This window comes from uncultured Schumannella sp. (assembly GCF_905479755.1).
In the GTDB taxonomy this organism is placed as follows: Bacteria; Actinomycetota; Actinomycetes; order Actinomycetales; family Microbacteriaceae; genus DCRR01.
Genome location: NZ_CAJQNT010000037.1, coordinates 1 through 50,565 on the forward strand (window position 1 = coordinate 1; position 50,565 = coordinate 50,565).

40 protein-coding genes and 4 tRNA genes are annotated in these 50,565 nt (G+C 67.6%); 27 read left to right on the forward strand and 17 right to left on the reverse strand.

Features of this window, described 5'->3' with window-relative positions:
- The 3 genes from QZ258_RS10140 to QZ258_RS10150 form a co-directional block, all read right to left on the reverse strand.
- A partial coding sequence (locus QZ258_RS10140) for a biotin/lipoyl-containing protein (protein ID WP_294181200.1) occupies nt 1-342 on the reverse strand: 342 nt, incomplete at its 3' end.
- A gap of 68 nt (nt 343-410) precedes the next feature.
- Nucleotides 411-1,784, reverse strand: a complete 1,374-nt coding sequence (gene lpdA, locus QZ258_RS10145) for a dihydrolipoyl dehydrogenase (protein ID WP_294181201.1) — start codon at nt 1,782-1,784, stop codon at nt 411-413.
- Nucleotides 1,785-1,878: 94 nt separating this feature from the next.
- Nucleotides 1,879-3,384, reverse strand: a complete 1,506-nt coding sequence (locus QZ258_RS10150) for a leucyl aminopeptidase (protein ID WP_294181202.1) — start codon at nt 3,382-3,384, stop codon at nt 1,879-1,881.
- Between the two features lie 102 nt (nt 3,385-3,486).
- Here QZ258_RS10150 and QZ258_RS10155 point away from each other — a divergent pair, with 102 nt between their 5' ends.
- The 5 genes from QZ258_RS10155 (at nt 3,487) to QZ258_RS10175 (ending at nt 9,468) form a co-directional block, all read left to right on the forward strand.
- Nucleotides 3,487-4,401, forward strand: coding sequence for a proteasome assembly chaperone family protein (locus QZ258_RS10155; protein ID WP_294181203.1), 915 nt, complete (start codon nt 3,487-3,489; stop codon nt 4,399-4,401).
- 73 nt (nt 4,402-4,474) lie between these two features.
- Nucleotides 4,475-5,812 carry a nitrate/nitrite transporter gene (locus tag QZ258_RS10160; RefSeq protein ID WP_294181205.1) on the forward strand — a complete coding sequence of 446 codons (1,338 nt, stop codon included), beginning with the start codon at nt 4,475-4,477 and terminating at the stop codon, nt 5,810-5,812.
- 149 nt (nt 5,813-5,961) lie between these two features.
- On the forward strand, nt 5,962-7,314 hold the full coding sequence (locus QZ258_RS10165) for an RNA polymerase sigma factor (RefSeq protein ID WP_294181207.1): 1,353 nt from the start codon (nt 5,962-5,964) through the stop codon (nt 7,312-7,314).
- Nucleotides 7,315-7,321: 7 nt separating this feature from the next.
- Complete coding sequence (locus tag QZ258_RS10170) at nt 7,322-8,704, forward strand: Mur ligase family protein (protein ID WP_294181211.1); 1,383 nt, start codon at nt 7,322-7,324, stop codon at nt 8,702-8,704.
- Nucleotides 8,701-9,468 (forward strand): hypothetical protein, encoded by a 768-nt coding sequence (locus tag QZ258_RS10175; protein WP_294181214.1) that lies wholly within the window; start codon nt 8,701-8,703, stop codon nt 9,466-9,468. The genes QZ258_RS10170 and QZ258_RS10175 overlap by 4 nt, the downstream gene beginning before the upstream one ends.
- Before the next feature lie 4 nt (nt 9,469-9,472).
- Here QZ258_RS10175 and QZ258_RS10180 read toward each other — a convergent pair whose 3' ends face one another.
- Together QZ258_RS10180 and QZ258_RS10185 are read right to left on the reverse strand one after the other, a co-directional pair.
- Nucleotides 9,473-10,498 (reverse strand): sugar-transfer associated ATP-grasp domain-containing protein, encoded by a 1,026-nt coding sequence (locus QZ258_RS10180; RefSeq protein ID WP_294181216.1) that lies wholly within the window; start codon nt 10,496-10,498, stop codon nt 9,473-9,475.
- Nucleotides 10,499-10,732 carry a hypothetical protein gene (locus QZ258_RS10185; RefSeq protein WP_294181221.1) on the reverse strand — a complete coding sequence of 78 codons (234 nt, stop codon included), beginning with the start codon at nt 10,730-10,732 and terminating at the stop codon, nt 10,499-10,501.
- Nucleotides 10,733-10,916: 184 nt separating this feature from the next.
- Between QZ258_RS10185 and QZ258_RS10190 the strand changes: the two genes are divergently transcribed.
- Nucleotides 10,917-12,998, forward strand: coding sequence for a type IIA DNA topoisomerase subunit B (locus tag QZ258_RS10190; protein ID WP_294181224.1), 2,082 nt, complete (start codon nt 10,917-10,919; stop codon nt 12,996-12,998).
- A gap of 61 nt (nt 12,999-13,059) precedes the next feature.
- On the opposite strand, the gene QZ258_RS10195 is transcribed toward QZ258_RS10190, so the two are convergent.
- Entirely contained in the window at nt 13,060-15,531 is a 2,472-nt protein-coding gene (locus tag QZ258_RS10195; protein WP_294181226.1) for a DNA topoisomerase (ATP-hydrolyzing) subunit A, read from the reverse strand.
- 114 nt (nt 15,532-15,645) lie between these two features.
- Here QZ258_RS10195 and QZ258_RS10200 point away from each other — a divergent pair, with 114 nt between their 5' ends.
- The gene (locus tag QZ258_RS10200) at nt 15,646-16,662 is read left to right on the forward strand and encodes an alkaline phosphatase family protein (protein WP_294181227.1); all 1,017 of its coding nucleotides are present in this window, start codon (nt 15,646-15,648) and stop codon (nt 16,660-16,662) included.
- Between the two features lie 22 nt (nt 16,663-16,684).
- On the opposite strand, the gene sepH is transcribed toward QZ258_RS10200, so the two are convergent.
- Nucleotides 16,685-17,770 (reverse strand): septation protein SepH, encoded by a 1,086-nt coding sequence (gene sepH, locus QZ258_RS10205; RefSeq protein ID WP_294181228.1) that lies wholly within the window; start codon nt 17,768-17,770, stop codon nt 16,685-16,687.
- Nucleotides 17,771-17,968: 198 nt separating this feature from the next.
- Between sepH and QZ258_RS10210 the strand changes: the two genes are divergently transcribed.
- A complete protein-coding gene (locus QZ258_RS10210; RefSeq protein ID WP_294181229.1) occupies nt 17,969-18,259 on the forward strand; it encodes a DUF4193 domain-containing protein in 291 nt (96 codons plus the stop codon).
- Between the two features lie 31 nt (nt 18,260-18,290).
- Here the strand turns inward: QZ258_RS10210 and QZ258_RS10215 are convergent, their stop codons facing one another.
- Entirely contained in the window at nt 18,291-18,746 is a 456-nt protein-coding gene (locus tag QZ258_RS10215) for a DUF3093 domain-containing protein (RefSeq protein WP_294181230.1), read from the reverse strand.
- A 32-nt stretch (nt 18,747-18,778) separates the two neighbouring features.
- Between QZ258_RS10215 and dut the strand changes: the two genes are divergently transcribed.
- The 6 genes from dut (at nt 18,779) to QZ258_RS10245 (ending at nt 27,157) form a co-directional block, all read left to right on the forward strand.
- Nucleotides 18,779-19,249 (forward strand): dUTP diphosphatase, encoded by a 471-nt coding sequence (gene dut, locus QZ258_RS10220; protein WP_294181231.1) that lies wholly within the window; start codon nt 18,779-18,781, stop codon nt 19,247-19,249.
- Nucleotides 19,246-19,872 carry a DUF3710 domain-containing protein gene (locus QZ258_RS10225; RefSeq protein ID WP_294181232.1) on the forward strand — a complete coding sequence of 209 codons (627 nt, stop codon included), beginning with the start codon at nt 19,246-19,248 and terminating at the stop codon, nt 19,870-19,872. The genes dut and QZ258_RS10225 overlap by 4 nt, the downstream gene beginning before the upstream one ends.
- Nucleotides 19,869-20,615, forward strand: coding sequence for a DUF3159 domain-containing protein (locus QZ258_RS10230; RefSeq protein WP_294181233.1), 747 nt, complete (start codon nt 19,869-19,871; stop codon nt 20,613-20,615). Before QZ258_RS10225 ends, QZ258_RS10230 begins: the two co-directional genes overlap by 4 nt.
- Before the next feature lie 153 nt (nt 20,616-20,768).
- A complete protein-coding gene (gene acnA, locus QZ258_RS10235) occupies nt 20,769-23,585 on the forward strand; it encodes an aconitate hydratase AcnA (RefSeq protein ID WP_294181234.1) in 2,817 nt (938 codons plus the stop codon).
- A gap of 9 nt (nt 23,586-23,594) precedes the next feature.
- Nucleotides 23,595-25,544, forward strand: coding sequence for a 1-deoxy-D-xylulose-5-phosphate synthase (gene dxs / locus QZ258_RS10240; RefSeq protein WP_294181235.1), 1,950 nt, complete (start codon nt 23,595-23,597; stop codon nt 25,542-25,544).
- A gap of 116 nt (nt 25,545-25,660) precedes the next feature.
- Complete coding sequence (locus tag QZ258_RS10245; protein ID WP_294181236.1) at nt 25,661-27,157, forward strand: DHA2 family efflux MFS transporter permease subunit; 1,497 nt, start codon at nt 25,661-25,663, stop codon at nt 27,155-27,157.
- A 60-nt stretch (nt 27,158-27,217) separates the two neighbouring features.
- On the opposite strand, the gene QZ258_RS10250 is transcribed toward QZ258_RS10245, so the two are convergent.
- From QZ258_RS10250 to QZ258_RS10265, 4 genes are all read right to left on the reverse strand, one after another.
- The gene (locus QZ258_RS10250; RefSeq protein WP_294181237.1) at nt 27,218-29,374 is read right to left on the reverse strand and encodes a 3-hydroxyacyl-CoA dehydrogenase NAD-binding domain-containing protein; all 2,157 of its coding nucleotides are present in this window, start codon (nt 29,372-29,374) and stop codon (nt 27,218-27,220) included.
- Nucleotides 29,375-29,379: 5 nt separating this feature from the next.
- Entirely contained in the window at nt 29,380-30,576 is a 1,197-nt protein-coding gene (locus QZ258_RS10255) for a thiolase family protein (protein WP_294181238.1), read from the reverse strand.
- Between the two features lie 110 nt (nt 30,577-30,686).
- Complete coding sequence (locus tag QZ258_RS10260; protein WP_294181239.1) at nt 30,687-31,919, reverse strand: HRDC domain-containing protein; 1,233 nt, start codon at nt 31,917-31,919, stop codon at nt 30,687-30,689.
- Nucleotides 31,912-32,496: a DUF3000 domain-containing protein gene (locus tag QZ258_RS10265; RefSeq protein WP_294181241.1), complete on the reverse strand. Its 585-nt coding sequence runs from the start codon at nt 32,494-32,496 to the stop codon at nt 31,912-31,914. The genes QZ258_RS10260 and QZ258_RS10265 overlap by 8 nt, the downstream gene beginning before the upstream one ends.
- A gap of 120 nt (nt 32,497-32,616) precedes the next feature.
- Here QZ258_RS10265 and QZ258_RS10270 point away from each other — a divergent pair, with 120 nt between their 5' ends.
- The gene (locus tag QZ258_RS10270; RefSeq protein ID WP_294181242.1) at nt 32,617-33,807 is read left to right on the forward strand and encodes a S9 family peptidase; all 1,191 of its coding nucleotides are present in this window, start codon (nt 32,617-32,619) and stop codon (nt 33,805-33,807) included.
- Here QZ258_RS10270 and QZ258_RS10275 read toward each other — a convergent pair.
- Both QZ258_RS10275 and QZ258_RS10280 read right to left on the reverse strand, forming a co-directional pair.
- Nucleotides 33,773-34,198 (reverse strand): SufE family protein, encoded by a 426-nt coding sequence (locus tag QZ258_RS10275; protein ID WP_294181244.1) that lies wholly within the window; start codon nt 34,196-34,198, stop codon nt 33,773-33,775. The two genes, QZ258_RS10270 and QZ258_RS10275, sit on opposite strands and share 35 nt — an antisense overlap.
- Entirely contained in the window at nt 34,195-35,094 is a 900-nt protein-coding gene (locus tag QZ258_RS10280) for a sulfurtransferase (RefSeq protein WP_294181245.1), read from the reverse strand. The genes QZ258_RS10275 and QZ258_RS10280 overlap by 4 nt, the downstream gene beginning before the upstream one ends.
- A gap of 128 nt (nt 35,095-35,222) precedes the next feature.
- Here QZ258_RS10280 and zapE point away from each other — a divergent pair, with 128 nt between their 5' ends.
- Nucleotides 35,223-36,227, forward strand: a complete 1,005-nt coding sequence (zapE, locus tag QZ258_RS10285; protein WP_294181246.1) for a cell division protein ZapE — start codon at nt 35,223-35,225, stop codon at nt 36,225-36,227.
- 19 nt (nt 36,228-36,246) lie between these two features.
- Here the strand turns inward: zapE and QZ258_RS10290 are convergent, their stop codons facing one another.
- On the reverse strand, nt 36,247-37,431 hold the full coding sequence (locus tag QZ258_RS10290; RefSeq protein ID WP_294181247.1) for a Na+/H+ antiporter NhaA: 1,185 nt from the start codon (nt 37,429-37,431) through the stop codon (nt 36,247-36,249).
- A gap of 267 nt (nt 37,432-37,698) precedes the next feature.
- Between QZ258_RS10290 and QZ258_RS10295 the strand changes: the two genes are divergently transcribed.
- The 3 genes from QZ258_RS10295 to QZ258_RS10305 all read left to right on the forward strand — a co-directional run bounded on the left by QZ258_RS10295 (nt 37,699) and on the right by QZ258_RS10305 (nt 40,815).
- A complete protein-coding gene (locus QZ258_RS10295) occupies nt 37,699-38,919 on the forward strand; it encodes an ammonium transporter (RefSeq protein ID WP_294181248.1) in 1,221 nt (406 codons plus the stop codon).
- Nucleotides 38,920-39,061: 142 nt separating this feature from the next.
- Nucleotides 39,062-40,090, forward strand: a complete 1,029-nt coding sequence (locus QZ258_RS10300; protein ID WP_294181249.1) for a hypothetical protein — start codon at nt 39,062-39,064, stop codon at nt 40,088-40,090.
- Complete coding sequence (locus QZ258_RS10305) at nt 40,042-40,815, forward strand: YqjF family protein (protein WP_294181251.1); 774 nt, start codon at nt 40,042-40,044, stop codon at nt 40,813-40,815. Before QZ258_RS10300 ends, QZ258_RS10305 begins: the two co-directional genes overlap by 49 nt.
- Before the next feature lie 31 nt (nt 40,816-40,846).
- Here the strand turns inward: QZ258_RS10305 and QZ258_RS10310 are convergent, their stop codons facing one another.
- On the reverse strand, nt 40,847-41,494 hold the full coding sequence (locus tag QZ258_RS10310; RefSeq protein WP_294181253.1) for a leucine-rich repeat domain-containing protein: 648 nt from the start codon (nt 41,492-41,494) through the stop codon (nt 40,847-40,849).
- A 120-nt stretch (nt 41,495-41,614) separates the two neighbouring features.
- Nucleotides 41,615-41,687, reverse strand: a tRNA-Val gene (locus tag QZ258_RS10315).
- Nucleotides 41,688-41,819: 132 nt separating this feature from the next.
- Here QZ258_RS10315 and QZ258_RS10320 point away from each other — a divergent pair.
- The 8 genes from QZ258_RS10320 to thrS all read left to right on the forward strand — a co-directional run.
- Nucleotides 41,820-41,891: transfer RNA gene (locus tag QZ258_RS10320), tRNA-Gly, on the forward strand.
- Nucleotides 41,892-41,945: 54 nt separating this feature from the next.
- Nucleotides 41,946-42,016: transfer RNA gene (locus tag QZ258_RS10325), tRNA-Cys, on the forward strand.
- Between the two features lie 34 nt (nt 42,017-42,050).
- Nucleotides 42,051-42,125: transfer RNA gene (locus QZ258_RS10330), tRNA-Val, on the forward strand.
- A gap of 110 nt (nt 42,126-42,235) precedes the next feature.
- Nucleotides 42,236-44,137, forward strand: a complete 1,902-nt coding sequence (locus QZ258_RS10335; protein ID WP_294181255.1) for a glycosyltransferase family 2 protein — start codon at nt 42,236-42,238, stop codon at nt 44,135-44,137.
- Nucleotides 44,134-45,306 carry a hypothetical protein gene (locus QZ258_RS10340; RefSeq protein WP_294181257.1) on the forward strand — a complete coding sequence of 391 codons (1,173 nt, stop codon included), beginning with the start codon at nt 44,134-44,136 and terminating at the stop codon, nt 45,304-45,306. Before QZ258_RS10335 ends, QZ258_RS10340 begins: the two co-directional genes overlap by 4 nt.
- 79 nt (nt 45,307-45,385) lie before the next feature.
- Nucleotides 45,386-47,284, forward strand: a complete 1,899-nt coding sequence (locus tag QZ258_RS10345; protein WP_294181260.1) for a glycosyltransferase — start codon at nt 45,386-45,388, stop codon at nt 47,282-47,284.
- A complete protein-coding gene (locus QZ258_RS10350; protein WP_294181262.1) occupies nt 47,281-48,456 on the forward strand; it encodes a hypothetical protein in 1,176 nt (391 codons plus the stop codon). The genes QZ258_RS10345 and QZ258_RS10350 overlap by 4 nt, the downstream gene beginning before the upstream one ends.
- Nucleotides 48,457-48,514: 58 nt before the next feature.
- Nucleotides 48,515-50,565 (forward strand): threonine--tRNA ligase (gene thrS, locus QZ258_RS10355; protein WP_294181265.1); only part of this gene is annotated, 2,051 nt, incomplete at its 3' end.

Sequence of the window (50,565 nt, forward strand, 5' to 3'; positions counted from 1 at the left end):
CGCGGCGGGCGCCTCGGGCTCGGCGGCGGCGGGCTCCGCAGCGGCAGGCTCGGCCGCGGCAGGCTCGGCGGCGGGTGCCTCGGGCGCGGCCTCGGCGGCGCCCGAACCGTCACCGATCGTGACGAGCGCGGTGCCCACCTCGACGGTCTCGTCCTCGGCGACCAGGATCTGCTCGATCACGCCGGCGACGGGGGACGGGATCTCGGTGTCGACCTTGTCGGTCGAGACCTCGAGCAGGGGCTCGTCGACCTCGACGCGGTCACCGACCTGCTTCAGCCAACGGGTCACGGTTCCTTCGGTGACGCTCTCGCCTAGCGCCGGAAGGGTGACGGATTCACTCACGGGAAAACTCCTTTTGGAAACCTGGTCGGTTCTAGCTTAGTTCGCGCATCGCGCAGTGGTCAGGGGGATCAGATGGCGTGAAGCGGCTTGCCAGCAATGGCGAGGAACGCCTCGCCGAGCGCCTCGTTCTGGGTGGGGTGCGCGTGCAGGAACGGGGCGATGTCCTCCGGATATGCCTCCCAGTTGACGGCCAGCTGAGCCTCGCCGATCAGTTCGCCGACGCGCGCGCCGATCATGTGCACCCCCACGACGGGGCCGTCGTTGAGGCGCACGACCTTGATCGACCCCGAGGTGCCGATGATGTGGCTCTTGCCGTTGCCGGCCAGGTTGTAGTCGTACGCGGTCACGGCCTCGGCGCCGTATTCCTCGATGGCCTTCGCCTGGCTCAGACCGATGGAGGCGACCTCCGGGTCCGAGTAAGTGACCTTGGGGATGTTCACGTCGGAGACGACGACGGGGTTCAAGCCCGCGATCTCCTCGGCGACGAAGATGCCGTGCTGGAAACCGCGGTGCGCGAGCTGGAGCCCGGGCACGATGTCGCCGACGGCCCAGACGCCGGGAACGTTGGTCTGGAGGCGCTCGTTCGTGAGGACGAATCCGCGATCCATCGCGACGCCGACCTCTTCGAAGCCGAGGTTCGCGGTCTGCGGTCCGCGGCCGACGGCCACGAGCAGAATGTCGGCCTCGATGGTCTCGCCGTTCTCAAGCGTGATGACCACACCGTTGTCGTCCTGCGTGACGCCGGAGAACCGGACGCCGAGCTTGAACTCGATGCCGCGCTTGCGGAATGCGCGCTCGAACTGCTTGGAGATCGCCTCGTCCTCGTTCGGGACGAGGTGGGGGAGAGCCTCGATGATGGTCACATCGGCGCCCCAGGACTTCCAGACGCTCGAGAACTCGACCCCGATGACGCCGCCGCCGAGGACGGCGACCTTCTTCGGGACGAAGTTCAGTTCGAGTGCCTGCTCCGACGTGAGAACGCGTCCGCCGATTTCGAGGCCGGGGAGCGAGCGCGAGTACGACCCGGTCGCCAGGATCACGTTCTTCCCGGTGATCGTCTGATCGCCGACCTGAACGCTGGTGGGGGAGACGAGACGCCCGGCGCCTTCGATCGTGGTGATGCCGCGAGCCTTGATGAGGCCCTGCAGGCCCTTCCACTTGCTGGCGACGACTTCTTCGCGGTAGCTGGTGACCGCGGCGACATCGATGCCGCTGAAAGTGCTGGTCACGCCGTACTTGGCCGACTCACGTGTGACGTCGGCGACCTCCGCCGAGTGCAGCAGCGCCTTGGTCGGGATGCAGCCCACGTGCAGGCAGGTGCCCCCCACCTTGCCCTTCTCGATGAGCGCAACGCTCATCCCCAACTGGCTCGCACGAAGAGCGGCCGCGTAGCCACCACTTCCTGCGCCTAGAACGACAAGGTCAAAGTTCTGCTCGGACACCCGGCGACTCCCTCGAGATGCAGTTGCGGCACCGCAATCAGGGTGGCGAGCGGCGCGATCTGACGACACGTGGTTGCGTGCCAAAACGACACTACTACGGTCGGGAAAAGTCTTCCGTCATCGCGATCAAGGTTCGGACGGTGACGCCGGTCGGCCCCTTCGCGATCACGCCGTACGGCGCGCCCGCGTTGCTCGCGGCGCCCGCGATGTCGAGATGCGCCCACGGAATCGGTGCGCCGTCGCGCGTGCCGACGAACGACTTCAGGAAGAGACCCGCGAGCAGCATGCCCCCCGCGGTGTTGCCCGGCTTGGCGTTCGCGATGTCGGCGACGTCAGTCTCGAGCAAGGTGGCGAGCTCGGCGGGGAGTGGCATCGGCCACAGCGTCTCCCCGGCGCGCGTGCCGGCGTCGACGAGGGCGCGCGACAGGTCGGTGTCGCCCATCACGGGGACGGTGCGCTCGCCCATGGCGACGCGCGCCGCGCCGGTCAGGGTGGCGATGTCGATGATGGCGTCCGGCTGCTCCTCACTCGCGGCGACGAGTCCGTCGGCGAGCACGAGGCGGCCTTCGGCATCCGTGTTGAGCACCTCGACGGTGCGTCCGCCGCGAATCCGCAGCACGTCGTTCGGGCGCGTCGCCGTCCCGGACGGCATGTTCTCGGCCAGGCACAGCCAGGCGGTGACGCGCACGGGAAGGCCGAGTCGAGCCACGGCGATCGTGGCGGCGAGGGCCGTCGCCGCGCCCGTCATGTCGTACTTCATGCCGACCATGGATCCCGGCGGCTTGAGCGAGAGCCCGCCCGAGTCGAAGGTGATCCCCTTGCCGACGAGCGACAGGTGCTTGGTGGCGCCGGCGGGGGAGTAGCGCACGATGGCCAGACGCGGCGGGCGGCTCGAGCCCTGTCCGACGCCGAGGATGCCCCCGAAGCCTCCCTCGGCGAGCGCGTGCTCGTCGAGTTCTTCGATCTCGAGCGGGAGCCCCTCGGCGAGTTCGCGCGCGCGCGTCACGAAGCTCGCCGGGTAGAGGTCGTTCGGCGGGGTGTTCACCAGGTCGCGCACGGTGTGAACCCCGCCCGCGACGGCGCGTGCCCGCGCCACGAGTGCGTCGGCCTCGGCGGGAAGCGCGTCGACGTGGACGGTGATCTCGGCGACGGGACGCTTCGAGTTGTCGAGAGCGGACGAACGGTAACCGGCGAAGCTGTAGCTGGCGAGGGCGGCACCCTCGAGCACCGCGCCGATCGCATCGTTCGTCGTGCCGGGGAGCGCGAACGCGACCGAGGTGGTGCCGGCCAACTGCCGGATCGCGGCACCTGCGGCGTTGCGCAGCGCATCCGGCGTCGGCGCCTCGGAGCCCTCGGGCAGCGTGCCGAGGCCGATCAGGGCGAGGGACGGGCCTCCGGCGCGCAGCGCGGGAACCCGGCGGAGCTCATCGCTTCCGCCCGTCACTCCGATCGACGTGAGGGAATCCGCGAGGCCGGAGAGCTCGTCCGCAGCCGACAACAAGCGCGGCCCATCCGGGCTCTTGGCAACACCCACCACGACCACATCGGCGGTCGAGTGAAGGACCGGTTCGGAACGGAGTTCGAGCGAAGGGATCGGCATTGGCTCAGCCTAATCGCGTCCGGTGCGCGTGTTCGCCGCGGTGTTCGCTCTCGGCTTGCGCTCACGCCGGTGCCCCCGCGCGGCCCCGAATAGAATCGACGCATGCGCGATCCTCAGGGGCTCTACGACATCTCTTCCGGGCTTGTCGACGTCCCGCGCGGCCTGCACCTCGTCGCCGGCCTCACCGGTTTCACGGATGCGGGATCCGCCGTCACGCAGTTCAGCGAGTTCATGCTGGAGAACCTCGAGGTGCGCGAAATCGTCAGCTTCGACAGTGACGCGCTCCTCGACTACCGCGCCCGCCGGCCGACGATGTACTTTGATCACGATCACCTGACCGAGTACCGGCCGGCGAAGCTCTCGCTCTACCTGGTGGAGGACGAGCTGCACCAGCCGTTCCTGCTGTTGACCGGCTACGAGCCGGACTTCCAGTGGGAGCGCTTCACGGCCGCGGTGCTGGAGCTGATCGAGCGCTACGACGTCAAGGCCACCACGTGGGTCCACGCGATCCCGATGCCGACGCCGCACACCCGCCCGCTCGGGGTGACCGTGAGTGGCAACCGTCGCGAGTTGATCGACGCCATGTCGGTGTGGCGACCGCAGACCGAACTGCCGGCGAACGCCCTGCACCTCGTCCAGTACCGGCTGGAGGAGATCGAACACCCGACCACCGGTTTCGTCCTGCTGGTGCCGCACTACCTCGCCGACACCGAGTTCCCGAACGCCGCCGTGATCGCGTTCGAGAGCATCAGCGCCGCGACGGGGCTGATCTTCCCGACCGATGAACTCCGAGAGCGTGGTCGCGAGTTCATCGTCAAGGTCGAAGAGCAGGTGGGGGGTAACCCGGAGCTCCAGCGGCTGATCAGCACGCTCGAGGAGCGCCACGACAGCTACATGGAAGAGAACCCGCTTCCGTCGCCCTTCGTCGATCGTCACGGTGAGGTGCCCTCGGCCGACACGATCGCGGCCGAGTTGGAGAAGTTCCTCGCCAACCGACGCGACGACGAACCGTCCTAGGGTGCCACCGCGGGCGCGATTGGCGCGCTAGCCTCACTGCCGTGGATCTGCCTACAGCCGCCGGGAGCCCGGCATGAACTCCTGGCGTTCGTGGGTGGTGTTCACCGGGGCGGTCACCGTCTATCTGATCGCGGTGACGCAGCGCACGACCTTCGGCATCGTCGGGGTCGAAGCGACCGAGCGCTTCGGCGTCAGCGCGGCCACACTCTCGATGGTCGCGGTGGTCCAGATCGCCACCTACGCGTCACTCCAGATCCCGGTGGGGGTGCTGGTGGACCGGCTCGGGCCGCGCATCCTCTTGATCGCGGGGGCCGGCGTGATGGGGCTCGGCCAGCTCCTCCTCGCGTTCGCCGACGACATCGGGCTCGCGATCGCGGCCCGCATGCTGGTGGGAGCGGGGGATGCGTTCACCTTCGTCTCGGTGATCCGCCTGCTTCCGAACTGGTTCAGTGGGCGGATCCTTCCGCAACTCGCACAGTGGGTGGGAATGATCGGCGGGACCGGTCAACTCGTGTCCGCGATCCCCTTCGCCTTCCTGCTGCACGCGGTCGGTTGGAACAGCGCTTTTGTGATCGCCGCCGGGGCATCGGTCTTCGCTGTCCTGCTCGGGGTGACGGTCATTCGCACCGGCACCCGACCGCCGTTCACGGAGGAGATCACCACCGCATCCACCTGGTCGCGACTGCGGACGAGCATCGCGCGTCCGGGAACGCAGCTCGGGTTCTGGTCGCACCTTCTCGGCGGGACGGCGCCCCAGACGATGGGCGTGCTGTGGGGCTATCCCTTCCTCACCGCGGGACTCGGCTACGACGTTCCGACCGCGGCGGGCGTGTTCTCGCTGCTGGTGGTCGGGGCCGTCCTGCCTGCTCCGCTGATCGGCTACGCCATCGCGAGCTATCCGTTCCGTCGCGGAGATCTGGTGCTCGGGATGGCGGCGCTGGTCTACGCGGCGTGGGCGGTGGTGCTCCTCTGGCCGGGCCAGCCTCCGCTCGCGGTCGTCTGCGTGGTGTTCTTCCTGATCGGCGCAGGCGGGCCGAGCTCGCTCATCGGGATGGACTACGCGCGCACCTTCAACCCCTCGCATTCGGTCGGCACCGCGAGCGGATTCGTCAACGTCGGCGGATTCCTCGGCGGCTTCGTGTCGATGTTCTTGATCGGTGTGGTTCTCGACGTCGTCGACTCGGTGCGAGTGTCGTCGGGACTCGCCTCCGACCTGTACGCCTTCGACGCCTTCCGGTTGGCCCTGCTCGCGCCGTTCGCGATCGCGCTGGTCGGGGTGATCGGTGTCATCGTGACGCGGCGGCGCGCCCGCACGGTGATGGCGCGCGACGAGGGAATAGAGATCACCCCGTTGTGGGTTGCACTCTTCAGGAGCCGGCGGAATCGGCCGGACCGACCGCCGCTAGCGTGAAACCGTGGTCGGTGTCAACGGTCAGCTGATGACTGTGAGATAATCGAATTTCTGGACCCGGTCTGGTTCCCGATCGGGCGGTGTGAGCACCGCCCAGGGGACTTGACATGGGTCCTTGTACTGCCCAGATCCACCCGGGAGGGGTCAGAATGGCAACCCGAACCACAGCGAAGGACGCCGCCGAATCCGGCGAAGCGAAGACCACGACGCGGGCGCGCGCCACGAAGGCCAGCGCCGCGAAGGCGGAGGCGGTTGACGCCAAGGCGCCCGCCAAGAAGCCCGCGGCGCGCAAGGCGAGCCCCGCAAAGGCGAGCAAGGCGAAGGCCAGCAAGGCCACCGAGAACGACGAGGATCTCGACGAAGCCGACGTCGACGACGAGAGCGTCGAGGTCGACGCCAAGGACGACAGCGACGACGACGCGGCGACGATCAAGTCGGCGAAGGCGGGCGACGGAGACGACTCCGACGACGACGATGACGATGAGAAGTCGACGTCGCTCGATGAGCCGCTGCCCTCGGGCGCGATTCGGCTCTCGTCTCGCGACGACGAGGATGAGATCCCGGTCTACTCCGCGGCGATCACCGGTGCCACGGCCGACCCGGTCAAGGACTACCTGAAGCAGATCGGCAAGGTCGCGCTGTTGAACGCGGCCGAAGAGGTCGAGTTGGCGATGCGCATCGAGGCGGGACTTTTCGCCGAAGAGAAGCTCGGATCGATGACCGAGGCCGAGAAGCGCTCGACCCTGGGCCGGGAACTCGGCTGGGTCGCCCGCGACGGTCAGCGGGCGAAGAGCCACCTGCTGGGCGCGAACCTGCGTCTCGTGGTGTCGCTCGCGAAGCGTTACACCGGTCGCGGGATGCAGTTCCTCGACCTCATCCAGGAGGGAAACCTGGGTCTTATTCGTGCGGTCGAGAAGTTTGACTACACCAAGGGCTTCAAGTTCTCGACCTATGCCACCTGGTGGATCCGTCAGGCGATCACGCGCGCCATGGCCGACCAGGCGCGCACCATCCGCATTCCCGTCCACATGGTTGAGGTCATCAACAAGCTCGCCCGAGTGCAGCGACAGATGCTGCAGGACCTGGGCCGCGAACCCACGCCCGAAGAGCTCAGTCGCGAACTCGACATGACGCCCGAGAAGGTCGTCGAGGTGCAGAAGTACGGTCGCGAACCGATCTCGCTGCACACGCCTCTCGGCGAGGACGGCGACAGCGAGTTCGGTGACCTGATCGAGGACACCGAGGCGGTCGTTCCGGCCGACGCGGTCGGCTTCACGATGCTGCAGAAGCAGCTCGAGTCGCTGCTCGACTCGCTTTCCGAGCGCGAGGCGGGCGTCATCCGCATGCGTTTCGGCCTCGGCGACGGCATGCCGAAGACCCTCGACCAGATCGGCGACACGTTCGGCGTCACGCGCGAGCGCATCCGACAGATCGAGTCGAAGACGATGGCGAAGCTCCGCCACCCGTCGCGGTCGCAGTCGCTGCGCGACTACCTCGAGTAGGCCGGCAGTGTTGCGCGTCCTGCTCGCGATCTGGGCAGGGAAGCTCGCGAGTGCGACGTTGCGCGCGCTGGGCCGCGCCGGGACGCACGTGCCGGGCATCATCGCGCGCCGGGTGCACCCGGGGATCATCGGCGCCGTCGCGCATCCGGCGCGCGTCATCGCGGTGACCGGAACCAACGGCAAGACGACCGCGTCGAACCTGCTCGCTGCGGCGTTGACCGCGCAGGGGCTTCGTGTCGCCAGCAATCGCAACGGGTCGAATCTGGCGGCCGGTGTTGCCGCGACGCTCATCTCTGCGGTCGACTGGCGGGGCCGGTCTCGTGCGGACGTCGGCGTCTTCGAAGTTGACGAGCGTTCGGCGAAGCTCGTCCTTCCCGGGCTCCGCCCCGACGTGCTCGTGGGGCTGAACCTGACGCGTGACTCGATCAAGCGCAACGCGCATCCGGCGTACATCGCCTGGATTCTGTCGTCGGCGGTGCCGACGACGACGACCCTCGTGCTGAACGCCGACGACCTGATCGTCGCCGGGCTCGGCTCCGACGAGAACCGGCGCGTCTTCTTCGCGGTCGACCAACTGCCCGGTGACGGCGATCGCCCCGAGGGAGCCGCGGTCGACGCGGCCATCTGCCCGGTGTGCGACCACCGGCTCACCTGGGACTACTGGCGTTACAACCACATCGGGGCCGCGCACTGCCCGGCCTGCGGGTTCCGGTCGCCCGAGGCGGCCTACCGCGCTCGCGACGTGGACGCGGCGGCCCGGCGCCTCACGCTCGAGCTCGACGGTGAGGCCCGCACTGCCGCGCTTGTGAACGAGAACATCGTGAACGTCTACAACCAGGTGGCGGTGGCCGCGGCGCTCGGCGTCCTCGGCTACGACCGCGACACGATCGCCGCCGCCTTCGATCGCCTCGCCCCACCGGAGACGCGCTTCATGGCCGATGTCGTGGGCGATGCCACGGTCGTCCGCATCCTGACCAAGGGACTGGTCGGCGTCGCGTGTTCCCGCGCCTTCGACTACGTTCGCTCCTTCGCGGGCCGGAAGTCGATCGTGCTGTCGATCGACGAGGTCAGCGAACGCACCACCGACGTGGAGAACACGGCGTGGACCTACGACGCCGACTACGAGTACCTCGCCGATGACAGCGTCACCCAGGTCGTCGTCGGCGGCATCCGACGTCATGATCAGGCGCTACGGCTCGCGATCGCCGGGGTCGATCCGGCGCGGATCGTCACCGTCGAATCCGAGACCGACACGGCCGACATCGTCGCGCTTGACGGCATCGACCAGGTGTTCAACTTGCACAGCGTGCACAATGCCGAAGTCACCGGAACGCCGGTGCAGTCCCGGTTGCGAGCCCGTCTCGCCGAACGAGAGGCCGCGGGACGATGACGCGTGCGCTCACCATCGAGGTGCTCTTTCCGGAGGTGGCGAACCTCCACGGCGACAACGCCAACATCGAGTTCTTGGCGCAAAGTCGCCCCGACGCTCGCGTGATCCGCACGTCGCTGACGGAGACGCCCGCGTTCGCCACCGGCGACGTCGACCTGGTCTACCTGGGGCCGCTCACCGAGCACGGGCAGCTCAAGGCGATCGAACGGCTGCGACCGCACCGTCAGCGTCTCGTCGAACTCATCGAAGCCGGCACGATGTTCCTGTTCACGCACAACGCGCTCGAGGTGCTGGGGACGCGGATTCGCAACGATGAGATGGGCTACGACGTGCCCGGTCTCGGAGTCTTCGAGCTGGAGTCGACCCTGTCGATGTTCGGCCGGTACAACGGCAAGGTCATGGGAACGCTCACCGAGGTCGGTGACGAGTTCCCGATCGTCGGCTACAAGTCGCAATTCTCCACCGTGACCGGGCCGGATTCGACTCCGGGCTTCCTGCTCGCCGAGCGCGGCATCGGCCGCAACCCGGCGACCGCCGTTGAGGGGGTGCGTCGCCACAACTTCCTCGGCACCTCCCTGCTCGGCCCGCTGCTCATCACGAACCCGCACCTCGCACGCTGGGTCCTGGCGACGCTCGATCCGCACACCGAGCCGGCACTCGCCCACGAGGCGCTCGCGATGGCCGCCTACGAGGCACGCCTGCGCGACTTCCGTGATCCGAAACGCTGGCACCCCGTCGAACGGGTGGCCCCGCCGCGTCGGTGAGGCGCTAGAAACCGATCGCCGCGCGGTAGCGGGGGAGGAGCCCGGTGCGGATCCCCGACACGCTCGGCTTCGACTGGTAAACGCCCGAATTGGGGTTGCCTTCGATCACGACCGGTCCGTCCGGAGCGATGGCCACATCCCAGCCGACGTACGGGACTTCGGGGATCTCGCGGGACAGGTTGTCGACGAAGGCGAGCACGCGGTCGAAATACGGCACGCGGAAGCCGACGATCGGCGTTCCCGACAGCGGATGCGTCGCGTAGGTCGCGCCGCTCTCGTCGAATGCGGGGGAGTTCGCGACGCCGTCGTCGTCGAGCATCGTGTACATGCCGCCGCCGGAGAAGTTGTCGATCGGACCGCCGTTGCCCATCTTCAGCACGCTCGCCAGCACGTGAGTGCGGTCGCCGTCGAAATAGGTGATCACGCGCAGCGAATTGACGCTCGACGGGTTGAGCGAGGCCATCTCGTCGTGCTGCGCGATGAAGTCCTCGACGAGGAACTGGCGACGCTCCAGCAGGCGCGCGCGGAACGACTCCCAGTCGGTGATCTCCGTCGCTTCGACCCGTTCGATGCCGTAGCCCGACAGGCTGTCCGGGACCTTCACCATGACGACGCCGTGGCGGGTCACGAAGTCGCGCACCGCATCCGCGTCAACCGACCGAACGTCCAGCCACTCGCGACCGAGCCACCGGTCGAAGCGAGGATTGAACTGCGCCTTATCGGCGAAGATCTTCCGCAACTCCGGGTCGTTGAGCTTCTTGGCGAGGTGGTTCGACTTCGGATGCGTGATGTACGTCCGGCGTTCGCGCCGGGTCAACAGCACGAAGTCCCAGTCGAGGTAGTCCTGAAAGCCCGTCTCGTAGCGCACCGACGACCACAGCATGTCGATGACCACGAGCGCCACGGGCTTGCGCGCCAGTTTCGCGGCCTCGCGCGCAATGCGCGTGACGTTCCCGAGATTGATGGCTCGGGCGCGCGTCAGAAGATACCGAACCCGCCGTCCAAGGCCGAGCCCGCGGGCTGCGGACACCTACCGCTCGTCGGTGGCGGGGACGGCGCTCAGTCGAGCGCTCTCGTCGTGCCACTCGAGCGCGGTCGCCGCCAGCTTCTCCTTGAACTTCGCACCGTGGTGGGCGCAGAAGAGCAACTCACCGGACGCCAGGGTGACGCGGACGTAGGCCTGCGCTCCACAGCTGTCGCACCGGTCGAACGCGGTCAGCTCGGGGGCATCCAGCTCGTCGACTTCGCTCGTGATCTGCGACATGGTCTGCTCCCTCTCCGTCATGAACCGTGGGGTGTGTGTTGCGTGCGATTCTGACGTATCCAGTCAAACACGTCACTCTCTGCGACGTGTGTCGCCGACGTTACATTTCGCTTTGGGCGTATCCAGCCCCATTCGCGGCGGGGCGCCCTCTCGGTGGTGTCGGGATCAATAGTCTTAACCCCGTATGAGTAGCGACTATTCCGCCCGGCATCTCTCCGTTCTCGAGGGTCTCGAGGCCGTGCGCAAACGGCCCGGCATGTACATCGGGTCCAACGACTCGCGCGGGCTGATGCACTGCCTATGGGAGATCATCGACAATTCGGTCGATGAGGCGCTCGGCGGCCACGGCTCGCGGATCGAGATCGAGCTGCACCCCGACGGCAGCGTCGAGGTGCGCGACCGCGCCCGCGGCATCCCCGTCGACATCGAGCCCAAGACGGGTCTCTCGGGCGTCGAAGTCGTGTTCACGAAGCTGCACGCCGGCGGCAAGTTCGGGTCCGGCTCGTATGCCGCCTCCGGCGGTCTGCACGGCGTCGGCGCCTCGGTCGTCAACGCACTGTCGGAGCGACTCGATGTCGAGGTGGATCGCGACGGCAAGACCTGGGCGATGTCCTTCCACCGTGGCGAGCCGGGCGTCTTCGACGACGCGGGCACCCCGAGGCCCGATGCGCCCTTCACGCCGTTCATCTCCGGAAGCGAACTGCGCGTCGTCGGCAAGGTCGCCAAGGGAGTCACCGGCACGCGCGTGCGCTACTGGGCCGATCAGCAGATCTTCGCGCGGGGCGCCGGATTCGTCATGGACGAACTCGTTGCTCGTGCTCGTCAAACCGCGTTCCTGGTGCCGGGCCTCGGCATCGAGATCGTGGATGCGCGGGAGGTCTCCGCGGAGCCCGTGCGCGAGAGCTTCCGGTTCGACGGCGGGATCGCGGAGTTCGTGGAATTCCTGGCGCCCGACGCCGCGCTCACCGACACCTGGCGCATTCAGGGTTCGGGTGGCTACACCGAGACGGTTCCGGTGCTGCAGGAGAACGGCCACATGGTGTCGACCGAGCTCTCCCGCGAATGCGAGGTCGACATCGCGCTGCGCTGGGGCAGCGGCTACGAGACGGTGTTCCGCAGCTTCGTCAACATCATCGCGACGCCGAAGGGCGGAACACACCAGGCCGGCTTCGAGCAGGGGCTGTTGAAGTTCCTGCGCGCCGAGGTCGAGAAGAACGCGCGTCGGCTCAAGGTCGGCAACGACAAACTCGAGAAGGACGATGTGCTCGCCGGGCTCACCGCGGTGTTGACCGTCCGGCTGCCCGAACCGCAGTTCGAGGGGCAGACCAAGGAGATCCTCGGCACGCCCGCGGTGCGCAACATCGTGTCGAACGCGGTGGCGAAGGCGATGACCGAGAAGTACGCCTCGACCGCCCGCGCCGACAAGGCGCAAGGGGCGCTCGTGCTCGACAAGGTCGTTGCCGAGATGAAGAGCCGCATCTCCGCGCGGGCGCACAAGGAAACGCAGCGTCGCAAGAACGCGCTGGAGAGCTCGAGCCTGCCGGCGAAGCTCGTCGACTGCCGTTCGACCGACGTCGCCGACACGGAATTGTTCATCGTCGAGGGCGACTCGGCGCTCGGCACGGCGAAACTCGGTCGCGACAGCGAGCACCAGGCGCTGTTGCCGATTCGCGGCAAGATCCTCAACGTTCAGAAGGCATCCGTGTCGGACATGTTGAGCAACACCGAGTGCGCCTCGATCATTCAGGTCATCGGGGCAGGATCCGGTCGCAGTTTCGAAATCGATCAGGCTCGCTACGGCAAGGTGATCATCATGGCCGACGCGGATGTGGACGGCGCGCACATCCGGACGCTCCTGCTCACGCTGTTCTTCCGCTACATGCGGCCGATGATCGAGGCAGGTCGCGTCTACTCGGCCGTTCCGCCGCTGCACCGCGTCGTCGTGATGAATCCCGGTTCGAAGCCGAACGATGTGATCTACACCTACTCCGAGGCCGAACTCCAGGGCGTTCTGAAGAGCCTGGAGAAGCGCGGTAAGAAGTATCAGGACCCGATTCAGCGCTACAAGGGCCTCGGTGAGATGGACGCCGACCAATTGGCTGAGACGACGATGAGCCGGGCGCATCGCACGCTGCGGCGGGTCCGCATCGATGACGCCGAGAACGCCGCGCGGGTCTTCGAACTGCTGATGGGCAATGAGGTCGCCCCGCGCAAGGAGTTCATCATTGCGGGTCAGGGCCTCGACCACGCCCGCGTCGACGTCTAGGCCGGCGAGCTCTCGGACGGCGAGCTCGGTCGGGTGCGCTCTCGGCGGGCCGTGAGCGCGTCTACAGGGTCGTGCCGATCGAGCCGATGACCGCATCGAGCGGGATGCCCGAGGCGTCGCGCTTGGATCCCGCCTCGGGGAGCGAGCGCAGCGATCCGTCGGGCCCGACAGGTACCGCCGGTGCCGGGCCGACCCAGGCGAGTTCGAGGCTGCTTTCGCCCTTCAGGAAGCTCTGAGCTCGCACCCCGCCGGTGGCGCGGCCCTTGCCGGGGAAGTCCGCGAACGAGCTCACCTTGCCTCGGCCCGCGTCGGTTCCCGCGAGAACCCCGTCCGGGGTGGAGATGGTGACGACGACCGCCGTCTCGGGCTGGTCGACGACGCCGAAGAACAGGGCGCGGGCCTTCGGCGAGACCTTGACGCCCGCCATGCCTCCGGCCGACGGGCCCTGCGGCCGCACGCTCGTCGCCGCGAAGTGGAGCAGCTGCGCGTCGCTCGTGACGAACACTAGCTCGCTGGTGTCGGAGGTGTGCCCGACGCCGACGACCTCGTCACCCGGCTTGAGGGAGATCACCTCGAAGTCGGGTCGGCTCGGCCAGTTCCCGGGTGTCACGCGCTTGACGATGCCCTGTGCCGTGCCGAGGGCGATCGGCTGCTCGCTCGTCAGGGAGACGAGTGCGACGACGTGTTCCTTCTTATCGCTGAGGCCCAGGTAGTCGCGGAGCTTCGCGCCGGCGGCCAGTTGAACCGAGTTCGGCGGCACGACGGGCAGATCGACCGGGGTGAAGCGGATCAGGCGTCCGCGGTTGGTGATGGCGCCGAGTTCGCTGCGCGAGGTGGCGGTGACCGTCGAACGGATCGCGTCATGCCGGCTCCGTCGCGCCGGAGCCGCGGGTGCGTCGACACCTTCGGGCAGATCGATGCGCACCGCACGCCCCGTAGTCGAGAAAACGACAAGGGTGGGGACGTCGGCGATCTCGAGCGCCGCGGCAGCTTGCTTGGCGGCGGCGGAGGCGCTTCGCGGAGGCGCGGGACGCGCCTCGGTGAGGAGGGTGCGCCGCGGCGTTCCGAACTTCTCGGCCGCCTCCGCCAGTTCGCTCGACACGAGGGCGCGAAGACGGGTGGGGGAGCCGAGGATCTTCTCGAGTTGAGCGATCTCCTTCTCGAGCTTGTCGCGCTCGGTCTCCAGCTCGATCCGGCTGAATTTCGTCAGACGGCGCAATTGCAGCTCGAGGATGTAGTCGGCCTGCAGCGTGGACAGGTCGAAGACTTCGATCAGTCGCGCGCGGGCCTGCGCGGTGTCGTCCGAGGTGCGCACGACCTGGATGACTTCGTCGATGTCCAAGATCGCGATGAGTAGACCGAGGACCAGGTGCAGGCGCTCTTGGCGGCGCGTCAGCCGGTAGCGCGAACGCCGGGTCACGACCTCGAGCCGGTGGGTCAGATAGACCTGCAGGAGGTCCTTGAGGCCGAGCGTGAGCGGTCGCCCCTCGACGAGTGCCACGTTATTGATCGAGAAGCCGTCTTCGAGCGGGGTCAACCGGTACAGCTGCTCCAGCACCGCCTCGGGGCTGAAGCCGGTCTTGATGCCGATCACCAGACGGAGGCCGTTCTTACGATCGGTCAGGTCGGTCACGTCCGAGATTCCGGTGATCTTCTTCGACGTGACGCCGTCCTTGATCTTCTCGATCACCTTTTCGGGGCCAACGAGGTACGGCAGTTCGGTGACGACGAGGCCGGTCTTGCGCGCCGTGATGGGCTCGATCGACACCTTCGCACGCGTCTTGAACGAGCCGCGGCCGGTCGCGTAGGCATCCTTGACACCGTCGAGGCCGACGATGGTCCCGCCGGTGGGAAGGTCAGGCCCGGGCACGAAGGCCATGAGTTCGTCGAGGGTTGCGCCGGGGTTGTCGAGCAGGTGGCGCGCCGCCGCGACGACCTCGACCAGATTGTGCGGCGCCATGTTGGTCGCCATGCCGACGGCGATGCCGCTCGCCCCGTTGACGAGAAGATTCGGGTAGGCCGCGGGAAGGACGTCGGGCTGCGTGAGCTGGTTGTCGTAGTTCGGAACGAAGTCGACGACGTCTTCGTCGAGCCCCTCGGTCATCGCGATGGCGGTCGGGCGGAGCCGGGCCTCGGTGTACCGCGCGGCGGCCGGACCATCGTCGAGCGAACCGAAGTTGCCGTGTCCGTCGATCAACGGCACGCGCATCGTGAAGTCCTGGGCGAGCCGGACGAGTGCGTCGTAAATCGCGCTGTCACCGTGCGGGTGGAGCCGGCCCATCACGTCGCCCACCACCCGCGCGCTCTTGACGTGGCCGCGATCGGGGCGCAGCCCCATCTCGCTCATCTGGTACAGGATGCGTCGTTGAACCGGCTTGAGCCCGTCGCGCGCGTCGGGCAGAGCCCGGGCGTAAATGACCGAGTAGGCGTACTCGAGGAACGAGCCCTGCATCTCGGCGGAGACGTCGATATCTTCGATGCGCTCGCCAGTGGGCTGGGCAGGGGTGACGGGAGAAGATGCGCGCGGAGTCATAGGATCGGGGCAATGTTACCGGCGGCGAAATCACACCGGTTCAGCCTTGCCGACGTTCTTCCGAATTGCCTTCTGGCTTTGCGGGGGCAGCGCGGATCGCTGGGCCTTCCGGCGGTGACCCACGCGATTGTGGTTCTCGTGGACGGCCTCGGTGCCGAAGGGCTCACCGCGCATCGGGGCCACGCCCGCACGCTCGCGGCACATCTCGACCGTGACCCGCCGATCGACAGCGGCATTCCGTCGACGACGGCCGCCGCGCTCGCCTCCCTGATGACGGGAACGCGTCCGGGTGAGCACGGGATGGTCGGGTACTCGGTGCTCGATCCGACGAGCGACCGGGTCGTGAACCAACTCACCGGATGGGGTCCGGGCGCCCTCGATCCCGAGAGCTGGCAGCGATCCCGCACCGTCTTCGAGCGCGCGCACGAGTTCGGGATCGAGTCGGTGGCGATCGGCCGCGAGCGCTATCGCGACTCGGGCTTCTCCGCCGCGGTGCTACGCGGGGCCGAGTTCCGGGCGGGCGCCACGATCGAGGACCGCGTCGACGTGGCGATGCGGGAACTCCGTCGCCCCGGGCCGCGCCTGATCTACCTCTATGTGCCCGAGCTTGACGCCGCGGGACACGCGAAGGGCATGGCCTCGGCGGAGTGGACCTCGGCGCTGGAGACGCTCGACGCCGCGCTCGCCCCGCTGGTGGCCGGCCTGAGCTCCTCGCAGGGGGTGCTCGTGACGGCGGACCACGGGATGCTCGACATTCCCTCCGAAGCCCATCGGATCGTCGCGCCGGAGCTACTGACCGGCGTGCGGCACGTCGCGGGGGAGCCCCGTGGGCTCCAGTTGCACCTCGAGCCCGGGGTCGACGCGGACACGGTCGCGGAGGCGTGGCGCACCCACGAGGGACCCCGCGCCTGGGTGGCGACGCGAGCGGAGGCGATCGCGGCGGGATGGTTCGGCCCCGTCGATGCCGAGGTCGAGCCTCGATTCGGCGACGTGTTCGTCTTCGCGCGGCGTCCGATCGCGTATTACGTCGACCCCGAGGACGGCGGACGCGGCATGGTCGGTCAGCACGGGTCGTTGACGTCGACCGAACGGTCGATTCCGCTGTTGCGTTTCGGGGCCTTCGCACGCTGAGTCGCTGTGGGCCCCCGGAGGCCTACTCGTCGTCCGGTCGTGCCCCGAAGACGATGTCATCCCAACTCGGCATGGAGGCGCGCCCCTTGCGGCCGCTCTTGGCAGCGGGCGCCGGCGCGCTGGGGGCGTGTGCTGCCTTTTTCGCGGGGACCGGCGTCTCGATGGGCGCGGTCTCCATCGGGACGTCGATCACCCGGACGGTTCCGGTGCCGGGGCGGTCGGCGAGCTGCTCTTCCGGATCCGGGTCCATCGGGTCGCGTTCTCCGCGCCGTCGACGCAAGGCCTCCAGGAGATCCGCTGTCTGACCGTGGTTCCGACTCGCGCGTTCGCGCGGGGGCGCTGCCGTCGGGGGCGCTGCGGGCGGGGATGCCGGCGCGGGGCGTTCGGCTTTCGGCCGCGCGAGGGAGGCGGGCGGGATCGCTTCAAGCCGCGGACCGGAGCCGTCGGAGGCGTCCTCGATGGTGAAGGCGCCGCTGTCGAAGCGGGAGCCCGGTTCGCTGGATTCGGCGTCGTCGGCGGCGACGGCGCGAAGTCGGGGGATGAGTGGTGCGGGGGCGTCACCCTGCTGCGAGAGCGACTCGGCCTCGCGATTCAGCGGGGAGAGCGCGCCGCGCTTCGCGTCGAAGCCCCACCGGGCGTCGTGGTCGACGTCGTCGGCGCTGAAGGTCAACTTCACGACCCAGCCGCCGCCTTGCTCTTTCCAGCTCGCCCAGCGCTCGTTGACGGCGCCCGCGTCGACGAGTCGACCGCGGATGATGTCACCGAACTGTGCCGAGTCGGCGAGATCGGATTCGCCCGAACCGCGGACCGCGACGGCGAGCGCCGACTGGATGACATACTCGCGCTCCGCGAGGACCGGCCCTTCGAAACGGCGGATGTCCTCGAGCGAGGCCCCGGTCACCGAGGCGACGTCTTCGGCGGACATTCCCGCTCGGATCTGGGCTTGGATCTCGCGCGGGGAAACCTTCCGCGCGGAGCCGGCATCGTGGGAGGCCTGACGAAGCCGCGCGTGCAACACCTCATCGACGGGGACGCGGTAGCGTCCACCGTCATCATCCGTGAGAAGGAGCGCTCCGCTCTCGACTCCGGTGACCTTCAACTCGTGCATGTCGAACGACCTCCAGCCGTCACGATTAACGGACAGGATGCCACGGGAAGCCCGGTAATCCCGGGAATATCCCGGGCGCGCCGCGAGTTGCACGGGAAGCGCCGCGAGCGCGAAAAACTGAGGTTTGCGAATCGCGAGGGAATGATGCAGACTGTGCCCGCCGATTTGCACCGACGGCACCCGAGAAATGGAACGAGCATGGCAACCGACTACGACGCCCCGAGGAAGACGGACGAGGAAACCGAGTCCATCCAGGCCCTCCAGGAGCGTGTCCCCGACAAGATGTCGGGAGTCGTGGATGTCGACGATTCCGACAACCCGGGCTACGAGCTCAGCGGACAGGATCTGGCCGACATCGACCTCGATGTCGTGGTGCTTCCGCCCCAGGCGGACGAGTTCACCTGCGTCAGCTGCTTCCTCGTGAAGCACCGCTCCCAGGTCGACCACGAGTCCAAGCTCGGCCCGGTCTGCCTGGAGTGCGCCTCCTAGGACGCCGTCCGCACCGCGTGTCGGTGCGGCACTACCGCGAGCGCGTGAGCGCGGCGGCGAGTTCCTCGGGTCGACGGCTCGACACCAGCCAGTAGGGCGTGGGATCGTTCGGGTCGTTGAGTTCGATGCGGACGACGGGGCTGATCCAGCCCCGCAGCAGCAACCACGCGCGCGCGTCGAGTCGCTGGCCGCGTTCGGCGACGGCGTCGGCGTCACGGTGCGCGTGCGCGGTGGAGACCAGGTCGCGCCCGATCGCGGCGTTACCGGCGCGCAGAAGTGCGTCATCCACTTCGATGGTCGCCGTGGTGAGGATCAGCGCGACCACGATCGCCCCGTAAAACACGATCGCCGTGAGGACGCCCGCGAGGACCGAGATCGGGAGAAAGACGAGCAGGCTCGCGGGGATGACGAGCGCGGCTGCGATGAACACCCATGCCGACGGCCAGAGTCGTTCGCGGAAGAGTACGGGTTGCGGGGTGCTCGTCATGTCCTTATTCGACCATGGACTAGCCTCAATGCGTGACCGAGTCGATCGAAGTTCTGCTGCGTGCCGCCGCGGAGCCGACCTATGCTCACCCCGGCGATGCCGGTGCCGATCTGACCTCGACCGAGAGCGTCACCATTCCGGCGGGCGAACGCGTCACGCTGGGAACCGGCGTCTCGATCGCGCTCCCCGATGGTTTCGTGGCGTTCGTTGTTCCGCGCAGCGGTCTCGCGGCCAAGCACGGCATCACGGTCGTCAACAGCCCCGGAACCGTCGATGCGGGGTACCGCGGCGAGATTCGCGTCACGCTCCTCAATACGGACGCTCGCGACGCCTACGCGGTCGCGGCGGGGGATCGCATCGCGCAGTTGATCGTGATGCCGGTCGTGCGTGCGCGCTTCGTTCCGGTCAACATCCTTCCGGGAAGCGATCGCGGTCAGGGAGGATTCGGTTCGACCGGATACGGTTCCGGCGAGTCCACGACACACACGGGAGATTCTGCGTGAGCGATACCAGCACGGACGCGACGTCCGGGCCGACCGAACACCCGAAGTCGGCCCCGGCCGACCGCGAAACGGCCGGCCCTCTCGATGAGAGCGAAGCGAATGCCGTCCGCCCTTACGTCGATCTGGGGGGCGTGAAGATCCTGCCTCGACCCGAATTGGCGCTGCGCCTCGAGGTGGAAGAGGGAAGCAAGCGCGTCGTCGCGGTCGCGCTCGACTTCGCGGAGTCGACGCTTCAGGTGCAGCCGTTCGCCGCGCCGCGCTCGAGCGGCCTGTGGCATGAGATCCGCGCTCAGATCGCTGATCAGATCCGCAAGCAGGGCGGTTCGGTGGCGGAGGCGAACGGATCGCTCGGGCCGGAGCTGCACGCCCAGATCCCGGCAACCGGTCAGCAGGGCGGGTCGCGTCTCGCGCGTTTCGTCGGCGTCGACGGTCCGCGATGGTTCCTCCGCGGCGTGATCAGCGGCAAGGCGGCGGTCGATGCGGAGGCCGCGGCCAAGATCGAGGAGCTGTTCCGCAGCGTCGTCGTGGTGCGCGGCGCGACGCCGATGCCGCCGCGTGACCTGATTCCGCTGCACGTGCCCGCGTCGGCTCAGGATCCGCGGTCCGGCGACGCCGCGTCATGAGCGAACCTCGCTCCGATGGCCCCGCGGCCGAGGCGGGGGATGCGCGCGACGCGGTCAGCGACGCCTTCGCCGAGGCGGCGCGTCGCTCCGCGGTCGCGCGTGTTGTGCCGGGCCAAGAGCCGACGGGCGCGGCGCTCTGGGCTGCTGTCGGTGGCGTCCGCGGGATCATCGAGTCGATCCTGCCGGGCGTGCTCTTCTTGGTGCTGTTTACCGCGACCGGCGAGGTCGTGCTGTCGGTGCTGGCTCCCGTCGTGGTCGCGGTCACGTTCATCGCGGTGCGACTGATTCGTCGCGAACCGCTCGGTTCGGCGATCGCGGGAGCCTTCGGCATCGCGTTGTCGGCTGGCATCGCCTTGTTCACGGGCGATGCGCGCGACAACTTCCTCGTCGGCTTTGTCATCAACGCGGGCATCACCCTCGCGATGGTGGTCAGTCTGGTGGCGCGGTGGCCGTTCATCGGGGCGATCGTCGGAATCGTCGCGGGAGATCGCGGATGGCGCGCCGACAAGGCGAAGTTCCGCGTTGCGGTGGTCGCCACGCTGCTCTGGGCGGCGTTCCCGCTTGTTCGCCTCGCGGTCGAACTCCCGCTGTATGTCACCGAGCAGACCTCGGCGCTCGCCACGGCCAAGCTCCTGCTCGGCGTGCCGCTGTATGCGATCGTGTTGTGGGTGACCTGGCTGCTGGTGCGCAGCGCCTGGACTTTCGGCATGTCGGAGTCGGATTCTGCCGAGCAGACGCGCTAATATATCTTGACGTCGAGATAAATCGACGAACGCGACTCCGGTTGAACACCATCCCGCGGGGCTTAGGCTTGCCTTGCTGGACGACGCCGAGCGTCGCGAACAGGATGAGTGTGCGGCGAGGAGATCGCTGCGGACGGTAGAGGGAGACCCACAGTGTCGACGGTCAACAGTTTCAACGCCCGCACTACGTTGAGCGTCGGTGAGACCGACTACGAAGTGTTCCGGATCGACACCGTTCCGGGTCACGAGAAGCTCCCGTTCAGCCTCAAGGTGCTGCTCGAGAACCTGCTGCGCACCGAAGACGGCGCCAACGTCACGAAGGCGCAGATCGAGGCGCTCGGGGGCTGGCAGCCCTCGGCCGAGCCCGACACCGAGATCCAGTTCACGCCCGCGCGCGTCGTCATGCAGGACTTCACCGGGGTTCCCTGCATCGTCGACCTGGCCACGATGCGCGAAGCGGTCGCGCAGCTCGGGGGAGACCCGAACAAGATCAACCCGCTCGCCCCGGCCGAACTCGTGATCGACCACTCGGTCATCGCCGACCTGTTCGGCACCGAGAACGCCCTCGAGCGCAACGTCGAGATCGAGTACGAGCGCAACGGCGAGCGTTACCAGTTCCTGCGCTGGGGCCAGACGGCCTTCGACGACTTCAAGGTCGTTCCGCCGGGAACCGGGATCGTGCACCAGGTCAACATCGAATACCTGGCCCGCGTCACCTTCACGCGCGAGGTCGGCGGAGTGCTGCGCGCCTATCCCGACACGCTCGTCGGCACCGACTCGCACACCACGATGGTCAACGGCCTCGGCGTTCTCGGCTGGGGCGTCGGCGGCATCGAGGCCGAGGCGGCCATGCTCGGCCAGCCCGTCTCCATGCTGATCCCCAAGGTCGTCGGCTTCAAGCTCTCCGGATCGATCCCGACCGGCGTCACCGCGACCGACGTCGTGCTCACGATCACCCAGATGCTGCGCAAGCACGGCGTGGTCGGCAAGTTCGTCGAGTTCTACGGAGACGGCGTCGGCGCCGTCCCCCTCGCGAACCGCGCCACCATCGGCAACATGAGCCCCGAGTTCGGCTCGACGGCCGCCATGTTCCCGATCGACGACGTCACGCTCGACTACCTGCGCCTGACCGGTCGCAGCGAGGAGCAGGTCAAGCTCGTCGAGGCCTACTCCAAGCTGCAGAAGCTGTGGCACGACCCCGCGGTCGAGCCCGAGTTCAGCGAATACCTCGAGCTCGACCTGTCGACCGTCGTGCCGTCGATCGCCGGGCCCAAGCGTCCGCAGGACCGGGTCGAGCTGAGCCACGCCAAGGCGCAGTTCGGCGACGACCTGCTCTCCTACGCGGGAGACGCCCACTCGCGCGTCGACGATGCCGTCGAGGGCACCTTCCCCGCATCCGACCCGATCGGGTTCACCGCGCAGGACGAGGACTCGGCGCACGAGTTCTCGCACGTGCACGTCAGCCACGCGCCGAGCTCGGCCTCCAAGCCGACGGCGGTGTCGCTCCCCGACGGTCGCGACTTCACCCTCGACCACGGTGCGGTTGCGATCGCCGCGATCACCTCGTGCACCAACACGTCGAACCCGAGCGTCATGCTCGCGGCCGGGCTCCTTGCTCGCAACGCGAACCAGAAGGGGCTCAAGGCCAAGCCGTGGGTCAAGACCACGCTGGCCCCGGGCTCCAAGGTCGTCACCGACTACTACGCCAAGGCGGGACTCACCGACGACCTCGAGGCGCTCGGCTTCTACACCGTCGGATACGGATGCACGACCTGCATCGGAAACTCCGGTCCGCTGCTCGACGAGATCTCGGCGGCGATCAACAACAACGACCTCGCCGTCACCGCGGTGCTCTCGGGCAACCGCAACTTCGAGGGCCGCATCAGCCCCGATGTGAAGATGAACTACCTCGCGAGCCCGCCGCTCGTGATCGCGTATGCCCTCGCCGGTTCGATGAACTTCGACTTCGAGACCGACCCGCTCGGCACCGACCAGGACGGCAACGACGTCTTCTTGAAGGACATCTGGCCCGACGCCGCCGAGGTGCAGCAGACGATCGACTCGTCCATCGACACCGAGATGTTCACGCACGAGTACGCGAGCGTCTTCGAGGGTGACGAGCGCTGGCGTTCGCTGCCGACGCCCGACAGCGAGGTGTTCGAGTGGGATGCCCAGTCGACCTACGTGCGGAAGCCCCCGTACTTCGAGGGCATGACGCTGGAGACCACGCCCGTCGCCGACATCGCCGGCGCCCGGGTGCTCGCGAAGCTCGGTGACTCGGTGACGACCGACCACATCTCGCCGGCCGGCTCGATCAAGGCCGACAGCCCCGCGGGCCAGTACCTCCAGGCGCACGGCGTCGACCGCAAGGACTTCAACTCCTATGGCTCGCGCCGCGGAAACCACGAGGTGATGATTCGCGGCACCTTCGCGAACATCCGGCTGCGCAACCAGCTCCTCGATGGCGTCGAGGGCGGCTACACCCGCGACTTCACGCAGGCCGACGGCCCGCAGTCGTTCATCTACGACGCGAGCACGAACTACCAGGCCGCGGGCACGCCGCTCGTGATCTTCGCCGGCAAGGAGTACGGCTCGGGTTCGAGCCGCGACTGGGCCGCGAAGGGAACCTCGCTGCTCGGCGTTCGGGCCGTGATCGCCGAGAGCTTCGAGCGCATCCACCGTTCCAACCTGATCGGAATGGGCGTCGTGCCGCTGCAGTTCCCGGCGGGGGAGACCGCCGACAGCCTGGGCCTCGACGGCACCGAGGTAGTCAGCATCTCGGGTCTCGAGGAGCTCAACGCGGGAACCACCCCGAAGACGGTTCGCGTGACCGCCACCCCGAGCGAGCAGTCGCCCGCGGGCAAGTCGGTCGTCGAATTCGACGCCGTGGTGCGCATCGACACCCCGGGTGAAGCCGACTACTACCGCAACGGCGGCATTCTGCAGTACGTGCTGAGGTCGCTCGTCTAGGCTCGACTCATGTCGATTCTCGAGTCCATCCGGTCGCCTCGCGACCTGGATGGCCTGTCGCCGGAAGAGCTCACTCAGCTCTCAGACGAGATCCGCCGCTTCTTGGTCACCGAGGTGTCCAAGACCGGCGGACACCTCGGGCCGAACCTCGGCGTGGTCGAGCTGACGATGGCGATCCATCGTGTTTTCGACTCCCCGCGGGACGCGGTGATCTTCGACACCGGACACCAGAGCTACGTGCACAAGCTGCTGACCGGGCGGCAGGACTTCTCTCTGCTGCGCCAGCGCGGCGGCCTGGCCGGCTACCCGCAGCGCGCCGAGTCCGAGCACGACATCGTCGAGAGCTCGCACGCCTCGAGTTCGCTCAGTTGGGCCGACGGGATCTCCCGCGCCTTCGCGATGACCGGTCAGAATGACCGCTACGTGGTGGCGGTCGTCGGCGACGGCGCCCTGACCGGCGGCATGACGTGGGAGGCGCTCAACAACATCAGCGACGACAACTCGCGTCGACTGATCATCGTCGTCAATGACAACGGGCGTTCCTACGCTCCGACGATCGGCGGCATGGCGCGCTTCCTCAGTAGCGTGCGCACCCGTCGCGCGTATCGTCGGCTGTACTTCACGAGCCGAGAGCTGTTCAACCGGCTCGGTCCGGTCGGCCGGGCGGTCTACCGCGGCACGCGAGGTGCCGTTCGCGGATTCCTGGCGCGCTTCAGCAACAACGAGGCGCTCTATTCGAACCTCGACATCAAATACGTCGGGCCGGTCAACGGCCACGACCAGCGCGCGCTCGAGCAGGCCTTCCGCCAGGCCAAGGAGTACGACGCCCCCGTGATTGTGCACGCGATCACGCAGAAGGGCTGGGGGTACGAGCCCGCACTCGCCGATGTTGCCGACCAGTTCCACGCCGTGGGACAGATCGACCCCGAGACCGGCGAACCCGTGGATTCGGCAAGCCGGCCCTCCTGGACGAGCGTCTTCGCTGACGAGATCGTCGATCTCGCCGATGGCGACGAGCGCATCATCGGCATCACCGCCGCGATGCTCCGGCCGACCGGGCTGCACCGCCTGGCGGAGAAGTACCCCGATCGCGTGCTCGATGTCGGCATCGCCGAGCAGCACGCCGTGGCGAGCGCCGCCGGACTCGCCTTCGGCGGTCTGCACCCCGTCGTGGCGCTCTACGCGACGTTCGTGAATCGTGCCTTCGACCAGGTGCTCATGGACGTCGCCCTGCACAAGGCGGGCGTGACCTTCGTGCTCGACCGGGCCGGCGTCACCGGTCCCGACGGCGCGAGCCACCACGGAATGTGGGACCTGGCCATTCTCCAGGTCGTTCCGAACATCCGGATCGCCGCGCCGCGCGACGCGACCCGGTTGCGCGAAGAACTCGGCGAGGCCGTCGCGGTGCAGGATGCCCCCACCGTCGTGCGCTTTTCCAAGGGCAGCGTCGGCACCGAGTTCGATGCGGTGCGCCGCACGGATGACGGCGTCGATGTGTTGCGGGAGGCGGGGCACCGCGACGTGCTGATCGTCACCGTCGGCCCGATGGCGAAGCTCGGCCTGCAGGTGGCCGAGCGTCTGGCCGCGCAGGGAATCGGCGCAACCGTCGTGGACCCGCGTTGGGTGGTGCCGGTGCCCGCCAGCATCATCGAGATGGCCGCCACCTACCGCCTCGTCGTCTCGATCGAGGACGGCATCCGCGTGGGCGGGGTCGGTACGCGGATCCGCCAAGACCTGCGCGCCGCCGGCGTCGACACCGCCGTCGACGAGTTGGGCCTTCCCGACGAGTTCCTCGACCATGCCTCCCGCGACGAGATCCTCGAGCAGGTCGGGTTGACCGACCAGCGGATCGCGCGCGACATCGTGGCGCAGGTGCTCGGAACGAGGATTCCCGTCGCGAGGCCCCTCCCGGAGGAGCTCTCCCTCGGTTCGGACCGGATCGACGCCGAGCACGAGTAATCCGAACGTAACTCGGGGAATATTTGTCGGCTCCTCGGGTTATCGTGAAAGGCGCGTCGTCGACGACGCCTGCCGCCGTTTCGGCCCTTTCTCGACATCATCTGCTCGGAGTTCACGTGTCCCACCATTCTGCTGCCGCTGCGGCGCTGCAGCGCGTCGAGCCTTTGTCGGCGCAGACGCGCCTCGCGCTGGTGCTGCTGCTCGCGGCGACCTTCGTCGTCTTCCTCAACGAGACGACGATGAGTGTCGCGATCCCCGAGATCATGGACGACCTGGCGGTGACCCCCGCGCTCGGCCAATGGCTCACCACGGCGTTCGCTCTCACGATGGCGGTCGTGATTCCGATCACGGGCTGGTTGCTGCAGCGTCTCAACACGCGACCGGTGTTCATCGTCGCGATGGCGCTGTTCAGCGCCGGCACCCTCCTGGCGGCGCTCGCCCCGACCTTCGGACTGCTCGTCGCGGCACGCGTGGTGCAAGCCACCGGCACCGCGGTCATGATGCCGCTGATGATGACGACCGTGCTGAGCCTCGTGCCGATGCACTCGCGCGGGCGCATTATGGGGCGCGTCTCGATCGTGATGTCGATGGCGCCCGCAGTCGGCCCGATGGTGGCCGGACTCATTCTCGCGGTCACCGCCTGGCGCGGCATCTTCTGGGTGATGCTGCCGATCGCCCTCGTCATGCTCGCGATCGGAATCGCTCGCGTGCCGAATGTCTCTGAGCCGCGTCGTGTTCCGCTGGACGTGATGTCGGTCATTCTGTCGGCATTCGCCTTCAGCGCCATCGTCTACGGCCTGTCGAGCTTCGGTGAAGCCGCGGAGGGCGAGGTGCTCGTCGCCCCGTGGATCCCGCTCACGATCGGCCTGGTGTTCCTGGTGGCCTTCATCGCCCGCCAGCTCGTGCTTCAGCGCACGGATGGCGCACTCCTCGACCTGCGGACGTTCCGGTCGCGCACCTTCACCATCTCGGTCTCCATGCTCTCGATTGCCATGGTTGCGCTGTTCGGCATGGTGATCGTGCTGCCGATCTACACGGCTCGCGCTCTTGGGCTCGAGGCGGTGCAGACGGGACTGATTCTGCTGCCAGGAGGTCTGCTGATGGGGCTCATGGGGCCGCTCGTTGGACGCCTCTACGACCGTCTGGGCCCGCGACCGCTCGTGATCCCCGGTGCGGTGATCGTCAGCGTGGTGTTCTGGGGGCTCACCCTGATCTCGACCGAGACCCCGGTCGGAATGCTCATTGCCGCCCATGTGGCGCTCAGCGTCGGTCTCGCGCTCCTGTTCACGCCGCTGTTCACCTCGGGGCTCGGGGCGCTCCCGCCGCACCTGTACTCGCACGGCAGCGCCACGGTGATGACCATCCAGCAGGTGGCGGGAGCGGCGGGCGCCGCGTTGTTCATCGCTTTCTTGACCATCGGGACGATCGCGACCGGCGCCGCCGACCCGAACCTCGCGACGCCCGAGCAGCTGGCGGTCGGGGTTCGACTGGCGTTCCTCACCGGCGCGATCGTGTCGGTCGTGCTGATTCCGGCGGCGTTCCTCGTCCAGCGCCCGGCGAAGCCGGAGCTCAGCGATGAGGAGCTTGAAGCGGCCGCGCCCGTCGGGCACTGATCGCCAACGACGGCGGGCCGCCTCCGAAAGGGAGACGGCCCGCGAACGTTGGTGCTGAGCTCAGCTGACCCCCGCGATCCGCGGTTCGTGGAACGCGGCACCGAAGGCTCGCTCGCTCGCTCCCGCGCGGTCGAGGTAGGGGGTCGCGCCTCCCATCTGGAACGGCCACCCGGCGCCGAGAATCATGGCCAGGTCGATGTCCTCCGCGGCCGCGACGACGCCGTCGTCCAGCATCCGCTTGATCTCGTCGGCGAGGCCATCCTCCAGCTGCACGCGCAGTTGCTCCGGCGTGAGGGGCTGGGCGTCGGCGGGACGGTGCTTCGCCACGATCGCGAGCGCCTTCTTGTCGTAGCCCTTCGTCTTGCCCTTGGAATCCTTCTCGAAGATGTGTCCGTACTCCGCGAGTTCGTGAAGCGCGGCGCTCTCGAAGAAGCGATCCGGGAAGGCGGCGTGGTGGGTGTCGAGCACGTGCGCGCCGACCTTGAGGCCGACCAGCTCGAGCAGCACGAACGGATCCATCGGCATCCCGAACGGGCGCACCGCCTCCACGACGTCGTCGAACGGCATTCCTTGCTCGACCGCGTGCATCGCCTCGCCGAGCACCTTGGCCAGCACGCGGTTGACGATGAAGCCGGGGGAGTCGGTGGTGATGATCGCGGTCTTGCGGAGCTTCGCGGCGATCGACATCGCGGTCGCGAGTGCCTCCTCGTCGGTCTTCGAGGCGTTGACCACCTCGATGAGCGGCATGACCGCCACCGGGTTGAAGAAGTGGAAGCCGACGAGACGTTCGGGATGAGCGAGCTTCGCACCGATCTCGTCGACGGACAGCGACGACGTGTTGGTTGCGAGAATCGCCTCCTCGGAGAGGAACGGCTCGACCTGGGCGAACACCTCCTGCTTGACCCCGACCTCCTCGAAGACGGCCTCGATGACCCAGTCGCACCCGGCGAAATCGGCCTTGTCGGTCGTTCCCGTGACGAGAGCCTTCAACTGGTTCTTCTCGTCTGAGCCGATGCGACCCTTTTCGTGCAGGGCGTCGATCTCACCGCGGATGTAGTCGAGTCCCTTGTCGACGCGAGCCTGGTCCAGATCGGTGATGACCACCGGAACCTGGAGGCGTCGCACGAACAGGAGCGCGAACTGCGAAGCCATGAGCCCGGCGCCGAGCACGCCCACCTTGGTGACGCGGCGCGCAAGCTCCTTGGGCGGTGCGCCGGCGGGCTTCTTGGCGCGCTTCTGCACCAGGTTGAAGGCGTAGATCGAGGCGCGGAACTGGTCGCCGGCGATGAGTTCCGCGAGCGCGGCGTCCTCGGCGGCGAACCCGGTGGCCTTGTCGGTGTTCTTGGCCGCCTTGAGCAGCTCGAGTGCCGTGTAGGGGCTCTTGGCGACCCGACCGATCCGGCTCGCGAGCGTCTTCTCGGCGATGCCGATGGCGACGTCCCACTTGACGGCGCGCTCCAGCTTGCCGGGCTCGTTCTTGCGCTTCACCTTGACCGTGCCACTCAGCACCCCGTCGGCCCAGCGCAGCGAATCCTCCAAGAAGGTCGCGGGACCGAACATCGCGTCCGCGATGCCGAGCTCGAACACCTGCGGGCCCTTGAGCATCCGGTTGTTCTTCAGCGGGTTGGAGATGATCACCTCGAGAGCGTTCTCGATGCCGATCAGGTTCGGAAGCAGCCACGCCCCGCCCCAGCCCGGGATCAGCCCGAGAAACACCTCGGGGAGCGCGAACGCCGGAACCGAGGAATCGACGGTGCGGTAGGTCGCGTTGAGACCGATCTCGACGCCGCCACCGAGGGCGAGTCCGTTGTAGAACACGAATGACGGCACGCCGAGCTCGTCCAGCTTGCCGAGCACGTGGTGGCCGAGCTGCGCCATCAGCAGACCCGTCTCGAAGTCGGGGATGTCTCCGACCCGCGACAGGTCGGCGCCGGCCGCGAAGATGAACTGCTTTCCGGTGACGGCAACGCCGTCGATCTCTCCCGCGGCGGCCCGGGCGGTCAGCTCGTCGAGACGCTCGCCCAGCTCGACGAGCGTTTGCGGCCCGAGCGTGTTGGGACGCGTGTAGTCGCGATCGTTGTCGAGCGTGATGAGAGCGAGGGTCTTGCCGCTCGGCAGGGGGATGTCGCGCACGTACGAGTGCGCGACGACCTCGTCGGGGTCGAGCCCCAGCAGCTTCGAGAAGTCGGGGATTTCGGTCGTCTTCGTCGTGGCCATCCGTCTTACTTCTTTCCGGTGTAGTGCGGGTTTTCCCAGATGACGCTTCCGCCCTGGCCGAGACCGACGCACATGGCGGTGAGACCGAAGCGAACGTCGGGGCGCTCCTCGAACTGGCGGGCGAGCTGGATCATCAGACGGACACCCGAGGAGGCGAGCGGATGCCCGACGGCGATCGCGCCGCCCCACGGGTTGACGCGCGGGTCGTCGTCGTCGATGCCGAAGTGGTCGAGCAGCGAGAGCACCTGCACGGCGAAGGCTTCGTTGAGCTCGAACAGCCCGATGTCATCGATCGTCAGGCCTGCCTTGCGCAGGGCCTTCTCGGTGCTCGGGATCGGCCCGATGCCCATTACTTCGGGCTCCACGCCCGCGAAGGCGAAGCTCACGAGCTTCATCTTGACGGGAAGGTTGAACTCGGCGGCGGCATCCGCGCTCGCGATGAGCGACACGGTGGCGCCGTCGGTGAGCGGGGAGGCGTTGCCAGCGGTGACGCGACCGTGCGGTCGGAACGGCGTCTTGAGACCGGCGAGACCTTCCATCGTGGTCTCGGGGCGCAGTCCCTCGTCCTTCGTGGCGAGTCCCCACCCCTCGTCGCTCTTGATGGCGACGGGGATTAGGTCGGGCTGGATCTTGCCCGCCTCGTAGGCGGCGGCGACCTTCTGCTGGCTCAGCATTCCGAAGCGGTCCGCGCGCTCCTTGGTGAGGGCGGGGAAGCGGTCGTGCAGGCGTTCGGCCGTGATGCCCATGTTGAGCGCATCCGGCGACACGAGCTTCTCGGAGAGGAAGCGCGGGTTCGGGTCGGCGTCGAAGCCCATCGGGTGGCGGCCCATGTGCTCGACGCCGCCGGCGATGGCGAGGTCATAGGCGCCGAAGGCGATCGCGCCCGCCACGGTCGTGACGGTGGTCATGGCGCCGGCGCACATCCGATCGAGGGCGTAGCCGGGAACCGTGATCGGCAGGCCCGCAAGAATGGCGGCGGTGCGACCGAGGGTGAGCCCCTGGTCGCCGGTCTGAGTGGTCGCGGCGATCGCGACGTCGTCGATGCGGTCCTGGGGCACATTGGGGTTGCGCTCGAGGAGTCCGATCATCGCCTTGACGATCAGGTCGTCGGCACGGGTGTTCCAGTACTGACCCTTCTCGCCGGCTCGTCCGAAGGGAGTGCGAACTCCATCCACAAAGACGACTTCTTTTCCGTGGGCCACGATGCCTCCTGAGCGTTCTCGAGCGACCGCGGGATTTCCGCGGCGGCGCAGACGGGAATAGTCCCGATCCTACGAAGGCGAGACGACTCCGTCGCGTCCTTTGATTCTTCCTACGAATCGCTCTCGGCGCTGGGTGTGGGCTCTTGGGGCGGATCGACAAAGATGTCGCAGATGAGTTGTGCAGTTGCGGCGCGCTGCCACGGGCGAGCGCCGAGCGCGGCGAGCGCCTCGTCGACCGTCTCCGCGCTGAGCGGCTCGGGCGGACTCCAGGCCACGCGGCGCAGGTAGTCCGGCGTTAGAAGGTTCTCCAGCGGCAGCTCCATCGACTGAGCGAGCTCGTCGAGGGCGGGACGCACGGCCTTCAGGCGTGCATTCGCTTCGGGATTCCGATCGGCCCAGATGCGCGGTGGCGGCAACTGGTCGGAGGGCGGGCGAACCGCCGGCAGGTCCTCGGTCGCGCGGCCGGCCTCGATCGCGGCGAACCAGCGGTCGAGCTGACTGCGGCTCGCACGTCCGGTGAACTCCTTGATCCCGGCCAGTTCCTTCTTCGTCGCGGGGGCGCGGCGCGCGGCAGCGACAAGTGAGGCGTCGGGAACGAGTCGACCGGGCGCCGTGTCAATCTCCTGGGCGTAGCTGTCGCGCGCGATCCACAGTTCGCGGGCGATGGCGAGCAAGCGGGCGTTCCGCAGCGACTGCACTCCCGACAGTCGACGCCAGGGTTCGACGCGCTCGACGACCGGGCGATCGAGCACCGCCTGGAACTCCTGGCGCGCGATCTCGGTCTTACCGTTCGCGTCGAGGATCGCCGCGATCTCGGTGCGGAGCCGGGGGAGCAGCTCGACGTCGAGCGCGGCGTAGACGAGCCAGCTCTGCGGGAGCGGCCTCGTCGACCAGTCCGCTGCCGAATGCTCTTTGGCCAGATGGATTCCGAGCAGGCTCTCGACGACGGCGCCAAGGCCGACGCGCGGCAGTCCCGCGAGGCGGGCGCCCAATTCGGTGTCGAAGATGACGGTGGGATCGAGTCCGATTTCGCGAAGACAGGGCAGATCCTGGCTGGCCGCGTGCAGGATCCATTCGTCGTCGGCCATCACCGCGGCGAGTTCCGAGAAGTCACCGATCGCGGGCGGGTCGAAGAGGAACGTCCCCGCCCCGGTGCGGAACACCTGCACCAGGTACGCGCGCTGCGAGTAACGGAATCCGGAGGCGCGTTCGGCGTCCACCCCGAACGGGCCCGTTCCCAGGGCGAGCGATTCCACGGCCGCGAGGTAGTCCTCGCGGGTCTCGATGACGGCGTGCGACGTGGCGGGAGGAGTCAGGGGGACGGGAGTTTGTTGATCAGTCACGAGCCATCCGGTGTCGAGGAAGGAGTCCGACGACGTCTGCCGACGGGGGGAGGCCCGCCAGAAGACACAACAGATCCCCCCACGCCTCGAGGTGGGCGCCGAAACCGGTTCCGCGCGGGGTCCACGAGGCCCGGATTTCGATCTGTGCGCCGTCGCCGTGCCCGGCGAGTTCGCCGAACCCGGTCGAGAGGATCTTCGTCGCGGTGCCGGACTCCACGTCATGCTCGGCGAGGCGCGCCGACAGCGCATCCACGAGCCACGACCATGCTACGTCGGCGACGAATGGGTCGAGTCCGATGTCGGTCTCGAGGGGGGCCTGCGCGAAGCAGACGATGCGAAACGCGCCGTCCCAGGCTTCGGGCTCCTCGGGATCGTGCAGCAGGATGAAGCGTCCCGTCCCGAGCACCGAATCGACACCGTGCGCGGAGGGCCGCACATCGGCCGCGAAGGCGATCGCCGACGGGGCGAGGCCCGACGGCGCCGGGATCTCCGTGAGGACGAGCTCTGACCGCACCGTGGCGCTGCGAACGGCGGCCACGGCGGCCTGGAATGCCGCGGGTTCCGTGAGGTCAGACACTGGAGCAGCCACCCCCGCAGACTAGGGTTTATCAGGACGTGGTGTCACATGCCACGCCGACTCTCGAAGCCCCTGGGGGTACGGATGCGTACAGAATCGCGTGGATCGACGGCCGCTCGTGTGGCCGTGGTTCTGGGCGTCGGCGCTCTCGCCGCGGTGGGGACCGCCGCCCTGACGGCGGGCGCCCTGAGCGTCTACGCCGCTCGGACGGTCATCACCCCGCCGTCGCGCCGACCGGATGACATTCCCATTCTCCGCGTCGATCTCGCGGCCAGGATCATCGTGCTCGGCGCGACGCTCGATTCCCGGCTGCCGGGCGAGTACAGCCTGTGGTTCGCGGGCGACACCGGGCACGCGGTGCTCGGTGACATTATCGACTCGGATGAGCGCACCGTCACGCGGCGGCTCCTCCGGGTCAACTTCGGTGCACTCGAGCGGGCCCGGCATGGCCGGTTCAGCGGCTGGGTCTACCTCGCGCCGGAGGAGCTCGGGGTGCGCTCCCGCGAGGTGTCGATCGCCACGCCGCTCGGTGATGCGCCCGCATGGCATGTTCCGGCCGCGTGGGACGAGACCGATCGGCCCGCCGACAATCCGCGCTGGGTGATTCAGGTGCACGGCCGCGCCGTACGCCGTGCCGAGACGATTCGGGCCGTCCCGGTCTTCGCCGACCACGGGTATGACTCGCTGCTGATCTCCTATCGCAACGACGGCGATGCTCCGCGCAGCCCCGACCATCGCTACGCCCTGGGCGATCGTGAGTGGCGCGATGTCGAGGCAGCGCTGCGTTTCGCGGTGGCGCACGGCGCGCGGGAGATCGTGCTGATGGGCTGGTCGATGGGCGGTGCGACCGTGCTGCAAACACTGACCCGCTCGGCGTACCGCACGTACATTCGCGGCGTCGTGCTCGACTCGCCGGTCGTGGACTGGCTGGTCACCCTCGACTTCCAGGCGGCGTCGAGACGCCTCCCGCGGATCGTGCGGTTCGGCGTCTTCACGCTGTTCCGGGAGCGGTGGGGTCGCTTCTTCACCGGGCTCGCGGAACCACTCGACTTCGAGCGCCTCGATTTCGTCGCGCGCGCCCGCGAGATCGAGGTGCCGGTGCTCCTGCTGCACAGCGACGATGACGGCTTCGTGCCGTCGGATGCCTCGCGGGCGCTGGCGGCGGCACGACCGGATGTCGTGCAGTTGGAGGTGTTCCAGGTGGCGCGGCACACCAAACTCTGGAACTACGACCGCGAGCGCTGGGAACGCGTGGTCGGTGACTGGCTCGCCGCGCTCAGGCCGCAGTCTTCTCGCGAACCTGACGCTTGATTCGGCCGAGCATCGCGGTCATCCCGCGGAGTCGAAGCGGGCTGACGGCGTCGGTGAGTCCGATCGTCAGCGGGTAGTCGTCCGGGACGGCGAGCACCTCGTCAACGCGGAGGCCGTCGAGTCCCTGCGCGAGGATCGAGGCGAACCCGCGCGTGGTGGGGGCCTCACGCGGCGCGGTGACGTGCAGGTGCACGCGAGAGTCGTCATCCACTTCGGTGAAGATGAAGACGGGTGACTGGCACTCCTCGACGCGCTCGAGGAGGTCCGGATGGTCGACGTATCGCTCCGGGAGCGCCGGCAGTTCGTTCGAGAATTCGAGCAACAGCTGAAGCCGCTCGCGCTGCTCGATCGCGAGGAACTCTTCGCGGATCTCGTCGAGAGCGCCGCTCACAATGCGGGGACCAGTCCCGGCTCGGTGCCGCGGACGATCGGGACGCGCACGGCGCTGCCCCACTCGGTCCAGGATCCGTCGTAGTTGCGCACGTTGTCGAAACCCAGCAGGTGGGTCAACACGAACCAGGTGTGCGCGGAGCGTTCGCCGATCCGGCAGTAGGCGATCACCTCGTCGTTCGCGCCGAGCCCCGCGTCGTCGAGGTAGATCTTCTCGAGTTCGGCACGCGGCTTAAAGGTGCCGTCCTCCGCGACCGCACGGGCCCACGGCACGCTTTTCGCCCCGGGAATGTGGCCGCCGCGCAGGGCGCCCTCCTCCGGGTAGTTCGGCATGTGGGTCCGCTCGCCCGAGTACTCCTCCGGGGAGCGCACATCGATCATCGACTTGCCGAGGTGCGCCAGCACCTCGTCTTTGAAGGCGCGGACCGTGCGGTCGTCGCGGTCGATCACCGGGTATTCGGTGCGCGGACGCGCGGGGAGCGCGGTGGTGTAGGGGCGGCCTTCGGCCTCCCATCGGGCGCGGCCGCCGTCGAGCAGACGCACGTCGGCGTGCCCGAACAGGGTGAAGACCCACAGGGCGTAGGCGGCCCACCAGTTGTTCTTGTCGCCGTAGATGACGACGGTGTCGTCGCGGGCGATTCCCTTCTCGCTGAGCAGCGCCGCGAACGCCTCCCCGTCGACGTAGTCGCGCGTGACGGGGTCGTTGAGTTCGGTGTGCCAGTCCACCTTGACCGCACCCTCAATGTGTCCGGTCTCGTAGAGCAGCACATCCTCATCGGATTCGACCACGACGAGCCCCGGCGTGCCGAGCTGCCCGGCGAGCCAGTCGGTGGACACGAGTCGTTCGGGGTGGGCGAAATCGGCGAAGGCGGGGGAGGAATCGGGCTGAATCGTCATGGGTTCTCCTGGTGCGGGGCGGCGCTAGGCTGGACGCGAACCGCATCATCAACTCTATGCAGTCGCTCGGAAACGTGCCGAGGGCAGGTAAGAGTTCGACACCTTCCTTCGTGAGTGAGGCCCTCTCGATGCCGCCGAGCATTTCGTCGTTGACTGATCGCGCCCCGCAGATGAGCGGTGAGGAGCTGGCGTCATCGCTCGTGCCGCCGCGGCAGTTCGAGGCCGCCACCTTGGACAACTACCGTCCCGACCCGGACTTCCCCTCTCAGGCCGAGGCGCTCGAGGCGGCGCGTTCGTTCGTCGCCCCGCGACCGAGCGCCGGGCTGTTCTCCCGCAAGAAGGCTCCCGCACCGAAGCCCGGGCTGTACCTCGACGGCGGGTTCGGCGTCGGCAAGACCCACCTGCTCGCGTCGCTCTGGAAGGTCGCGCCCGGTCGCAAGTACTTCGGCACCTTCATCGAATACACCGCGCTCGTCGGTGCGCTCGGCTTCGCGGGTGCCGCCGCGTTGCTCAAGGGCGCCAGCCTCGTCGCGATCGATGAGTTCGAGTTGGATGACCCGGGCGACACCATGGTGATGACCCGCCTCCTGGGTGAGTTGGCGGAGGGCGGCACGCGGATCGCGGCGACCTCGAACACGCCGCCGAACGCACTCGGCGAAGGGCGGTTCGCCGCCGCGGACTTCTTGCGCGAGATCCACGCGCTGTCGGCGCGCTTCGACATTGTGCGGATCGACGGCCACGACTACCGCCGTCGTGACATCGAAGGCCACGCGCGCACGGTTGATCCTGAAGACTACGCCGCCGCGTTGGATGCGAAGAGCGGCACCGTCACCGATGACGAGTTCGACGCCGTGCTGCGGCATCTCTCGCGGGTGCACCCGTCGCGGTACGTCCGGCTCGTCGAAGGGCTGGAGGCCATCGGGCTGCGCGACGTGCGCACGCTGCACGACCAGTCGGATGCCCTGCGCTTCGTCGCGCTCGTCGACCGGATCTACGACGCGCAAGTTCCGATCGTGTCGACCGGAGTTCCGCTCGATCAGGTCTTCGGCGATGAGATGCTCGGCGGCGGCTATCGCAAGAAGTACCTGCGGGCCGTCTCGCGGTTGATCGCGCTCACCACCGGCACCGACTGACGGCCGGCGTCACCCCGGCTCAGGCGACCGGGTTCTCTTCGGCTTCCTCCTCGACGAGCGTGTGGCTCGCCCGGTGCTGACGCACGCGCACGACCGTGATGATCACGCCGATGATGATCGAGAAGAGCGAGCCGCCGAGCACGGCGAGGGTGCCCTCGGCCGCGACCTCGGGAACCGACTCGAACGCGAGTTCGTTCATCAAGAGCGAGACGGTGAAGCCGATCCCGCCGAGAGATGCGACGACGAGCACATCGCCGATCGACAGCGCGTTCGCGCGTTCGCGCTTGGGAGCGAGTTGGCGTGCGATCAAAGCCCCCGCCGTGATGCCGACGAGCTTTCCGACCGGAAGGGCGATCAGGATGCCCCAGAACACCGGGTTGAGTTCGTCGACGCCGACATCGGGGATCAGCACGATCGAGGCGACGAGCGCGAACAGCGGCAGCACGAGGGCGTTCGTCCACGGCTCGAGACCACGGCGCGTCGGTTCGGCGGCGCCGGGTGTCATCACGAGTCCGAGCGCGACGCCGGCGACCGTGGGGTGAATACCCGAGTGGTACACGAGCACCCAGGTGACGAGCCCGATCAGGATCATCGCGGCGATGACGAGGGGGGCGCGCTTGCTGCGCACGCGGAAACTCAGCCAGCCGAAGAGCAGGACCAGGGGGACGGCGCCGATGAGGGCGAGCGGCTGAAGATCCGTCGTGAAGAAGAACGCGATGATCAGGATCGCAATCAGGTCGTCGATGACCGCGAGGGCCAAGAGCATCGCGCGCACGCGCGACGGCAACCCGCGGCCGACGAGCGCGAGCACGCCGAGGGCAAAGGCGATGTCGGTGGCGGTGGGGATCGGCCAGCCCACGGCGTAGACCGGGTCGGTGACGATCAGGAGGAAGACGAGCGAGGGAACCAGCACGCCGCCGACCGCCGCGACCATCGGAATGAGGGCCTTGCGGCGCGAGTCGAGTTCACCGTGCGTCAGCTCGTGGCGCAGTTCGATCGCCGCCACGAAGAAGAAGACGGCGAGCAGTCCGTCTTTCACCCAGTGGCTGACCGAGAGATCGAGGCCAAGGAACGGGATGGCCAGATGGAAGTCGCGAATCGCGACGGCGGCATCCCCGAAGACGGAATTCGCGACCACGAGACCGACGAAGGCGGCAATGACGAGCAGAAAAGCGGCAACGCGTTCGGAACGCAACAACGACACAGAGAACCTCGAAAGTAGTCAAAGACGGACGAAAACCGTTCAGGTCGAGTCTAGAAGCTCTCCTTGGTGGTTTTTTGGGGCGAATCCGGGGTGCCCCGAAATGTGATGTTTACATCCACCGCACGCGCGTAACGCTCCCGAAACATTGAGACAGCGCCGGTGAAACCTCGCGCCGACAAACTGACGACGTACCTGCGGAGTGCCCCCGACTCCCTGAGCGACTGATCCAAGGGTGCATCCATTGCAAATTGAGAGGTAACGACAAATATGGATAGCGGTAATACAGCCTGGCTGATTGCAGCCACAGCACTCGTGCTTTTCATGACGCCCGGTGTCGCGTTCTTCTACGGCGGACTCGTTAAGGCCAAGAGCGTTGTCAGCATGATGATGATGAGCTTCGGTGCCATGGGCCTCATCGCCGTTCTGTGGATTCTCTACGGAGCGAACATGTCGGCCATCGGCGAGGGCGACTCGCCGTTCCTCGCGGGCAACCCGTTCGCGGACTTCGGTCTGGGTAGCGCGGACAGCGACACGCTGCTCGGCGCGACCTTCGGTGCGACCTTCGCGATCATCACCGTGGCGCTCATCTCGGGTGCCATTGCGGACCGTGCGAAGTTCGGTTCGTGGATGATCTTCGCGGGCATCTGGGCCACCCTCGTCTACTTCCCGGTTGCGGCCTGGGTGTGGGGCGGCGGCTGGATCATGAACCTCGGTTCTGACCTGGGCCTCGACGTCGGCGTCATCGACTACGCCGGTGGTACTGCGGTGCACATCAACGCGGGTGCGGCGGCTCTGGCCCTCGCCCTCGTCCTGGGCAAGCGCGTGAACTTCCAGAAGGGTGCTCACAAGCCGCACAACGTGCCGCTGACGCTCCTCGGCGCGTCGATCCTGTGGTTCGGCTGGTTCGGCTTCAACGCCGGCGCTGAGGGCCTGGGTGCTCTCGGTGGCGAGACCGTTGTCGGCCTGATCGTGATCAACACGCTCGGTGCGACCGCGGCGGCCATCCTCGGATGGGCCATCGTCGAGAAGATCAAGGACGGCAAGGCGACCTCGGTCGGCGCTGCCTCGGGTGCGGTTGCTGGCCTCGTTGCCATCACCCCCGCGTGCGCCAACCTCGACCCGATCTGGGCCCTCGTGCTCGGTGTGGTCGCTGGTGCGGTCTGCGCCCTGGCCGTTGAGCTCAAGTGGAAGCTCGGCTTCGACGACTCGCTCGACGTCGTCGGCATCCACCTCGTCGGTGGCCTCATCGGAACGCTGTACCTGGGCTTCTTCGCTCAGGGCACCGGCCTCTTCCTCGGTGGTGACGCGAGCCAGCTCCTGGTTCAGTTCATCGCTGCTGTGGGCGTCCTGGTGTTCTCCTTCGTCGTCGCCTACATCGTGGGCTTCGCGATCGAGAAGACCATCGGCTTCCGCATCAAGAACGAGGACGAGATCGCTGGCGTCGACACCGTGGTTCACGGTGAAGAGGGCTACGCGATCGCCGAGTAATTCCGGCTCCTTCTGGTGGGGCGTCATTCCTTCGGGGGTGGCGCCCCACACTCGTTGCGGAGCGCGCCGCTGACGGGAGCGCGCCGTATGCGCAAGACTGCATCCGACGGATTCGGACTGGGACCGAGGAGTCTGGCACGACATGAGTGGGATCACCTTGTTGGGCGCGCTCGGCGCGCTCGGCGCCTCGATTTCGATCGTGGTGCTCGCGGGGCGAGAGCGGGGCATCCGCGCGTTTCGCGGCGCGCTGCTTGCCGCAGCGGGCGGCGGCGTGATCACGGTGTCTCTCGGCCTCAGCTTCGGTCTCAGCGACCTCGGCTATCTGCTCGGCGTCGTCATGTTCGCCGTTCCCGTCGCGCTGCTGATCGAACTCGCGGCCATCGCCGCGGGGGCGGATCGGCTCGCTCGCTGGGTGCTCGTCGTCACGTGGGGGCTGGTGGTGTTTCCCGTCGCGGCTCTGGTGCCCCTCGGCGTGGTCGCCGCGTGCGCGGCGCCCGAGTGCGTCGTCGAGGACTTCGGCGGCTCCCTGCCGTTGTTCGTGTCGGCGTCGGCGTTCCTCGTGCTGACCTGGATCTCACCGGTGCTGCCGGAGGCGCTTCGCGCCGAGAGCCCCGCGCGTCTCGCGGCGGCGCTCGCCCTGGCCAGCGGCGGTTTTCTGCTGTGGCTCGTGCACCTCGAAGGTGCACTCGATGCGTACGTCTGGCGCATTCTCGCCGCGGGCGTTCTCGCTCCGGTCGCCTCGATCGCCGGCTGGGTCATCGTGGACCGCCTTCGCGGTAGCCGGATGACGGCCGTCCGCATTCTCGCGGGCGGCGTCGCCGCGGGAATGGTCGCGATTTCGCCGGGAGCGGTCAGCGTGCACTTCCCGTGGACCGTCATCGTCGGCCTGCTCGCCGGGGTGACGGCCGCGGTCATCCACTCCTCGAAGGCGCTGGCCGAGGCTGGCGAGGTCGCGCGCTGGGCGCTCGCCCTGCTCGGCGCCGCCGCGATCGGTTTTCTCGCCCCGCCGATCTCGGGCGACGCCGTCGGCATCGTGTTCTCGGCGCGGATCGCGGGGCTGACGATGCCGGTGCTGTCCTTTTTGGCGGTGACGGTGTTCGCGATCGTCGCCTCGACACCCGCGTGGTTGCTGCTGCGGCGGCACGCGATGGCACGCGCCACCACGCCGTGAGCGAGGCGGAGCCGCTGTCGGTCTCGGCACCGCCGCTTCTCGGGCGGGTGCTCGCCTCGCAACGGTGGAGTGAACTGTGTTTCCTGCACTGGCGCGTCGACGCGGACCTCGTCGCGCCGCTGCTGCCGCCGGGACTTCGACCGGACGAGTGCGAGGGGAGCTCGTGGGTGGGGGTGATCCCGTTCTTCCTCGACCGCGCGACGCTGTGGGGGAGTCCACCGATTCCGTACGTCGGCGCCTTCGCCGAGATCAATGTGCGACTGTATGCCGTCGACGCCGAAGGCCGTCGCGGGGTCGTCTTCCGGTCGCTGGAGGCCTCGCGGCTGCTCGCCGTGCTGGCCGCTCGGGCGAGTTTCTCGCTGCCGTACTTCTGGGCGCGCACCGAGTTGCGCGTCGAGGGTGATGAACGAGCGGCGTCGTCGCGGCGGCATGGTTCGGGTACGTCGCACCGCATGCGCCTGCGGGTGGGCGAGCGGATCGAACCGCGGGAGCTCGAGGTCTTTCTCACGGCCCGCTGGGGCATGTTCGTGCGCCGGTTCGGGCGCACGCTGTTCGTTCCCAACGAGCACGAGCCGTGGGCCCTCCACCGCGCGGAACTGCTCGATCTCGACGACGGACTGCTGGCGGCGGCCGGATTCCCGGGGCTGGCGGACACTCCGCCCGACTCGGTGCTGTGGTCGCCCGGCGTGACGACGCGATTCGGGAGCCCACGCCGCGTCGCGTGATCGGCGCGCGGGCGCAGCTACCGCCGAGCGCTCAGGCGCGACCCAAGTACTGCACGTCCAGGTTGGTCAGCCCCGCCAGAGGGGCGAGGTCGGGAGTCCCTGACCTGGCCAGTCGGAGTGACCGCAGGCTCGCGATCGCTGCCAGCGGGGCGAGATCGTTGACAAGGGTGTTGTACAGGCTGAGCGTTGCCAACTGCGTGCATGCTGCCAGCGGTGTGAGGTCTCTCACGTTCGTGTAGTCCAACTTGAGGTCGACCAGATTCGTCATCCCGGCGAGCGGGGTGAGGTCGGAGACGCTGGTGTTGGTCAAGTCGAGCTTCTTGATGCTCGACAGCCCGGACAGCACGCTGACGTCGAAGACGTTGGTCTTCCAGACGGAGAGGGTGTGGAGCGCCGTCATCCCCGAGAGCGGAGCGAGGTCGGAGACACGGTTCTCGGAGAGGTACAGCACCCTCATGTTTGTCAGCCCCGTCAGAGGGGCGAGGTCGGTGACCAGGGTGTCCACGAGAAGTAGCGTCCTCAAGTGGGTCAATCCCGCGAGCGGCGACAGGTCTGAGACGCGGGTATCACTCAGGTCGAGGGTGTCGAGCCCGGTCATCCCGGCCAACGGTGTGAGATCAAGAATGCCGGTGCCCGACAGGTCGAGTCGCGTGACCGACCGAGCGTCGTCGGAGCTCACGGGGGTGGAATCTTCTCGCCCCAACGCCTGGTTGATCGCAAGCCGCAATTCCGGGTCGTGGACGTGCCCAAGCTGCGGACTCACCATGGTCTCCCCGGCGCGTGTGCGGTGCAGTGTGAGTGGGCGATACCGGACTCGAACCGATGACCTCTTCCGTGTGAAGGAAGCGCGCTACCAACTGCGCCAATCGCCCAGAGCCATGAGTTTAGCGCACGGTGGAGACGGGTTTGACCCGCCATTCTGGCCAGACACGCGGATGTTGTCACCGGTTTGGAGACTCGACCCAGAATCGACTACAGTCATGTGAGCACGAGCAATCGTGCATGCGGATGTGGCGCAGTGGTAGCGCATCACCTTGCCAAGGTGAGGGTCGCGAGTTCGAATCTCGTCATCCGCTCGAGTGAAGTCTCACGGTTCGCCGGGTCCCCGAGGTCTGGGGAGCCGCACACCTGGTGGCGTGGCCGAGAGGCGAGGCAGCGGCCTGCAAAGCCGTCCACACGGGTTCGAATCCCGTCGCCACCTCACTCAACCGCACGGAATCCTTCGGGAGACCAACGGGCGATTGGCGCAGCGGTAGCGCGCTTCCCTGACACGGAAGAGGTCACTGGTTCGATCCCAGTATCGCCCACCACAGAAACCCCTGGAATTCCGGGGGTTTTTCCTTTCGGCCGTGACCCCCACGTGCGCGCCCCGCACTTGGGGCACTTGTCCTTTGGGCGCTGAGGGCAGACGATGGGTTCTATGGCACGGGGAGCGGTGCCGGGGGATGTGGTGCCTGACTACGAGCGGGTGCTGCGTGATTCCGGACTTTTGACGGATGAGCAGCTGGCGGAGGCGCAGCGCGCCTCGGCGCGCACGGGCACCGAACTGGACGAAGTTCTCGTCAGTCTCGGATTCGTGACGGACGCCGTGTTGCGCAGCGTGCTCGCGCGCGAATGGGTGTTGCCCGTCATCGACGTGCGCACCACGACGCGCGACGAGGAGTTCATTCGGCAGTGGTCGGGTCAACAGATGCTCGCCGAGCACTGGATGCCGTTGCGGCGCAACGTCGACGGCAGCGTCGTCGTCGCGACGTCGCGCCCGGTCGACGACGCCCGCCGCGCGTACATCTCCAACGTCGTCGGTGCCCCGGTCGAATTCGGGGCCGCGACCCAATGGGACCTGCGACACCTGGCGCTCGAGGTGTACCGTCACGAGATCGCTGACGAAGCAGCCAACGACCTGTTCCGCCAGAATCCGGTGCTCTCCGCTCGCGTTGTCTTCTCCCGCGGCCAGAAAATCGGATTCGTCGCCTTGGCGATCGTCTCGATTGTGGCGCTCATTCTGTGGCCGGTTGCGCTGGTGATCACCGCCATCACGATCATCAGCCTCGTCTTCCTGGCCGGCACGGTTTTCAAGTTCCGTGTCGCGATGCGTGGGGCCAAGTACGACGTCGTCGAACGCGTGACGCGCAGTCAGGTCGAGGCGTTGGCGGATGACGAACTCCCGCGCTACACCGTGCTCGTGCCCGTGTTCCGCGAGGCCAACATCGTCGGTCAATTGGTCGAGAACCTCGGGGCGATCGACTACCCCGCCGAAAAGCTGGAGGTGCTGATCCTCATCGAAGAGGAGGACACCCTCACGCGGGATGCGCTGCAGTCGGCGTCGCCGCCGGCGAACTTCCGGGTGATCACGGTGCCGCGCGGGACACCGCAGACCAAGCCGCGTGCCTGCAACGTGGGGCTCTACTTCGCGACCGGCGAGTACCTCGTCATCTACGACGCGGAGGACACCCCGGATCCCGATCAGCTCAAGAAGGCCGTCGTCGGCTTCCAGCGCGGCGGCGAACGACTGGTCTGCATTCAAGCCTCACTGAACTACTTCAACGCCAACGAGAACGCGCTGACGCGCATGTTCACGCTCGAGTACAGCTATTGGTTCGACTACATGCTCGCGGGGCTCGACGCGCTCGACCTGCCCATTCCGCTCGGCGGGACATCGAACCACTTCCGCACCTCCGCGCTGCAGGAGGTCGGGGGGTGGGACCCATACAACGTCACGGAGGATGCGGATCTCGGCATCCGCGCGAGCGCGCTCGGATACCGGGTGGGCGTCGTGAACTCCACGACGATGGAAGAGGCGAACACCTCGATTCCGAACTTCATCCGTCAGCGCAGCCGCTGGATCAAGGGCTACATGCAGACGACGCTCGTCCACGCCCGTCGGCCGGTCGCACTCATCCGCGAGATCGGTCTTCGCCGCTTCCTGGCGTTCGCGCTGCTGATCGGGGGCACGCCCGCGACGTTCCTCGGAGTCATCCCGCTCTACATCGTGACGTTCTTCACGATCGTGGTGCCCGCGCCCGAGCTCGGCCAATACTTCCCGGTCTGGCTGCTGTGGCTCGCCCTTGTCAACTTTGTGATCGGCAACTCCGTCATGATCTACCTCTCGATGATGGGGCCGTTCAAGCGCGGAACCTACGACCTCCTGTTGTGGGCGATCGTGAACCCGCTGTACTGGGTGTTGCACTCGATCGCCGCCTACAAGGGGCTGTGGCAGTTGGTGACGCGCCCGCACTACTGGGAGAAGACGGAGCACGGTCTCACCGCCCAGACCTCGACTCATGCGCCGAGCGAGCGCCCCGTGACAGGACAGACCGCATGAGCGTCATCGAAGCGCCGGCGTCGAGTCACGCCGAGCAGCGCGTCCCGCGTCGCCGGCTCGACCCATTCCCGGGCGATCGTCTCGTGCGCTGGGGAACCCGATTGGCGCTGGCGATTCCGACGCTCTGGGTGGGGTGGCGAGCCGAAACCGGTTCGACCGACGAGCTCAACACGCCGAATCAGCAGCTGATCGATCACCTGGCCGGGATCGACTGGACGCGCGCCGACATCGCGTGGGTCGGCGAGATCTTCCCCCCGGTGTCGACCCTGATCGCTGCCGTCGTGCCCGGCGGCCGAACCGGTCTCGCGATCGTCGGCGCGCTCATCGCGGGCATCTTCTTGCAGAAGGTGCTCGAGATCATGGTGCAGCGTCGCGTTCCGGTCTCGACGACCGTGATCCTATTGATGGCGCTCTCGGTCAACCCCCTGTTCGCCTACACGGCGACGCAGAACATTGCCGCGTTCCTCGGACTCGCCTTCTTCGGGCTGGGGATCGCCGATGTGCTCAGGTTCGTGGTGTGGGGCAACACTCAGGCGGGGTTCCGCGCCGGAATGCTCCTGATGCTCGCCACGCTGTCCGATCTCAGCGGGCTGCTCTACGTGCTCACGGCAGCGATGGCGGCCCCGTTCCTGCGCCTCGGGCGGGGGCATTCGCCCGGCGCACGGCGCGCCAACGTCACGGTCGTCGTGTTTCCCACTCTCGCCGCCGTCGGTTCCCTGCTCTTTTTGAACTGGGTCTTCACCGGCAACACCCTCGGCACGGTGGGCACGCGGACACTGGCGGGTTCACTCGAGCGTTGGGAGTCCCTCCCCGAGCTGTACTCGACGCTCAACGGCTGGCTCCTCATCGCCCCGGTGCTGAGCGCCTGGCTTGTCGCGCTCATCGTGCGACGTCCGGGATCCATCATCGTGGCGACTCTGGTCTTCGTCGCGATCAACATCGCCTACGTGGGCGGGCTGCTGCCGACGGGCTCCGCGGGGAACACCTTCATCGTGATGACGCTGCTGGCGATCTCGCTCGTCCCGACCGCGCGATCGCCGCTGACGGTCATTCTGATCGACGCGGTTGCGGTGCTTCAGATCGTGATCGCCTGGCTCGCCGCGTTCAACCGCACCTCGGTGCTGGAGTGGATGAATTCCCTGGGAAACCCGCTGCTCGGCCTCTTCTAGCCGACTGAGCGGCGCTCAGCATGAGGGCGCGCCGGGGCAGAACTTGCTGTTCACCCCTCGCGTACAAAATGATGACCCCATGGCATATGGCGCGGTCCCCGACGCCGACGCTGTTGCCCTCGAGCAGCTGCTGCTGGATGCGGGACTGATCACGAAACAGCAGGTGGGAATCGCGCGTGCCGCGACGGCGCGAACCGGGGCTCCGTTCGACGAGGTCCTGGTGAGTCTCGGACTGGTCTCGGACCGCGTCCTGCGGAGCGTGCTCGCGCGCGATTGGGGGCTTCCCGTGCTCGATCTCGCCGTCACCCGGCGAGACGAGGACTACATCCGCCAGTGGTCGGGGCAGAAGTTCCTCGCCCAGCATTGGATGCCCGTCCGACGCAACGACGACGGCACCGTCGTGGTCGCCACCTCGCGACGCGTGACGCCGGCGCGACGCGCCCTGATCGCGGCCGAAGTGGGAGCTGCGGTCGAGTTCGGGGCGGTCAGCCAGTGGGACCTGCGGCAGTTCGCCCTCAACGTCTACCGCGCCGAGATCGCCGATGAGGCCGCCAACGGGTTGTTTCGACGTTCCCCGCTGCTTTCGGCCAAGACGGTGTTCTCGCGCGGTCAGACGGCCGGGTTCGTGCTGCTGGGGCTCGCGGTGGCCGCCGCCGCGGTGTTCTGGCCGGTGCAGACCGCGGGCGCGCTCGTCACGGCGATGAGCCTGGTCTTCCTCGTCGGGACCGTGTTTCGCTACGTGGTGGCCGTGCGAGGAGCTCGCTTCGACATGGTGGAGCGCGTGACCGACGCCGATGTCGCAGAACTCCGCGAGCGCGCCCTGCCGCGATACACCGTGTTGGTGCCGCTTTACGCCGACGGCCACCTCGTCGATCGACTGGTCTCGAACCTGTCGCGCCTTGACTACCCGCCGGAGAAGCTCGAGGTCTTGTTCTTGGTCGAGGAAGCCGACACCGCGACCGCTGACGCGATTCGGGCGGCCCGCCCCCCGGCGAACTTCCGAGTGATCACGATCCCGCCCGGCGAACCCCAGACGAAACCCCGCGCCCTCAACGTGGGTTTGTTCTTCGCGACGGGGGAGTACCTGGTCATTTTCGATGCCCAGGATTCACCGGACCGCGACCAACTCAAGAAGGCGGTGATCGCGTTCCGGCGCGGCGACGCGCGTCTGGTGTGCGTCCAGGCCTCGCTCACGAATTTCAACTCGAGCGAGAACACCCTGACTCGGCTGTCCACGCTCGAAAGCAGCTCCTGGTTCGACTACGTGCTCGCGGGTCTTGACGCCCTCGATCTGCCGATGCCGCTCGGGGGCACCTCGAATCACTTCCGCACTGCCGCGTTGGTCGAACTCGGGGGCTGGGATCCGCACAACATGACGGAAGACGCCGACCTGGGAATCCGCGCCAAGGCGCTGGGACACCAGGTGGGGCTCATCAACTCGGCCACCGAAGACGAGGCCATCACGTCGGTCGCGGTCTTCGTGCGGCAACGCACGCGCTGGCTCAAGGGCTATATGCAAACGGCGCTTCTGCACGCGCGTCGCCCGCGGGAGCTCATCGCGAAGATCGGGCTCCGTCGATTCGCCGCGTTCGCCGTCTTGATCGGGGGAACGCCGCTGACGTTTCTGGCGGTCATCCCCTTGTGGATCGCATCGGTGGCGACGCTGCTCACCCCCTCGGCCGAATTGGCGGAGCTGTTCCCGGTGGGTCTGCTCTGGATGTCCTTCCTCAACTTCGTCATCGGCAATTCGGCACTCGTCTATCTCGCGATGATGGGGCCCTACAAGCGCGGGCAGTTCGATGTCATCTTCACGTCGCTGCTGTATCCGTTCTACGTGCTCGTGTTGTCCCTGGCCGCCTACCGCGCGCTTGCACAGCTGTTCACGAAGCCGCACTACTGGGAGAAGACCCAACGCGGAGTCAGTCGCGTCGCGCCCGATGTGACGAGCGTCCGCACCTACGAGGTGGGGGGACTGTGACCGCCGCGACCGCGCCGGCGCGTCAAGCCCATCGCCGGCGCGCCCCGCTGGGGCGTCTCGACCCGTTCCCGCGCGACGGGCTGATGCGGTGGGGGATGCGCTTTCTGTTCGCCCTGCCGGGGCTGTTCGTCACGTGGCGCGCCTCGGCGGGCGCTGTCGACGTGCTCGACACTCCGAATCAACAGGTACTCGACCATGTCGCGACGCTCGACTGGAGCGGCACCGACGTGGCATGGGTCGGCGACATCTTCCCGCCGCTGTCGACGCTGCTCATCGCCGCGATCCCCGGCGGACGTCTGGGCCTGGCCATCGTGGGCTCACTGCTCGCCGGCGTCATGGTGCAGAAGGTGCTGGAGATCATGCTTCAGCGCGGATTCCCGAAGTCGACCGCGATCATTCTCACGATCGCGCTCGCGGGGAATCCGCTGTTCACGTACACCGTGACCGAGAATCTCCCGGCGTTCCTCGGTCTGGCGTTCTTCTCCTTCGGAATTGCGGAGATCGTGCGATTCGTCGCCTGGCGCAACACGCAGTCGGGATTCCGCGCGGGTCTCTTCCTGATGCTCGCCACCCTGTCCGACCTGAGCGGTGTGCTCTACGTTCTGGTGGTGGTGGTGGTGGCGGCGTTCCTGCGACTGGGACGATCAGAGCAACCCGGTGCGCGCGCGGCGAACCTGCTGGTGATCGTCTATCCGACCGTGGCGGCGATCACCGCGCTGCTGCTGGTGAATGTGATGTTCGTCGGCAATCCGCTCGGCGAGCTCGCGACAAGAATCACGACCGGCTCGCTCGAGCGTCTCGCCTCGCTACCAGCCGTCTACAGCGAGCTCAACGGCTGGCTGTTGTTCGCCCCGGTGGCAAGTGCCTGGCTCGTCGCGATCATTGTCTGGCGCCCGGCATCGATCCTCGTGTCCACCATGGTGTTCGTCGCGATCAATGCCGCATACGTGTGGGGTCTGCTGCCGGACGGCTCGGCCGGCAACACCTTCATCATCATGACCCTGATGGCGATCGCCTTTATTCCGATGGCGCGGGGACCGGTGACCGCACGCCTGGTGGATCTCGTCGCGCTCGGGCAGATCGGAATCGCCTGGGCGGCGGCCTTCAACCGCGAGATCGTGCTCGAATGGTGGACCTCGCTCGGAACTCCCCTCCTCAGCCTCATCCTCTGAGGAGCCGGGCGGGGCAGCGGTGAACCGAGTGCGACGCACGCGGAACTAAGATCGACGGGTGAGCACTCAGTCCGGTTTTGACCTGTTTCCTGACCGATCCGTCGTGGCGCTGCGCGTCAACGGCGAACTGCGGGACAAGGCGACGACGGTCACCCCGGAGGACGTGGTCGAGCCGGTCGAGATCGGCTCGGACGACGGCCTGAACATCCTGCGTCACTCGGCGGCGCACGTGCTCGCTCAGGCGGTCCAGCGGATCAACCCCGAAGCGAAGCTCGGCATCGGCCCGCCGGTCACCGACGGCTTCTACTACGACTTCGACGTCGCCGCCCCCTTCACCCCGGAGGACATGAAGGCGATCGAGAAGCAGATGGCGTCGATCATCCGCGAGGGCCAGCGCTTCGTGCGTCGCGTCGTCACGGAAGACGAGGCGCGCGCGGAACTCGCTGACGAGCCCTACAAGCTCGAGCTGATCGGCCTCAAGGGGGCCGCCGCATCGGGAAACGACGGCGAATCGGTCGAGGTCGGCGGCGCGGAACTCACGATCTACGACAACGTCGCCAAGGACGGCACGGTTGCCTGGAAGGACCTGTGCCGCGGACCGCACGTGCCGAACGTCGGCGCGATCGGAACCGGCTTTTCCCTCATGCGGATCGCCGCCGCGTATTGGCGCGGCTCGGAGAAGAATCCGCAGCTGCAACGCATCTATGGCACCGCGTGGCCGAGCAAGGAGGAGCTCCGGGCGTACCTCGAGCGACTCGAGGAGGCGGCGAAGCGCGACCACCGCAAGCTCGGCAAAGAGCTCGACCTGTTCTCGTTCCCGGAGGAGATCGGCTCCGGCCTGAGCGTCTGGCACCCGAAGGGCGGCATCATCCGCCAGACGATCGAACAGCACGCCCTGCGCCGCCACCGAGAGGCGGGCTACACCTACGTCTACACCCCGCACATCTCCAAGGCCGACCTGTTCCTCCAGTCGAACCACCTGGTCACCTACAAGGACGGCATGTTCCCGCCGATCCACATGGATGAGGAGCGCGACGCCGAGGGCCACATCATCAAGCAGGGCTCGGACTACTACCTGAAGCCGATGAACTGCCCGATGCACATCCTGATCTACAAGGAGCGCGCGCGCAGCTATCGGGATCTGCCGATGCGGCTCGCCGAGAACGGCACCGTCTACCGCAACGAGCTCTCGGGCGCGCTGCACGGTCTCACGCGCGTGCGCGGGTTCACTCAGGACGACTCGCACCTCTTCGTCACCCCCGACCAGCTCGAGGGTGAGGTCAGCAAGGTTCTCGACTTCGTCATCTCGATGCTGCGGGACTTCGGACTCACCGACTTCGAGCTGGAACTGTCGATGCGCGACGACGAGAAGTCGAAGTGGATCGGCTCGGACGAGTTCTGGGAGTCGTCGACGCAGGCGCTGCGCAGCGTCGCCCAGGCCAGTGGTCTGAAGCTCACTGAGGTTCCCGGCGAGGCGGCGTTCTACGGGCCGAAGATCGACCTCAAGACGCGCGACGCGATCGGGCGCACCTGGCAGCTGTCGACCGTGCAGGTCGACCCGAACCTGCCCGAGCGCTTCGAGCTGGAGTTCACCGACCGCGACGGGCAGAAGAAGCGCCCGATCATGATCCACCGCGCTCTCTTCGGCTCGATCGAGCGGTTCTTCGCGATCCTGCTTGAGCACTACGCCGGCGTGTTCCCGGCGTGGCTGGCTCCCGTGCAGGTCATCGGCATTCCGGTGGCGGAGGAGTTCGCTGACTACCTCGGCGACATCATCGATCGCCTTCGCGTTGACGGCGTGCGCGCCGAGCTCGACGCGAGCGACGATCGCATGCAGAAGAAGATCCGCAACGCGACGACCGCGAAGATCCCGTTCCAGCTGATCGCCGGGGCGCAGGACCGCGACGCGGGCACCGGGGTCGTCTGCCTCGACGACGTGGGTGCCAACACCATCGGCGGCAGCGCGGCCGGCGCCCGCAACTACTTCTGCGGTCTGAACGGCGTGATCCTGCGCTCCAGTGGCGACGGCAGCGTCATCCGCAACAACGTCTTCGGGGCCCGCCCCGACGGCTCCGCCGGCGAGGTCCTCGGCGCCCAAGTCCAGGTCGA

Coding starts and splice junctions, on each gene's coding strand:
- QZ258_RS10150 (WP_294181202.1), bottom strand. CDS start 3,384: ATGCCGATCCCTTCGCTCGAACTCCGTTCCGAACCGGTCCTTCACTCG.
- QZ258_RS10155 (WP_294181203.1), top strand. CDS start 3,487: ATGCGCGATCCTCAGGGGCTCTACGACATCTCTTCCGGGCTTGTCGAC.
- QZ258_RS10160 (WP_294181205.1), top strand. CDS start 4,475: ATGAACTCCTGGCGTTCGTGGGTGGTGTTCACCGGGGCGGTCACCGTC.
- QZ258_RS10165 (WP_294181207.1), top strand. CDS start 5,962: ATGGCAACCCGAACCACAGCGAAGGACGCCGCCGAATCCGGCGAAGCG.
- QZ258_RS10175 (WP_294181214.1), top strand. CDS start 8,701: ATGACGCGTGCGCTCACCATCGAGGTGCTCTTTCCGGAGGTGGCGAAC.
- QZ258_RS10185 (WP_294181221.1), bottom strand. CDS start 10,732: ATGTCGCAGATCACGAGCGAAGTCGACGAGCTGGATGCCCCCGAGCTG.
- QZ258_RS10190 (WP_294181224.1), top strand. CDS start 10,917: ATGAGTAGCGACTATTCCGCCCGGCATCTCTCCGTTCTCGAGGGTCTC.
- QZ258_RS10195 (WP_294181226.1), bottom strand. CDS start 15,531: ATGACTCCGCGCGCATCTTCTCCCGTCACCCCTGCCCAGCCCACTGGC.
- sepH (WP_294181228.1), bottom strand. CDS start 17,770: ATGCACGAGTTGAAGGTCACCGGAGTCGAGAGCGGAGCGCTCCTTCTC.
- QZ258_RS10210 (WP_294181229.1), top strand. CDS start 17,969: ATGGCAACCGACTACGACGCCCCGAGGAAGACGGACGAGGAAACCGAG.
- QZ258_RS10215 (WP_294181230.1), bottom strand. CDS start 18,746: ATGACGAGCACCCCGCAACCCGTACTCTTCCGCGAACGACTCTGGCCG.
- QZ258_RS10230 (WP_294181233.1), top strand. CDS start 19,869: ATGAGCGAACCTCGCTCCGATGGCCCCGCGGCCGAGGCGGGGGATGCG.
- dxs (WP_294181235.1), top strand. CDS start 23,595: ATGTCGATTCTCGAGTCCATCCGGTCGCCTCGCGACCTGGATGGCCTG.
- QZ258_RS10250 (WP_294181237.1), bottom strand. CDS start 29,374: ATGGCCACGACGAAGACGACCGAAATCCCCGACTTCTCGAAGCTGCTG.
- QZ258_RS10280 (WP_294181245.1), bottom strand. CDS start 35,094: ATGACGATTCAGCCCGATTCCTCCCCCGCCTTCGCCGATTTCGCCCAC.
- zapE (WP_294181246.1), top strand. CDS start 35,223: ATGCCGCCGAGCATTTCGTCGTTGACTGATCGCGCCCCGCAGATGAGC.
- QZ258_RS10295 (WP_294181248.1), top strand. CDS start 37,699: ATGGATAGCGGTAATACAGCCTGGCTGATTGCAGCCACAGCACTCGTG.
- QZ258_RS10300 (WP_294181249.1), top strand. CDS start 39,062: ATGAGTGGGATCACCTTGTTGGGCGCGCTCGGCGCGCTCGGCGCCTCG.
- QZ258_RS10335 (WP_294181255.1), top strand. CDS start 42,236: ATGGCACGGGGAGCGGTGCCGGGGGATGTGGTGCCTGACTACGAGCGG.
- QZ258_RS10340 (WP_294181257.1), top strand. CDS start 44,134: ATGAGCGTCATCGAAGCGCCGGCGTCGAGTCACGCCGAGCAGCGCGTC.
- QZ258_RS10345 (WP_294181260.1), top strand. CDS start 45,386: ATGGCATATGGCGCGGTCCCCGACGCCGACGCTGTTGCCCTCGAGCAG.